Here is a 55,577-nt window from a genome sequence, read left to right on the forward strand (position 1 = left end):
CTGCGGTCACGCCATGTACAACGACCCGGCCCACCCACCCATTCCGCCGCCAGGGTGGCGCCGACCACCCGACACCCGGCCCCAAACCGGACACCACGCCCAGCCCGGCCACCCGAGAACCACACACCCGCCTCAACCGGAGATCGACTCGGCAGTCGGGACATCGGGGTCTCGACGCACGGCGACACCCGGACACGCCGGTACCGGAGTCCAGTCGAGCGCCAGCCAGCGGGCACCGCCGGCTCCGCGGCCGTGTTGCGCCGTCAGCCGGAGGTGGTCGTGCTCCCGGCGGTGTCGGCCTCCGTACGCGGGGCGGGAACCGCGGCTGGCGACGCTGGCCAGGGGATCTCCGGGGCGCGGTGGAACCGGATGCCCGCCGCCGTCCAGCGCGGCCCGTGCCCGGCGAGGCGCTCGCGGAACGCGGCCCAGTTGTGCGTGGCCCGTGGCGACCAGCCCAGCTCCGCGATGGCGGGCAGCCGCGGCAGGAGCAGGTACTCGATGTCCGCCAGCGACGTGACCGACTCGGTCCAGAGCGGGGCCTCCACACCGAGCACCGCCTCCGCCGGCACGTCCGTCACGTGCGTCCCGGGGTCCCAGTCGTACGCCCGCCGCACGTCGATCAGGCCGGCCCAGTCGTGCCCGATCGGGGTGTCCGGGGCGTACTTCATGTCCAGGTACGCGTGGTTGCCGGGGGAGAGGATCAGCCGCGCACCCCGGCGGACCGCGTCCGCGGTCACCGGATCCGCGCCGTCGGTGCCCCACCACTGCAGCACGCGCCCGTCGGTGTGGGCGGCCGGGGCCAGCTGGTGCCAACCCACCACGCGCTTACCGAGCCCGGCGACGATCCGCTGCACCCGCTCGACGAAACCGGTGTACGCGGCCCCCTTCACCTTGAACGCCTCGTCACCGCCCACGTGCAGCCACGGGCCCGGGGTGCGGGCGGCGACCTCCCCGAGCACGTCGGTGACGAAGTCGTACGTCCGCTCGTTGGCCGGGTCGACGTAGCTGAAGCCGACCTCGGTGCCGGTGTACGGCGGCGGTGCGACGCCGTCCGGGGCCAGTTCCGGGTACGCGGTGAGCGCGGCGTTGGTGTGCCCGGGCAGGTCGATCTCCGGTACGACGGTGATGTGCCGGTCGGCCGCGTACGCGACGATCCGCCGGTAGTCGTCCGGGGTGTACCAGCCGCCGGGGCTCCCGCCGACCGCCGTGGTCCCGCCGACCGTGGTCAGCCGGGGCCAGGAGTCCACCGCGATCCGCCAGCCCTGGTCGTCGGTGAGGTGCAGGTGCAGGTGGTTGAGTTTGTACCGGGCGAGGTGGTCGATGACCCGCAGCACGTCCTCGACCCCGAAGAAGTGGCGGGCGACGTCGAGCATGGCGCCCCGGTACGCGAAGCGCGGGCGGTCGGTGATCGACCCGCCGGGCAGCGTCCAGCGGCTGGTGACCGGTGCGGTGCTTTCGATTTCGGCGGGGAAGAGCTGCCGCAGCGTCTGCGTGCCGTGGTGGAGCCCGGCCGGGGTGGCGGCGCCGATCCGGATCCCGGCGGGCGTGACGTCGAGCCGGTAGCCCTCGGGGCCGAGCGCCGGGTCGTCGTCGAGCACGAGCGCGATGCCCCCGGCGGGTTCGGGCCGGGCCGCGTCGACGACCGGCAACGGGTACCCGGTTGCCGGCCGGAGCAGCTCGGCGAGCAGCTCGGCGACGGCCCGCGCGGCGGGATCGGCGCTGACCCGGATCGCCGCGTCCGCCGGCAGGGTGAAGTCGTCGTCGGGTTCCGGGAGGACCTGCTCGGGGGCGGGCACCACGGCACCCAGCCGGACCGGCGCGGGCGCCAGTCGGGTGCCGGCCGCCAGGGCGGCCAGCCGCGCCAGCTCGCCGGCCGCCGGCTCGTCCGCCGCGAGGGCGGCCGCGGGCTCGTCCGCCGGAACAGCCGTGGCCGGCTCGGCGGCCGCCGGGGCCGCTGCGCCCACGGACGCGACCTGCTCAGGTGCGGGTGACGTGCCGGGCCGGGACTCCGGCTGGTGGGGAGTGGCGGTGGGCGACACGGGTACGGCTCCGAGGGGTGTATTCGCGGCGGTTATGGCAAAAGTCAGGTTCAGCGAATTCCGGTGCGCCAAGAGTACGGGGGGTCGGGCAATTGCGTGATCGTGCGCATGGAAGCGTTCCCAAAAACCGGTGCGAACGCGGATAGTCGTGATAGCTGTGCCTATTGTCACCGAACGGTCCCAGGCCACTCGATGTTCGCTTAACCTTCGCCCACCGATCGGCATGTGCCCAGGGATTACCGGTGGTCGGCCCCGGGGTATGTGGCAGCTGAACCTTCGTTAAGTGTCAATCCGGCGCGCGTGGGAGGCTCTGGTGGCAGCGCAAGAGACGGTCGATCACAAGTACGTCTACGACTTCGCCGAGGGCAACAAGGACCAGAAGGACCTGCTCGGGGGCAAGGGCGCCAATCTGGCCGAGATGACCAACATCGGCCTGCCGGTGCCGCCCGGTTTCACGATCACGACGGAGGCGTGCAAGGCGTACCTCACCACGGGTGCGGAGCCGGCCGGACTCGCCGAGCAGATCAGCGCTCACCTCGGTGGGCTGGAACGGGCGATGGGCCGCAAGCTCGGCGACCCGCGGGACCCGCTGCTGGTCTCGGTACGCTCGGGCGCCAAGTTCTCGATGCCCGGCATGATGGAGACCGTCCTCAACGTCGGCCTCAACGACGACAGCGTGGTCGGCCTCAGCGCGCAGGCCGGCGGCAACGACCGGTTCGCCTGGGACTCCTACCGTCGGCTGATCCAGATGTTCGGCAAGACCGTCTGCGACGTGCCGGGTGAGGAGTTCGAGCACGCCCTGGACGAGGCCAAGCGCGCCAAGGGCACCACCAACGACCTGGACCTGGACGCGGACGACCTGCGCGCCCTGGTGGACGCGTACAAGAAGATCTTCAGCAAGCACACCGGACGGGAGTTCCCGCAGGACCCGCGCGAGCAGCTCGACCTCGCGATCAAGGCGGTCTTCGAGTCGTGGAACGCCGAGCGGGCGATCATCTACCGCCGGCAGGAGCGGATCCCGGCCGACCTGGGCACCGCGGTGAACGTGGTGACCATGGTCTTCGGCAACCTCGGGCCGGACTCCGGCACCGGCGTCGCCTTCACCCGCGACCCGGCCAGCGGCGCCCAGGGCATCTACGGTGACTACCTGGCCAACGCCCAGGGCGAGGACGTGGTCGCCGGCATCCGCAACACGGTGCCGCTGCAGGAGCTGGAGCGGATCGACAAGAAGTCCTACGACGAGCTGCTCGACTACATGGCCCGCCTGGAGGGGCACTACAAGGACCTCTGCGACATCGAGTTCACCATCGAGCGCGGCAAGCTCTGGATGCTCCAGACCCGGGTCGGCAAGCGCACCGCCGCGGCGGCGTTCGTCATCGCCGGGCAGCTCGTCGACGAGGGCCTGATCGACCTGGACGAGGCGCTGCACCGGGTCAACGGCGCCCAGCTCGCGCAGCTGATGTTCCCGCGCTTCAAGCTGGACCACGAGTTCACCCCGGTCGCCAAGGGCATCGGCGCGTCGCCGGGCGCGGCCGTCGGCAAGGTCGTCTTCACCTCCGCCCGGGCCGTGGAGCTGGCCGGTGAGGGCGAGGCGGTGATCCTGGTCCGCCGGGAGACCAACCCCGACGACCTCAACGGGATGATCGCCGCGCAGGGCATCCTCACCTCGCGTGGCGGCAAGACCAGCCACGCCGCCGTGGTCGCCCGCGGCATGGGCAAGACCTGTGTCTCCGGCGCCGACGAGCTCGACGTCAACATCCCGGCGAAGAAGTTCACCGTGGCCGGGCGGGCCGTCAACGAGGGCGACGTCATCTCCATCGACGGCACCACCGGCAAGGTCTACCTGGGCGAGGTGCCGGTCATGCCGTCGGAGGTGGTGCAGTACTTCGAGGGCGAGCTGGACCCGGAGCAGACCGACGACGCGCTGGTGAAGGCCGTACACCGGATCATGACGCACGCCGACGCCCGACGGCGGCTGGCGGTGCGGACGAACGCCGACACCGGCGCGGACGCCGCGCGCGCGCGGCGGTTCGGCGCCCAGGGCATCGGCCTGTGCCGCACCGAGCACATGTTCCTCGGCGAACGCCGCGAGCTGGTCGAGCGGCTGATCCTCTCGGCCACCGACGCCGAACGGCAGGACGCGCTCGCCGCGCTGCTGCCGCTGCAGCGGGAGGACTTCATCGAGATCTTCCGCGAGATGGACGGCCTGCCGGTGACCGTGCGGCTGATCGACCCGCCGCTGCACGAGTTCCTGCCTCCGCTGGAGCAGCTGGCGGTGAACGTGGCCGTCGCGCAGGAGCGCGGCGAGGACGTGGCCAAGGAGGAGGCGCTGCTCGCCGCGGTCCGGCGGATGCACGAGGAGAACCCGATGCTCGGCCTCCGCGGCGTCCGGCTCGGCCTGGTCATCCCCGGCCTGTTCGCCATGCAGGTACGCGCGATCGCCGAGGCCGCCGTCGCGGTCACCCGGGGCGGCGGGTCGGCCGGTCCGGAGATCATGGTCCCGCTGGTCGGCGCGGTGCAGGAACTGGAGACGGTACGCGCCGAGGCCGAGAAGATCATCGCCGAGGTGGTCGGGGACAGCGGCGTCGAGGTGCTGATCGGCACGATGATCGAGGTGCCCCGGGCGGCGCTGACCGCCGGCCAGATCGCCGAGGCGGCACAGTTCTTCTCCTTCGGCACGAACGACCTGACCCAGATGGGCTGGGGCTTCTCCCGGGACGACGTGGAGGGTGCCTTCTTCTGGCGCTACCTGGAGCTGGGCATCTTCGGCATCTCGCCGTTCGAGTCGATCGACCGGGAGGGCGTGGGCCGGTTGGTGCGCATCGCCGCCGAGGAGGGCCGCGCGGCCCGGCCGGAGTTGAAGCTCGGTGTCTGCGGCGAGCACGGCGGTGACCCGGATTCCGTGCACTTCTTCCACGAGGTGGGCCTGGACTACGTCTCCTGCTCGCCGTTCCGCGTGCCGGTCGCCCGGCTCGAGGCGGGTCGCGCGGCGGTGGAGACCACCGGCTCGGACAGCCGCTGACGGCGGAGGTGCGGCGGCGGACCCGAGCGGGCCCGCCGCCGCTGCCGTTTCAGCGGATCGGCGGGCGGCGCCAGGTGGTGCGGTGGGCCGTCCGGCGCGGCAGCGTGGTCGTCGGCGCGTGGTACGCCGGCGGCGCGGCCGGCTCAAGCGTCGTGGGCCGGGGCCGGGCGTCCAGTGCGGAGCCGGCCCGGTCGGCCACCGCCCGCGCCTCGGCGTGCAGCCCTTCCAGGTCGTCGGTGCTGTCGGCGACAAGTGTGAGCAGCGCGTCCCGGCCGGCCTGGTAGGTGACGACCGTGCCGGTCGCGGTGCGGACCACCGCTTCCCGGAACGCGCCCCGGCGCGCGGTGGCCGCCACCCGGCTCGCCACCCCGTAGCCGGCCGCCGCGAGCGCCGCGAGGTGGAGCGCGTCCGTGCCGGGCAGGTCGCTGCCGATGACCATGCCGTCGGTGCCGGACAACACCGCGCCGGCCACCTCCGGACGGCGCCGTCGCAGGCGCAGCAACTCCGAATCCACGATCGTGTCGACGTTCACGAGTATCCTCTCCGTACGGTGACCGTGCGCATCGGGAACGTTACCGCCGGCCCGCCGCAACCCGCGACCCCGGTGACCGTCCGCGATCGTCCGGCAACTCCTGTCTGAACGGGGGTTGCGGCCGGCTCCGCGGGCCGTCGCAGGCGCGCCGCCGGGCGTGTTCGGGCGTAATCTGTCGGGATGAGCAGCGCCTGGGAGAGCCTGACCGTCGATGCCCGTGATCCGTCGCGGCTGGCCCACTGGTGGGCCGAGGCGCTGGGTTACCAGGTCGTGACGGAGAAGCCGGACGAGGTGGAGATCCGGCAGGCGCCCGACCGGTTGCCCGGCATCGTCTTCGTGCCGGTGACCGGCGGCAAGGAGGGCAAGAACCGGTTGCACATCGACCTGCGCCCGGAGGACCAGGAGGCGGAGGTCGAGCGGCTGGTGGACATGGGCGCCCGGCACGTGGACGTCGGCCAGGGCGACGTCGGGTGGACGGTGCTGGCGGACCCGGAGGGCAACGAGTTCTGCGTCCTGCGGCAGCGTTCCGGGTGAGCCGACCGGATCCGGACGAGCGGCGGTGGGTGGACGAGCCCCCGAAGGACAGCGGGTACGGCCGGTCGGCGTACGAACGGGACCGGGCCCGGGTGCTGCACTCGGCGGCGTTCCGGCGGCTCGCCGCGAAGACCCAGGTGCACACGGCCGGGACCGACGACTTCCTCCGGACCCGGTTGACGCACTCCCTGGAGGTCGCCCAGATCGCCCGGGAGATGGGTGCGCGGCTCGGTTGCGACCCGGACGTGGTGGACACCGCCGGCCTCGCCCACGACCTGGGGCACCCGCCGTTCGGGCACAATGGCGAGGACGCGCTGGACGCCCTCGCCGCGCCGTGCGGCGGCTTCGAGGGCAACGCGCAGACGCTGCGCGTGCTGACCCGGCTGGAGGCAAAGGTCATCGGGCCGGACGGGGCCTCCGCCGGGCTGAATCTCACCCGGGCCGCGTTGGACGCGGTCAGCAAGTACCCGTGGCCCCGCCGGCCGGGTGAGCGGAAGTTCGGCGTGTACGCCGACGACCGCCCCGTCTTCGACTGGCTCCGGGCCGGCGCACCGGACCGTCGGCGCTGCCTGGAGGCGCAGGTGATGGACTGGGCCGACGACGTCGCGTACTCGGTGCACGACGTGGAGGACGGCATCCACGGCGGTTACCTGACGCTTCGCCCGCTGCTTGTGGACGCGGACGAGCGGGCGGCCCTCTGCGCCGACGTGGCCGCGACGTACTCGGGCGAGTCACCGGCGGACCTCGCGGAGGTGCTGGTGGACCTGCTGGCCGACCCGGTGCTCGCGCCGCTGGCCGGGTACGACGGCAGCCACCGGGCGCAGGCGGCCCTGAAGGCGACCACAAGCGTGCTGACCGGGCGGTTCGTGTCGGCGGCCGTGGCGGCCACCCAGGACGGCTTCGGGCCGGGCCCGCACCGCCGGTACGCCGCCGACCTGGTCGTGCCGCGCGCGGTCCGCGCCCGGTGCGCGCTTTTGAAGGGCATCGCCCTGCGGTACGTGATGCGCCGCCCCGGCTCCGCGGAGCGCTACGAGCGGCAGCGGCGGATCCTCGCCGAACTGGTCGCCGCCCTGACCGACCGGGCGCCGGAGGCGCTGGACGCCGTCTTCGCCCCGCTGTGGCGGTCGGCGGCCGACGACGTGGCCCGGCTGCGGGTGGTCGTCGACCAGGTCGCGTCGCTGACCGACCCGGGGGCGGTGGACTGGCACGCCCGTCTGGTCGGGGCCACCCCGGCGGTGGGCGGAGTCCGCAACTTAGGCTAGCCTAACCAGCATGACGGAGCGCCCGAGGACTGTCACATCCGCGCGGGTCGTCCGGACCGGGCGACCCACCCCGCACGTCGTGCGGCTGGTGCTCGGCGGCGACGAGTTGGCCGGCCTGCCGGTGGGCGAGTTCACCGACCACTACATCAAGATCGTCTTCCCGGTGCCGGGCGTGGCGTACCCCGAGCCGATGGACCTGGCGGCGATCCGTCGGGACCTGCCGCCCGCACACTGGCCGCGGCTGCGCGCGTACACCGTGCGGGCCTTCGATCCGCGCGCCGGCGAGCTGACCGTCGACGTCGTGCACCACGGTGACGAGGGGCTGGCCGGGCCGTGGGCGGCCGCGCTGCGCCCCGGCGACCCGGTGCGCTTCGTCGGCCCGGGCGGGGCGTACGCCCCGAGCCCGGAGGCGGACTGGCACCTGCTGGTCGGCGACGAGAGCGCGCTGCCGGCGATCGCCGCCGCGCTCGAACGGCTGCCGGTCGGCGCGCCGGCCACCGTCGTCGTCGAGACCAGTGGCCCCGCCGAGGAGCAGCCCCTGCCCAGCCCCGGCGACGTGAAGCTGACCTGGCTGCACCGCGGCGACCGGCCGGTCGGGGAGGCGCTCGTGGCGGCCGTCCGGGCCCTGGACTTCCCGGCCGGGGACGTGCAGGCCTTCGTCCATGGCGAGGCGACCTTCGTCAAGGAACTGCGCCGGCTGCTGCGCGTCGAGCGGGCCATCCCCCGCGAGCGCCTCTCCATCTCCGGCTACTGGCGGCGCGGCATGGACGACGAGGGCTGGCGGGCCAGCAAGCCGGACTGGAACCGCCAGGTCGAGGTCGAGGAGGCGACCGCCCTCACCGCCTGACCTCACCGCCCCCGCCGGCCGCCGGTCCCGAGGCGGACGGTCCGGTCGGTCGATTTCGACCGTGCGTGGCCGGCCCGACCAGCAGGATGGGCAGGGGGTGGCCATGGGCGAGCAGGTGCAGGGGCGGAGCGCGGCCGGCAGCGTGGACCGGGTCGTGCTGACGCTCGCCGTGGCGGGCGTCCTCGCCGTGGTGGCCTGGGGCGTCCTCGCCCGGGAGTCGCTGGCCGCCGTCGGTGAGTCGGGGCTGGCCTGGGCCATCGACACGTTCGGCTGGTTCTTCGTGGTCGCGGCCGACGCCTTCCTGGTGCTCGCCGTGGTGCTGGCGCTGTCCCGGTTCGGCGCGATCCGGCTGGGCGCCGACTCCGACCAGCCCGAGTTCAGCACGCTGGCCTGGGTCGCCATGATGTTCAGCGCCGGCATGGGCATCGGTCTGGTGTTCTTCGCCGTCGCGGAGCCGATCCAGCACTACGCGACCCCGCCACCGGCCGCCGGCGTGGAACCGCAGACCGGTGCCGCCGCCTCGGCCGCCATGCAGTTCACCCTGTTCCACTGGACGCTGCACCCGTGGGCGATCTATGCGGTGGTCGCGCTCGCGTTGGCCTACTCGACGTTCCGCAAGGGGCGGGAGAACCGGATCTCGGCCGCGTTCCAGCCGTTGCTCGGTGCGCACGCGGACGGCCCGGCGGGCCGGGTGATCGACCTGTTGGCGGTCTTCGCCACCGTCTTCGGCTCGGCGACCAGCCTCGGTCTGGGTGCGCTCCAGATCGCCGCCGGCCTGGACCTGGTCGCCGGGGTGCCCGACACCACAACGGTGGAACTGGTGGTGATCGGCGCGCTGACCCTGGCCTTCGTCGTCTCGGCCTTCTCCGGGCTGCACCGGGGCATCAAGTGGCTGTCCACCACGAACGTCGTGCTGGCGGTGCTGCTGATGCTGTTCGTCTTCGTGGTCGGGCCGACGGTCTACACGCTGGAGGTGCTGCCCGCCTCGGTCGGCGACTACCTCAGCAACCTGATCTTCATGTCGACCCGTACCGGGGCCTTCTCCGACCCGGCCTGGCTGGGCTCGTGGACGATCTTCTACTGGGCGTGGTGGATCTCCTGGGCGCCGTTCGTCGGCACCTTCATCGCCCGCATCTCCCGGGGACGTACGGTGCGGCAGTTCCTGGTCGGCGTGCTGCTGGTGCCCAGCGGGGCCAGCGCGATCTGGTTCGCGGTGATGGGCGGCAGCGCGCTGCGTACGCAGGCCACCGGCACCCGCGACCTGGTGGCCGACGCGACGGCCGGCACCGAGCGGGCCCTGTTCGGGCTGCTCGAGGCGCTGCCGCTGGCCGTGCTGACCAGCTGGCTGGCCATGCTGCTGGTGGCGCTGTACTTCGTCACCAGCGCGGACTCCGCCTCGCTGGTGCTCGGTTCGCTCACCGCGCGGGGCGCGTTGCGTCCGCACCGGGTGCTCGTGGTCACCTGGGGTGTGCTGATCGGCGCGACCGCGGCGGTGCTGCTGCTCGCCGGCGGCCTGGACGCGCTCCAGCAGGCCACGATCATGGTCGCGCTGCCGTTCGTGGTGGTGATGCTCGGCCTGGCCGCCGCGCTGGTCAAGGAGTTGTCGCAGGATCCGGCGGTCCGCCCGGCAGCGCCCGGCAAGCGGTACGGGCTGGCCGCCGCGGTCCGGGCCGCCCGCTCGTACCAGGAGGAGGATCCGCCGCCGGTCACCCGTTATCTGCGCCGCCGGCCCCGCTGAGCCGGCCGCGGCCCGCGCCACCGCACGTCCCCCCGCCGCCGCAACGTCGGTCGGGCAGGGCAGGATGTAGGCCGAGGAGGTGGCGGCCATGGCGGGGCGGATCCGGGACGAGGACATCGCGCTGGTCCGCGAGCGCACCTCGATCGCGGACATCATCTCCGAGACGGTCACCCTGCGGTCCGCGGGCGGCGGCAACCTGAAGGGCCTCTGCCCGTTCCACGACGAGAAGAGCCCGTCGTTCAACGTCTCGCCCGCCCGCAACGTCTGGTACTGCTTCGGCTGCGGCGCCGGCGGCGACGCGATCAAGTTCCTGATGGACGCCGAGCACCTCAGCTTCGTCGAGGCCGTCGAGCGGCTGGCCGCCCGCGCCGGCCTTCAACTGCGGTACGTGGAGAGCGACCAAGCCGCGCCGCGCTCCCGCCCGCAGCAGGGGCAGAAGCAGCGGCTGGTCGCCGCGCACGCCGCCGCCGTCGAGTTCTACCGGGCGCAGCTCACCACGTCCGGGGCCCGGCCGGCCCGCGAGTTCCTGGCCCGGCGCGGCTTCGACCGGGCCGCCGCCGAGCGGTACGGCTGCGGCTTCGCCCCCGACGGGTGGGACCTGCTCACGAAGCACCTGCGCCAGCAGGGCTTCACCCACGACGAGCTGGTCACCGCCGGGTTGTCCCGGCCGGCCCGCTCGGGCAGCCTCATCGACCGGTTCCGGCGCCGGCTGCTCTGGCCCATCCGTGACCTGACCGGCGACGTCATCGGCTTCGGGGCCCGGAAGCTCTTCGACGACGACGACGGCCCGAAGTACCTGAACACACCCGAGACGCCGATCTACAAGAAGTCGCACGTCCTCTACGGCATCGACCAGGCCAAGCGGGAGATCGCCAAGCAGGGCAAGGTGGTCGTGGTCGAGGGCTACACCGACGTGATGGCCTGTCACCTCGCCGGGGTGCCGACCGCCGTGGCGACCTGCGGCACCGCGTTCGGCGCCGACCACATCGGCGTGCTGCGCCGGCTGCTGCTCGACACCGACGCGGTCGCCGGGGAGATCATCTTCACCTTCGACGGGGACGCGGCCGGGCAGAAGGCGGCGCTGCGCGCCTTCGACGACGACCAGCGCTTCGTCGGGCGTACGTTCATCGCGGTCAGCCCCGACAACATGGACCCGTGCGAGCTGCGCCTCGCCAAGGGCGACCTCGCGGTACGCGATCTGGTCGCCCGCCGCGAGCCGCTCGTCGACTTCGCGCTGCGGCACGTGATCAGCCGGTACGACCTGGACACCGTCGACGGCCGGGTGGAGGCGATGCGCCGGGCGGCGCCACTGGTCGCCAAGATCAAGGATCGGGAGAAGCGCCCCGAGTACGTCCGCAAGCTCGCCGGTGACCTCGGAATGGAGATCGAGCCGGTGCAGCGGGCCGTGCTGGCCGCCGCCCACGCCCCGGCCTCCGGCCGCGGGCCCGATGCCGCGCCGCGTCCCGCTCCGGCCGAGGCGCAGGTGGACAGCCCGCAGTCGATGGTCGAGCGGGAGGCGTTGAAGCTGGCCCTGCAGGTGCCCGTGCTCGCCGGGCCGATGTTCGACGCCGTCGAGGCGTCGGAGTACCGCCACCCGGTGCACGTCGCGGTCCGGGCGGCGGTGGCCGCGGCCGGCGGGGTGACGGCGGCCACCGGGGGCGCGGTGTGGATCGAGTCGGTCCGCGACGCCTGCGACGACCTGGCCGCCAAGGCGCTCGTCGGCGAACTGGCGGTCGAGCCGCTGCGCATCGACGGCGAGCCGGATCCCCGCTACGTCTCGGTGACGATGGCCCGCTTGCAGTGGGGGTCGGTGACCGGCCGCATCCGGGACCTGAAGTCGAAGATCCAGCGGATCAACCCGGTCAGCAACAAGGACGAGTACTTCGCCGCCTTCGGCGAGCTGCTGTCGCTCGAGCAGCATGCCCGGGCGTTGCGCGAACAGGCCGCGGGAGGGCTGTAGAGGATGGCACTGTTCCGCCGCCGGCCGAAGCTGCCGGCCGCCGACCGCCCGCCGCTCGCCGCCGACGAGCGGGTCCTCGCCTGGGCCGCCGCCGGCAACGGCGAGGGCGACGGCGTGCTGGTCGCCACCAACCTCGGCCTCTGGCTGCCGGGCCGGGCGCACCGCCTCGGCTGGCACGACATCCTCAAGGCGGTCTGGTCCGGCCGCGAGCTGACCGTCACACCCGCCGAGCAGGTCGCCGAGCGCGACGGCTACCTGGTGGTCGCCGATCGCCCGGCGGAGACGTACCTGCTGCTCGACCCGGGTGACCTGCCGCACCAGGTACGGGCCCGGGTCACCCGTTCGGTGGCGTACACCCAAATCCACCCGGTGCCCGGCGGAGCGGGCCGCGTGGTCGGCCGGCGGGTGGCCGGGGTCGACGGTCTGACCTGGACGGTCCGGTTCGACCCGGGCACCCCCGCCGACGACGCGGAGGTGCTGGCCGAGGCCGACCGGCTGGTGGCGGCGGCCCGCGCCGCGACCGCCCCGGACGCGACCGACTGACCGGCGCTCGCCCCGTGCCGCCGGCAGGGGGCCTTGACCGCCCGGGCGGCGGTAACTCGGTGGGGAGTGTCGGAGCCCGCCGGTAGGGTCGGCCCGTGACCACAGCGCAACCACTCATCCAGGCACGGGGGCTGGTGAAGCGGTTCGGCGACTTCACGGCCGTCAACGGCATCGACGTGGAGGTCCGCGCCGGTGAGGCGTTCGGCTTCCTCGGGCCCAACGGCGCCGGCAAGTCGTCCACCATGCGCATGGTGGGCTGCATCTCGCCGCCCAGTGGCGGGGAGCTACGCATCCTCGGCATGGATCCGGTCCGCGACGGGCCCGCCATCCGGGCCCGCCTCGGCGTCTGCCCCCAGCTCGACAACCTCGACCCGGAGCTGACCGTCCGGGAGAACCTGACGACGTACGCGCGCTACTTCGGCATCCCCCGCCGGGTGGCCCGGGCGCGCGCCGCCGAGCTGCTCGACTTCGTGCAGCTCGCCGAGCGGGCCGACAGCAAGGTCGAGCCGCTCTCCGGCGGCATGAAGCGCCGGCTCACGATCGCCCGCGCGCTTGTCAACGAGCCGGACATCGTCCTGCTCGACGAGCCGACCACCGGGCTGGACCCTCAGGCCCGGCACCTGGTGTGGGAGCGGCTGTTCCGGCTCAAGCAGCAGGGCGTCACGCTGGTGCTCACCACGCACTACATGGACGAGGCCGAGCAGCTCTGCGACCGCCTGGTGGTGATGGACGGCGGGCGGATCGTCGCCGAGGGGTCGCCCCGGGCGCTCATCGAGCAGCACTCCACCCGCGAGGTGGTCGAGCTGCGTTTCGCGACCGAGTCGCAGGAGACGTTCGCCGGCAAGCTCGACGGGCTGGGGGAGCGGGTCGAGGTGCTGCCCGACCGCATCCTGCTCTACGTCGCGGACGGGGACGCGGCCGTGGCCGAGGTCGCCGGGCTCGGCCTGCACCCGGTCAACGTGCTGGTCCGGCGCAGCAGCTTGGAGGACGTGTTCCTGCACCTCACCGGCCGCACCCTGGTGGACTGACGTCGGGTTCTCGTTCACGCCGGGCGTTGTAGCAGGGGCCTTCCGCACACATCGCCGTGCGGCGCGGGCGTCAACCGGCGAGGAGCAGTCCGAGGCCGGCCAGCAGGGCGAAACCGAACAGCGCGGCGAGGGTCACGGCGTGGCGGCGGGCGCCGGGACCGCCGACGAGCCGCAGGGCGAGGGCGAGCGGGCCGATGGGTTGCATGGCGTGTGAATCCTTCCGGTGGACGACGGCGATCCGCGCGGCGGCGACGGTGGTCCCCACCGCGAGGCGCAGGGGTGAGAGGTCGAGTTCGGCGGCGCCCTGCACGTCGGCCCGCCACTGTTCGAGGAAGCGGGCGCGGTGCGGGCTGGGCAGCAGCGCGGCGGCGCAGCGGACCAGGGCCAGTGCGACGGCCAGCCGGTTCATCAGGCCTCCCGGGGCCGGACGGACCGGACAGCGGCGGCCCGAGTGGCCGCCCGGGCGCACACCCGCTGCGCTTCCCGGGCACCGTCGGCGGTCAGCTCGTACATGCGTCGTCGGGGTCCGCGCCGATCCGTCTCCTCCCACGAGGACGTGACCCAGCCGTGCCGCTCCAGGCGTTCCAACAGCGGGTAGACGCTGCCGGACGGACGCCCGGTCATCTTGATGATCTCCAGGCCCCAGCGTGGTCGCCCCCCGTCGAGCAGGACGCGCAGCACGTCGACGGTGGCGCCACCGATCCGTCCGAGCGGCTCCATGGCTCTACCCTACCTATGTAGATTAAGGCTGTCCAGATCTGTCCGGGCCGCCGTCGCTCCGGGCCCGGGCCCAGGTCAGGAAGCGGTCGTGCAGGTTCGCCGGCACCGTCGGGCCGTTCAGGTCGGTTAGATCGGTCATGGCTTCGGCAAGCAGCGCGCCGAGGTAGATCAGCAGCCCGGTCCGGTTCTCGCGGTACTCGCCGAGCAGCGTCAGCCGGGCCGGCGAGCACGGCCAGGCGGCGCCGCACACCCGGCAACGCCAGGACGGGCGCGCCGCGAGGTGCGGGCGGTACCGCGGCATCAGCGCGGGTCCTCCGGGCCGCCCGACCACCAGCCGCCGTTCGCCCGCCACTCCTGGGCATGGGTCAGCCGCCCGGGGCAGCCCGGTCGGTTCAGGGGAAAGGCCCGCGTCGGGGCGGTCGCCCAGGTGGGGCGGTCCGGGCCACCGGTGCAGCCCAGTTCGGTCGGGGCGCTCGCCCACGTCGGGCGTTCGTTCGGCGTACGTCGGGGAAGCGGTGGCGCCGGGAACGGCGTGGGCGGTGCCGGGCGTGGGCAGCGCCAGAACCTGAGTCGCATTGGAACCCTCCGTCGAGGTGGGAGGGGAGCGCCCCGGAGCTGTCGGGCCGGGGCGCTCCCGGCCTGGTTCCGCCCGCCGTCGAGATCCCGTGAGCGGTTCCGCTGCGTGACAGTCTGTTGCGACCACGACTACGGTGTGGAGGTCCCGCGCGCCGACGAGCTGCGCGTACGGCAACCGGCCCGAGGATGTACGGAGGCTGTCCGTGGACCGATCGTCCATGCTGGACCACTTCGCCGAGGAGCTGCGGCTGGCCCGGGCCGCCGGCGGCATGTCGCAAACCGCGCTGGCCGAGGCGCTGAGCTACTCGGGCGCGCTGGTGGCCAAGGTGGAGACCTGCGAGCGCCGGCCGAGCCTCGACTTTGCGCGCCGGTGCGACGCGGTGCTCGGGGCCGGCGGGCGGTTCGAGCGCATCCAGCGGCGGCTCAGCCGGGAGACGGTGGTGCCGTGGTTCCGTGACTGGGCCGGGATCGAGCAGGAGGCGTCGGCGCTGCGCTGGTTTGAGCCGCTGTATGTGCCCGGGCTGCTCCAGACCGAGGGGTACGCCCGCGCGATCCTGGCCGGCGCCGGGCTGTTCGGGGCGGAGGAGATCGACCAGCAGGTGGCCGCCCGGGTCGACCGGCAGGCCGTGCTCACCCGCGACCGGCCGCCACTGCTCAGCGTGGTGGTCGACGAGCACGTGCTGCGCCGGGGCGTGGGCGGGCCGGAGGTGATGCGGGAGCAGGTGCGGCACCTGGTGAAGCTGGGTTCGACGCTGCCCCGGGTCCGGATCCAGGTCGTGCCGCTGTCGGCGGGGGCGTACGCCGGGCTCGACGGACCCTTCGTCATCGCCACCACGCCGTCCGGTGAGGACGTGGTCTACCTGGACGGGCAGCGGCACGGGCAGGTGATCGACCGCGGCGACTACGTGCGGCAGATGGTCGAGGTTTGGGAGTCGGTCCGGGGTGAGGCACTATCGCAGCAGCAGTCCCTGGACCTGATGGCGGAAGTGGCGGAGACATGGACCTGAGCGGCGCCCGGTGGCGCAAGAGCACCCGCAGCAACGGCAGCGGCGGCGCCTGCGTGGAGGTCGCCGACAACCTCCCCGGCGTGGTGGCCGTACGCGACTCCAAGGACCCGGGCGGGCCGGTGCTGACCTTCGGGCCGGCGGCCTGGCGGGCGTTCGTCGCGCGTACCTCCGGGTGGCGGTAGCGGGCGGTTGCCGCGTCGATCCACAGCCGGGCCCCGGCGATCGCCCACGGGCCCGTCGGTCACCCGCCCGGACCTGTCGGGGTGGGCGTGAACCCCGTGACGGCCGGGTCCGGCCCACGGAGCCCGGGCCGGATGAGCCTGCTAGCGGCCCGGACCGAACAGCGGGTCGCTGGTGGGCGACCCGCCACCCCCGGCGACGGCGGCCTCCAGTCGCGCGAGCCGGGCCTTGATCTGATCCAGCTCCGCGGACACGGTGTCCGCGCGGCCGACCGGCGTACCGGCGTCGGACGCCCCGCCCGCGACGCCGAGCTGGGCGCGCAGGGACGCCACCTCCTCCGTCAGCGCCGCGATGGTGCGTTCCACGGCGTCGAGGAAGGTGTCGACCTCCTCCTCGTCGTATCCCCGCTTGCCCAGCGGCGGCTTCCTGAACGCGACATTGTGGACGTCGGCCGGCGTGAGGTGGGGCATGGCACTACTCCCGTGCGCGGTGGAGGGGAGGCCGATGGTACGTCAGCCGCGCCCGCCGCTGCGGGTCGGACGTACCGAGCGCCGCGTTAAGAAGGGGCCCTTCTTCTACCGGAGGCGTTAATAAGGGGCCCTTCCTTCCGTCCGGGCCGTAGGGTGGGCGCGGCTGTCGTACCGGTGCGGTAGGAAGGGCCGGTGGACGGGGGGAGCAGCATGACGCAAGTGGCACGGGATCGTGCCCGGCCGGCCCTGCTCAGGGTGCCGGCGCTCGGTGTGTTGGAGTACTACCTGGTGGGCTACCGGCGCACCTGGCGGGCGGGGGTCTTCTCGTCGTTCCTGCTGCCGACCCTGACCGTGCTCGGTTTCGGGGTGGGCGTCGGGGCGTACATCGACCAGGGCGTCGGCGGCGTGTCGTACCTGGAGTGGATCGTCGGTGGCCTGGCCGCCTCGACGGCGCTGCAGGTGACGATCGCCGAGTCCACCTGGCCGGTCTTCGGCAACCTGCAGTGGACCAAGATCTACTTCGCGCAGAGCGCGGCGCCGCTGCGGGTGGGCGACATCCTCGGCGGCCACCTGACCTTCGTCCTGTTCCGGGTGCTCACCTCGATCACGGCGTTCATCCTGGTGACCGGCCTGCTGGGGGCGTTGCGGTCGCCCTGGGCGGTGCTGACGCTGCCGGTGGCGGCGCTGCTCGCCCTGGCCGTCGCCACGCCCACGATCGCGTACGCGGCGTCGGTCGACACGGACAGTTGGCTCGCGATGCTGTTCCGGTTCGCGGTGATCCCGATGACACTCTTCGCCGGGGTGTTCTTCCCGGTCGAGTCCCTGCCGGTCGGGCTGCGCTGGTTGGCGTACGCCACGCCGTTGTGGCACGCGGTCGACCTGAGCCGGGCGGCGACGCTCGGGGTCGCGCCCCAGTGGTCGGTCGCCGGCCACCTGCTCTACCTCACCGTCTGGGCCGTCGGCGGCTGGCTGCTCGCCCGCCGCGCCTTCGGCCGCAAGCTCGTCGTCTAGGGAGGCACGTCATGGTCAGTCTGGTCCTGCCCCGGCTGGTCGACGTCTCCGCCGCGTCGCGGCGGTCGGCCTCGGTGACCGAGCGCAACGTCGCGGCCCTGAAGTCCGTCTACTGGCTGCTGCTCGTCTCCGGCTTCGTCGAGCCGCTGCTCTACCTGCTCTCGATCGGCGTCGGCGTGGGCGCGCTGGTCGGCGACCTCACGCTGACCGGCGGCCAGGTCGTCACGTACGCGGCGTTCGTCGCGCCGGCGATGCTCGCCTCGTCGGCGATGACCGGTGCGCTCGCGGAGACCACCTTCAACTTCTTCGGCAAGATGAAGTACATGAAGCTGTACGACGGGGTGATCGCCACCCCGGTGCAGCCGTTCGAGATCGCCCTCGGCGAGCTGGCCTGGGCGATGCTGCGGGGCAGCGCGTACTCGGCCGCGTTCCTGGTGGTGATGGCCGTAATGGACCTGACCACGCCGGCCCGGGCGCTGGCCGCCTTCCCGGCGGCGGTGCTTGTCGGCTTCGCCTTCGGGGCGCTGGGCATGGCGATCTCCACGTTCATGCGCAGCTGGCAGGATTTCGACCTGATGGGTTCGGCGCAGTTCGTGCTCTTCCTCTTCTCCGGCACGTTCGTTCCCGCGCAGGCGTACCCGACGCTGCTGCGCTGGCTGGTCGAGGTGACCCCGCTCTACCGGGCGGTGCACCTGATCCGCGGCGTCACGGTCGACACCGGGGGCTGGGGCTGGCTGCTCGACGTCCTCTATCTGCTGGCGGTGCTGGGTGTGGGCCTGCTGGTCGCGTCCCGCCGGATGGGCCGGCTGCTCTACAAGTAGGTGGTTACTCCTCGGCACCGCCGGGGCATGTCGGAGGGGCACCCAGTCGACCCGAGGGAGCGGCGATGGCCTCCGACGAGAACGCCCGCGACGGGCACGCCGTCCGGAACCGGCCGGTTGGTCCGGACGACGGGCCGGACGGCCCGACCGACCTGCCCGGCACCGGCTGGAAGGCGGCGCTGAAGCGCACCGTCCGTGAGTTCTCCGACGACGGCCTCACCGACTGGGCGGCGGCGCTCACCTACTACGGGGTGCTCTCGATCTTCCCCGGCCTGCTGGTCCTGATCTCCCTGCTCGGTCTGCTCGGCGACCGGGCCACCGAGGGGGTCCGCGACACGGTGAACCAGGCCGTTCCGGAGGAGAACATCCAACAGATCATCAACGGGGCGATCGACCAGGCGCAGGCGAACGGCGGGCTGGCGAGCATCGCGGCGATCGTCGGTCTGCTGGCCGCGTTCTGGTCCGCCTCCGGATACATCGCCGGCTTCATGCGCGCCTCGAACACGATCTACGACGTGCCGGAGGGCCGGCCGATCTGGAAGACGCTGCCCATCCGCGTCGGCGTGACCGCGGTGATCGGTGTGCTGCTGCTGTTCAGCGCGGTGATCGTGGTCTTCACCGGTGGTCTCGCCGAGGCGGTGGGGAACGCGGTCGGGCTGGGCTCGACGGCGGTGACGGTGTGGGACATCGCCAAGTGGCCGGTGCTGCTGGTGCTTGTCAGCCTGATGTTCGCGATCCTCTACTGGGCCTCGCCGAACGCCCGGCACGGCGGGTTCCGCTGGGTTAGTCCCGGCGGGGTGCTCGCCGTGGTGATCTGGTTGGTGATCTCCGGCCTGTTCGCGTTGTACGTCAGCAACTTCGGCTCGTACAACAAGACGTACGGCGCGCTCGCCGGGGTGATCATCTTCCTGGTGTGGCTCTGGCTGAGCAACATCGCCATCCTGCTGGGCGCGGAGTTGGACGCCGAGCTGGAACGCAGCCGCGCCATCGAGGCGGGCCTGCGCCCCCGGGACAAGGAGCCGTACGTGGAGCTGCGCGACGACCGCAAGCTCCGCAAAAAGCGCAACACCCCCCACCGCTAACCCACCCCCGCCCCGATTGACCGCAGTTTCGGGGAAGTTGCTGCCTCCGGGCGCACTGAGGCAGCAACTTCCCCGATGTTGCTGCCCCAGGCGCCCCTGCATGATCAGGATGCTTTTCTTGATCCACTCAATGCTTTTGCTTTGGCAGACAAAAGTTGGCGACAGATTGGTTGAAGCTCTGGACAGGTGAGGCGGAAGGCTCTTACTGTGTCGGGCACAACACATCGGCATTGCGCCGATGTGAACGACCCGACGAAGAGGTGAGTCCGGGTTGCGGACCGTCGATCCACTGCACGTACGCCTCCTGCGGCTGCTCCGCGACGAGGGTGCGGTCTCCCGGGCCGAGCTGGCCGACCGCCTCCAGATGCCCCGCCCGCGGCTGCTGGCCGAGCTGGAGCGTCTGGTCGGCCTCGGTTACGTCGCCGAGGCGGGGCTCGCGGCCTCCCGGGGCGGACGCCGCTCCACCCTGGTCGAGCTGAGTCCGAAGCTGCGGTTCGCCGCCGTCGACCTGGGCGCCAGCTCGATCGACGTCGAGGTGGTCAACGGCCGGCTGGAGCCGGTGGCCGCGTACGGCGAGCCGGCCGACATCCGCAACGGTCCGAAGGTGACCCTCCAGCGGGTGAACGAGTTGCTGCACAAGGCCCGGGTGGACGGCGCGTACGAGCGGCTCGACGCGGTGGGCATCGGCGTGCCGGGCCCGGTCAGCTTCCGCGACGGCGTCCCGGTCTCCCCGCCGATCATGCCCGGCTGGGACCGGTTCCCGGTGCGCGAGCTGCTCACCCGGGAGCACGGCTGCCCGGCGGTGGTCGACAACGACGTCAACATCATGGCGATCGGGGAGCGCCACGGAGGAGTCGCCCACTCGGTCGACGACTTCCTCTTCGTCAAGATCGGCACCGGGATCGGGTGCGGCATCTACCTCAGCGGCGAGGTCTACCGGGGCACCGACGGCTGTGCCGGGGACATCGGCCACATCCAGGTCGACGCGCACGGTCCGATGTGTTCCTGCGGCAACGTCGGCTGCCTGGAGGCGCTGTTCAGCGGCGCCGCCCTGGCCAAGGACGCGACGGTCGCCGCGCGCAACGGCACGTCGCCGGCGCTGGCCGAGCGGCTCGCCGTCCGGGGGCAGGTCACCGCCCTGGACGTCGCCGAGGGCGCGGTCGAGGGCGACGTCACCTGCATCCAGCTGATCCGGGACGGCGGCCGGCGCGTCGGCGGGGTCCTGGCCGGGCTGGTCAGCTTCACCAACCCGTCCATGATCGTGATCGGCGGCGGGCTCGCCCAGCTCGGTCACATCCTGCTCGCCGAGATCCGCAGCGTCGTCTACCGCCGGTCGCTGCCCCTGGCCACCGGCAACCTCCCGGTCGTCCTGTCCGAGCTGGGGTCGCGGGCCGGCGTCGCCGGCGCCGCGGTGCTCGCCAGCGACCTGGCCTTCTCGGAGGCGGCATGAGGAGGCTGCCCTAGCTGGCTCCGCCGGTCAACCGATCGGGCATCCCTCGATCATCCATCGATCGATCGAAACTTTCGAAACAACTATTGCGTGGGAGGTGCCCGCTGTGGTTTGTTTGTTGGGCCACCGGACGAATTGGGGGACACACCACTTCGGACCATTTGGGTCCGGACTCCTGATGATCCGGGGCAACCACACCACCGGCTACGAAGCCTCGCGGCGGCAGCCGGCCGGCGACCTTACAAGTGACGTTGCCGGCTCCGGCGTCGAGGGGCCTCGAAGCCTCCGCTGGCGGACTCGGCACCCGTCACGGCGCTCCACCACCCCCACCCCGGCATCAGCGCGGCGGCGCGCGCTCTGCCTGACTGGCTCACAGTTCAGGAGAAGAGGATGCTCATTTCCCCGTCCCGTCCGAGACGCCGGTCGCGGCTGCTGCACGCCGTGATCCTGGCCTTCACGACCGCTGTGGTGGTCACCGGGGTCCAGTCCCCGGCGACCGCCCACCCCGTCGACCCCGCTGACTATCAGGCGGTTCAGCTCGCGTCCGGCAGCGGCGACGTCGGCCAGCCGATGTCGCTGGCCGTCCTGCCCAACCTCTCCGTCGTGCACACCGCCCGCGACGGAACGGTCCGGGTCACCGACAAGAACGGCACCACAAGCATCGCCGGCAAGCTCAACGTCTACACCCACGACGAGGAGGGACTGCAGGGCGTCGGCGTCGACCCGAACTTCGCCAGCAACCGGTACATCTACCTCTACTACTCGCCGAAGCTGTCCACTCCGGCCGGAGACGCGCCGAAGACCGGCACCCAGGCCGACTGGAACGCCTGGAAGGGCGAGTTCTGGCTGTCCCGGTTCGTGCTGAACACCAACAACACGCTGGATCTGTCCAGCGAGAAGGTGGTGCTCAAGGTCGCCAGCGACCGCGGCCTGTGCTGCCACGCCGGCGGCGACATCGACTTCGACGCGCAGGGGAACCTGTACCTGACGACCGGCGACGACACCAACCCGTTCGAGTCCGGTGGTTCGTCGCCGATCGACGAGCGCACCGAGCGGAACCCGCAGTTCGACGCCCAGCGGACCTCCAGTAACACCAACGACCTACGGGGCAAGCTCCTCCGGATCAAGGTCAACGCCGACGGCACGTACTCGATCCCGGCCGGCAACCTGTTCCCGCCGGGCACCGCGAAGACCCGGCCGGAGATCTACGCGATGGGCTTCCGTAACCCGTTCCGGATGAGCGTCGACAAGCCCACCGGCATCGTCTACCTCGGCGAGTACGGGCCGGACGGCGGCGCGGTGGCCGGGCGCGGACCGGCCGGACAGGTCGAGTTCAACCGGATCACCGGGCCGGGCAACTACGGCTGGCCGTACTGCACCGGGTTGAACACGACCGCCGAGACCTACTGGGAGTGGACCTTCCCCAACGGCCCGGCCACCGGGCAGTACAACTGCGCGGCGCCGGTCAACAACTCGTTCCGCAACACCGGGCTGACCAACCTGCCGGCGGCCAAGCCCTCCTGGATCCGGTACGGCGGCACCGCCGGCTCTCCGCCGGAGTTCGGCAGCGGCTCGGAGTCGCCGATGGGCGGCCAGGTGTACCGGTACAACGCCGCCAGCACCTCCACCGTGAAGTTCCCACAGGAACTCGACGGGCACTACTTCGCCGCCGAGTACGGCCGTAAGTGGATCAAGGTCGTCGATATCAACGCGAACGGGTCGTACGGCGCGATCAACAGCTTCCCCTGGGCCGGTGGGCAGATCATCGATACCGCGTTCGGATCGGACGGCGCGTTCTACGTGCTCGACTACGGCGGCGGCGGCGCCGCGCCCGGGATCTACCGGATCGAGTACGTCGGCGGTGGCAACAAGGCACCCAAGGCCGTGGCAACCGCGAACAAGACCTCCGGCCCAGCGCCGCTGACCGTTGCCTTCTCCTCGGCCGGATCGTCGGATCCCGAGGGTGGGGCGCTGACCTACTCGTGGAACTTCGGCGACGGGACCACCTCGACCGCGGCGAACCCGACGAAGACCTACAACAGCAACGGGACCTACACCGTCACCCTGACCGTCCGCGACCCGCAGGGCGCCACCGGCACCGCGAACGTCACGGTGACCGTCGGCAACACCGCCCCGACCGTGACGTTCCAGAACCCGACGGACGGGACGCTGTTCAGCTTCGGCGACACGGTGCCGTTCCAGATCGGCGTCACCGACCCGGAGGACACGACCATCGACTGCACGAAGGTCACGCTGACCTACCTCATCGGGCATGATGAGCATGCCCATCAGATCACCTCGAAGACCGGCTGTTCCGGGACGATCACCATTCCCGTCGACGGGGAGCACGACGAGACCGCGAACATCTACGGCGTCCTGCAGGCCAGTTACACCGACACCGCCGGGGCCAGCGGCACCGCGCAGATCATCCTGCAACCGCGGCACCGGCAGGCCGAGCACTACGCCACGCAGTCCGGGGTGCAGAAGGCGAGCCACAGCAACGCCGAGGGCGGTACGACGGTCGGCTACGTCAACAACGGCGACTGGATCTCGTTCCAGCCGTACCGGTTGAGCAACGCCACCGCGTTCACCGCCCGGGTCTCTTCGGCCGGTGCCGGCGGCAAGATCGAGGTCCGGAACGGTTCCCCCACCGGGACGCTGCTCGGCACGGTCACCGTGCCGGTCACCGGCAACTGGAACACCTTCACCGAGGTGACCACCGCGCTGACCGCCGCGCCGAGCGGGACGGGTCCGCTCTACCTACGCTTCACCGGTGGCACCGGCAATCTGTTCGATCTGGACGCCTTCACCTTCGCCACCGGCGGCACCGAGGCGGAATCGTTCAGCTCGCAGTCAGGCGTGCGGGTGGCCACTCACGCCGGCGCCAACGGCGGCAAGACGGTCGGTTACATCAACAACGGCGACTGGACCGGGTACGCCGCGGTGAGCACCGCCGGGAAGACGAAGTTCACCGCCCGGATCGCCTCGGGCGGCACCGGTGGCACCATCCAGATCCGCTCCGGATCGGCTACCGGCACCCTGCTCGGCTCGGTGGCGGTGCCGGCTACCGGCGGGTGGGAGAACTACCAGTCGGTGTCGACCACCCTGACCGGCTCCGCGTCCGGCCCGCTGTTCCTGGTCTACCTCGGGTCCGGCACCGGCTACCTGTTCGACGTCGACTCCTTCGTCCTGTCCTGAAGGGAGGGGCCATGGTAAAGATCGTGCGTCTGTCGGTCGCCGTCACGGCCGCCCTGCTGCTGGCCGGTGGCGTCGCGCCGCCGGTGGCGGCCGCCGACCCCGCGTACCAGGTGCTGGTCTTCTCGAAGACGGCGGGTTTCCGGCACGGCTCGATCGCCGCTGGTGTCCAGGCGATCCGCGACCTCGCCGCGGCGAACAACTTCACCGTCACCGCGACCGAGGATGCGAACGCCTTCACCACCACCAACCTCGCCCAGTTCGAGGCGGTGGTCTTCCTCAACACCACCGGTGACGTGCTCAACACCAGCCAGCAGAACGCCTTCCAGGGGTACATCGAGGGCGGTGGCGGGTTTGTGGGGGTTCACGCGGCCTCCGACACCGAGCACGGCTGGTCCTGGTACGGCGAGTTGGTGGGTGCCCGGTTCGTCTCCCACCCGGCCGTCCAGTCGGCCAGGGCGAAGGTGGAGAACCGGGCCCACGCCGCGACGGCGCACCTGCCGCAGACCTGGACCCGGACCGACGAGTGGTACAACTTCAACACCAACCCACGGCCGTCGGTGCGGGTGCTGGCCAGTCTCGACGAGACCAGCTACTCCGGCGGCACCATGGGGGACCACCCGATCGCCTGGTGCCGCTCGGTGGCGGCCGGCCGGTCCTTCTACACCGGGGGCGGGCACACCGACGCCGCCTTCGCCGATCCGGTGTTCCGGACCCACCTGCTGGGCGGGATCCGGTACGCGGCCGGCTTCGCCAAGGCCGACTGCCGGCCGGAAACCGGCTACACCACCCTCTACGGCGGCGCTACCACCGGGTGGACGCAGGCTGGACCGGGTGGCTTCACCAACACCGACGCGACCCTCAGCTCGTACGGGGGCCGGGGCGTCTACTGGTACTCGGCCAAGGCGTTCCAGTCGTACTCGGTCAAGCTCGACTGGCGGCAGGCCGGACCGGACGACGACTCCGGAGTGATGATCGGCGCGGACGGCACGTCCGGGACCACTTCCGCCGGCGGTTACGAGATCCAGATCGGCGGGACCGGCGCGGCGAACCAGACGACCGGGGCGGTTTACGGGGCCAAGGCGCCGACCACCGCCGCGCGGGACGCCGCGTTGAACTCAGCGGGTGAATGGAACACGTACGAACTCCTGGTGGAGGGCGAACGGGTTCGGGTCTATCTGAACGGCGCGTTGGTCAACGATTTCACCAACAGCGATCAGAGCCGTGGTCTCCAGGGTTACCTCGGCCTCCAGAACAACGGTGCCGGCCACGATGTCTCGTTCCGGAACATCCGGATCAGGGAAATCGGGACGGCGCCGCCACGGATTGAAGGAGAGTCCTACTCCTCGTCCGCCGGGGTGAAAATCGCGAACCATTCGGCGGCGAGTGGCGGAAAGACGGTCGGGTACATAAACAACGGCGACTGGGTTGGATACGCGTCGGTGAGCACCGTTGGCGCAAGATCGTTTTCCGCCCGGGTCTCCTCAGGTGCGTCCGGGGGCACCATCGAGGTCCGGTCCGGCTCGGCCTCGGGGCCGTTGCTCGGTTCCGTGCCGGTGCCGGCAACCGGCGGCTGGACCTCCTTCGTGACGGTCAACGCCACCCTGAACGGGGCCGGCACCGGCCCAGTCCACCTGGTTTTCAAGGGTGGTGGCGGTTACCTGTTCGACGTGGACTGGTTCAGCCTGAGTGGCTGACGGGTCCGGCGGGGCCGGTGTGACGCCACCGGCCCCGCCGCGGCCGGACGGCTGCCAGTCGGCGTCGGCTGGGCCGACAATTGAAAAGAACGGTGTTGTGCGCCCGGGTTCCACGGGTGCGGCGTCCGGATGTCGGAATTGCAGGACGTGGAGCCCGGCCGCCGTCTGCTGACCAAAGTGGGGATCATCGTCAGTGAATGTATGTTGGCGGCGACGGCCGTTGCTGAAGTGTTACGAACGTGTGTGTGTGAGCGGGTTGCTGGTTACCGGAACGACACCTACGTTGTTGTTCGACAACCACGTTCGACAATTGTCGGGGAGGGGAGGTGGGACAGTTGGTGGCGCAGGTTGAAGCAGGTTCCGCCATGGTGCCGCCGACCGGTTCCCCTGCCGACCAGACCACCGTGCGGCGTTCGAATCTCTCGCTCGTTCTGCGTTATCTGAGCACTCGTGGCCCGGCCTCGCGCGCGGCGATCGCCGCCGAGACCGGGCTGAACAAGACCACCGTCTCCAGTCTGATCAGTGAGCTGCAGGCTCGCGGCCTGGTCACCGAGACGGGCCTCCAGCAGGCCGGCGCGGTCGGCCGGCCGGGCCGGGCCATCTCACTCGACGGTGCCACCGTCGGCGCGCTCGGCCTGGAGATCAACGTTGACTACATCGCCACCTACGGGCTGGACCTCACCGGGCGGACGCTGATCGACCGGCGGGTCGGCTTCGATGCCATGGGCTCCGATGTCGACCGGTCGCTGCGGCAACTGTCCCAGGTGATGGGGGCGGCCCTGACCGACCTCGACTCGGCAGGGCTCCGGGTGATGGGCATCACCGTGGCGGTCCCCGGCCTGGTGAATGTGGAGACCGGCACCGTGCTGTACGCGCCCAACCTCGGCTGGCGCAACGTTCCGGTGGCGCAGCGGCTCGCCGACACCGCGCCGACGGTGCCGATCCCGGTCAGCGTCGACAACGACGCCAATCTCGCCGCGCTGGCCGAGTTCACCGTCGGTGTGGCTGCCGGCACGCCGGATCTCGTCTATCTCACCGGCGAGGTCGGTGTGGGCGGCGGTGTCATCTCCGGAGGGCGGTTGCTTCGTGGCGGGGACGGTTTCGCGGGCGAGGTCGGGCACCTGCCCGTCGACCCCAACGGCGACCGGTGCGGCTGCGGGCGCACCGGCTGCTGGGAGACCAAGGTGGGTCTCGCCGCCCTGGTGCGGATGGCGGCGCCCGACCACGCCTACGGTCGCTCGGACAGCGGTCCGGTGCGGGTCCCGGAGGAGCGGCTGGCCGAGATCGAACGGCGGCAGGCGGCCGGTGACCGCCGGGTCGAGCAGGCGTTGCGGGAGATCGCCCGGTGGCTGGGCGTCGGCGGCGCCATCCTGGTCAACCTGCTGAACCCGCGGGTGATCGTCCTGGGGGGTTACTTCGCCCGGTTCCGGGGGCAGTTGATCGCCGACGCGCAGGCCGAACTCGACCGGCTGGTGGTGGCCGGCCCCGACGCGCGCTGTCTCTTCGTCGCATCGGAACTCGACTTCCGGGCGGCGGCCCACGGGGCCGCGCATGTCGCGGTCGAACGGGTCCTCACCGACCCGACGATGGTGGCGATGCTCGCCTCCGAACCTTCGCAGCCCAGCTGGAGGCGTCGATGAATTCCGAGACCGTCCTGCGCCTCACCGACGTGGTGAAGACCTTCCCGGGCGTACGCGCCCTCGACGGGGTGCAGCTTGAGGTACGCGCCGGTGAGGTGCACTGCCTGCTCGGGCAGAACGGCGCCGGCAAGTCCACCCTGATCAAGGTCCTGGCCGGGGTGCACCGCCCGGACTCGGGGACCGTCGAGTGGCGCGGCGAGCCGGTGACCTTCGCCAACCCCCAGGCCGCCATGCGCGCCGGCATCGCCACCATCTACCAGGAGCTGGACCTGGTCGAGGACCTGTCGGTGGCGGAGAACGCCTTCCTCGGCCACGAGCCGCGTCGCTTCGGCTTCGTCCGGCGTGGCCACATGGCCCGCCGGACCCGGCAGACCCTCGGTCGGCTCGGGCACGCCGAGATCCCGCCGAACCGGATGGTCCGGTCGCTGCCGGCCGCTGCGAAGCAGGTGGTCAGCATGGCCCGGGCGCTGTCGCACGAGGCCCGGCTGATCATCATGGACGAGCCGAGCGCGGTGCTCGCGCACGACGAGGTCGACAACCTGTTCCGGATCATCCGGGAGCTGACCGCCCAGGGCATCGCGGTCATCTACATCTCCCACCGGCTTGAGGAGATCCGCGAGATCGGCGACCGGGTCACCGTACTCAAGGACGGCCGGACCACCGCGGCGAACCTGTCGGCGCGCGACACCCCGACCGGCGACCTGGTCTCCCGGATGACCGGCCGGACCATCGAGTACGTCTTCCCGGACCGTCCCGCCGAGGCGCCGGCCGGCGAGGAACTGCTGCGCGTCGAGGGGCTGACCCGGGCCGGTGAGTTCGCCGACGTGTCGCTGTCGGTACGGGCCGGTGAGATCGTCGGCATCGCCGGGCTGGTCGGTTCCGGTCGCTCGGAGCTGCTGGAGACCATCTACGGCGCCCGCCGGGCCGAGGCCGGCACGGTCACGATGGCGGGACGGCGGCTCCGCCCGGGCAGTGTCGGCGCCGCCGTCCGGGCCGGCCTGGGCATGGCCCCGGAGGAGCGCAAGAGCCAGGCGCTGCTGCTCGGCGAGCCGATCTACCGCAACGTCACGCTTGCCACCTTCGGCCGGTACGCCCGTGCCGGCTTCACCGACACCGGGCGGGAGCGGGCCGAGGCCGACCGCATCGCGGAGAGCCTGGACCTGCGCCCCCGGGACGTACGCCGGCCGGTGCGCACGCTCTCCGGCGGCAACCAGCAGAAAGTCGTGGTCGGGCGGTGGCTGCTCGGTGACACGAAGCTGCTGCTGCTGGACGAGCCGACCCGGGGCGTGGACGTCGGCGCCCGGGCCGAGCTGTACCAGGTGGTCCGCGCCCTCGCCGCCAGCGGCGTCGGGGTGCTGCTGGTCTCCAGCGAGGTGCCGGAGGTGCTCGGCCTGGCCGACCGCGTGCTGGTGATGCGGGAGGGCCGGGTCGTCCGCGAGGCCCCGGCCGCCGAACTCGACGAGAACACCGTGCTCGACCTCGTCATGGCGGGGTCCCTGATGGAAGGCGCACCGGCATGAGCGACAGTCCGCCCACCTCCACCGCCGCGCCGGAGCGCGGGGCCCAGCTGCCGGCGCAGTCGCCGCCGGTCGACCCGGCGGAGACCGCGCTGGCCGGCGAGAAGGCCGCCGCGGGCGGCCGGCTGTCCTGGTGGCACGGCGAGGGCGGCGAGGGCGCCCGGCGCAACCTCGCCCTGATCGGGGTGCTGGTCGTGCTGATCGTCATCGGCGCCGCGACCCGCTCCGACCTGTACTCCAACCCGGACTGGGTCTGGGACAACGTGCTCAGCATCCTCAAGCTCGCCTCGGTGGTCGGCGTGGTCACGGTCGGGATGACCTTCGTGATCATCGGCGGCGGGATCGACCTGTCGGTCGGTGCGATCGTCGCCCTGGCCGGGGTCTGGTGCACCACGCTGGCGACGCAGAGCTACGGGGCCGGCGGCATGATCTTCTCGGCGCTGACCGTCGGGGTCTGCGTGGGTCTGGTCAACGGCCTGCTGATCTCGTACGGGCGGCTGGTGCCGTTCATCGCGACCCTTGCGATGCTCGTGGCGGCCCGTGGGCTGGCCGCCGAGATCTCCGACAAGCAGACCCAGGTCTCGGACAACAACTTCATCAACGGCCTGGCCAGCAACAATCTGCTCGGCATCCCGCTGCTGGTCTACATCCTCGCCGCGGTCGTCGCCGCCGGGTGGGTGCTGCTCAACCGCACCACCTTCGGCCGGCGCACGGTCGCCGTCGGCGGGAACCCGGAGGCCGCGCGGCTGGCCGGCATCGACGTCAAGCGGCACACGGTGCTGCTCTACGCGATCTCCGGCCTGTGCTGCGGCATCGCGGCCATCATGCTGACGGCCCAGGCGAACTCGGCCCAGGCGGCCATGGCCAATCTGTACGAGCTGGACGCGATCGCCGCCGCGATCATCGGCGGCACGCTGCTCAGCGGCGGGCGGGGAACCATCATCGGCTCCCTGCTCGGGGTGATCATCTTCGCGACGATCACGAACCTCTTCGCGATCAACGGTCTCACCACCGAGGCCCAGAACATGGTCAAGGGCGGCATCATCGTCGCCGCCGTCCTGGTCCAGCAGGTCCAGTTCCGCAGCCTCACCCAGTTCCTCGGCCGAAACCGGCTGACCACCACCTGACCCGATCCGTTTCACCGGGCCACCTGAGCGGACGACGGTGGCCGGACCTCGCACACCCTCCACAACCCCCACACCGTGAAAACCAGGAGGTCGTCATGACCCAGCACAGCCGCGACCTGTCGCGCCGCCGGCTGCTCTTCGGCGGGGCCGCAGTCGGCGCCGGCGTCCTGCTCGCCGGCTGCACCAGCAACGAGCAGCAGCCCACCGAAGCGCAGACCAAGGCCGCCGCGCCCGGCGGCAACGCCGAGCCCGGCAAGCGGGTGACGATCGGCTTCTCCGCCCCGGCCGCCGACCACGGCTGGATCGCCGCGATCACCAACAACGCCAAGGCGCAGGCCGGTACGTACTCCGACGTGGAGTTCAAGACGGTCGAGGCCGGCGCCGACGCGGCGGCCCAGCGGGCGGCGCTGTCGACGCTGATCTCGCAGAAGCCGGACGTGATCGTGTTGCTGCCGCACGACGGCAAGGAGCTCAACGCCTTCGGCCTGGAGGCGATGAAGGCCGGCATCCCGGTGGTGAACCTGGACCGGGCCTTCCCGGACGCGAAGGCGTACCGGCTGCAGATCAAGGGCGACAACTACGGCATGGGCGTGGCCGCCGCGACGTACATCGTGGAGCAGCTCAAGGCGAAGGGCGCCAGCAACCCGGTGATCGCCGAGATCGCCGGCATGGACGAACTGGAGCTGACCCAGGAGCGGACGAAGGGCTTCAACGACACGCTGGCCCAGGCCGGGCTCAAGGTGGCCAACCGCCGCGCGGCCCGGTTCACCGCCGACTCCGGCCAGCAGGAGGCCGCCCAGTTGCTCCAGGCGCTGCCGAAGATCGACGCGATCTGGAACCACGACGACGACCAGGGCATCGGCGTGCTGGCCGCGATCCAGCAGGCCAACCGGAGCGAGTTCTTCATGGTCGGCGGCGCCGGCTCGAAGAAGGCCATCGAGGACATCCAGGCGGACAACACCGTCCTGAAGGCGACCGTCACCTACAGCCCGTCGATGGCCTCCTCGGCGATCTCGCTGGCCCGCCTGATCGGCCAGGGCCGGGGCATGTCCGACCTGGTGGAGCTCCAGGTGCCCAAGGAGATCATCCTCGCCTCCGAGACGATCACGAAGGAGAACGCGGGCGACTACGTCAAGCTCGGGTTCTGACACACGGGGGGAGACCCACCTTGTCCACGAAAGACATGCAACTGCGGGTCGGCATGGTCGGCTACGCGTTCATGGGCGCCGCGCACTCGCAGGCGTGGCGCACCGTGAACCGCGTCTACGACCTGCCGGCGCGGACCCGGATGGCGCTGATCTGCGGTCGCGACGCCGGAAAGGTGTCCGAGGCCGCGGACCGGCTCGGCTGGGACGCGTACACCACCGACTGGCGTGAGCTGGTCGCCCGGGACGACATCGACGTGGTCGACGTCTGCACGCCGGGGGACAGCCACGCCGAGATCGCGCTCGCCGCACTGGCCGCCGGCAAGCACGTGCTGTGCGAGAAACCGCTGGCCAACACGGTGTCCGAGGCCCGCACGATGGCCGCCGCGGCGGCCACCGCGCAGGCCGCCGGGGTGCGATCGATGTGCGGGTTCAACTACCGCCGGGTGCCCGCGGTGACGATGATGCGGCAGCTGGTCGCCGAGGGGCGGCTCGGGGTGGTCCGGCACGTCCGGGCGACCTACCTGCAGGACTGGATCGTGGATCCGCAGTTCCCGCTGGTCTGGCGCCTCCAGAAGGACAGGGCGGGTTCCGGCGCGCTGGGCGACATTGGCGCGCACATCATCGACCTGACCCAGTACGTCACCGGCCAGCTCATCACCGGGGTCAGCGCGATCACCGAGACGTTCGTCAAGGAGCGGCCGCTGCCGACCGGCTCCAGCGGGCTGGCGGCCACGGTGGACGGTGACGGCCCGGCCACCGGCCCGGTGACGGTCGACGACGCCGCGGTGTTCGTCGCCCGGCTGGACGGCGGGGCGCTGGCGACTTACGAGGCGAGCCGGTTCGCGACCGGCCGCAAGAACGCCCTCCGCGTGGAGATCAACGGGTCGCTGGGCTCGGTGGTCTTCGACCTGGAACGCCTCAACGAGCTGGAGTTCTACGACGCGACGCGACCCGCCGCCGAGCAGGGCTTCAGCCGGATCCTGGTCACCGAGGGCGAGCACCCGTACATGTCGGCCTGGTGGCCGCCGGGCCACATCATCGGGTACGAGCACTCCTTCACCCACCAGATGCGGGACTTCATCGAGGCGGTGGCGACCGGCGTCGACCCGGCGCCCTCGTTCGCCGACGCGTTGCAGGTCCAACTGGTGCTGGACGCGGTGAGCCGGTCGGCCGAGCTGGGGTCCTCGTGGACCGACGTGGAGCCGGCGCTGCAGACGGTCGCCGCCTGAGTCACCTCCGGGACCGACCGGCGAGGGCCGGCCGCGGTTGCGCCCCGTGGTCGGGATCGGGTCGGGACCGGAGGACGTGCCCGCGGGCCATCCGGCCGGCAGGCGCGAGCAACACGGTCGTCCGGTGCGGCCGGACCGGGATTCCCCGGCCGCACCGGAGGACCGCCGCCGTGGCGGCCCACCCGGACCGCCATCCGTCCGGCCACCCGGCCGGGCGGTTCCCCACCACGCCCCACCCCGACCGGGCGGATGCGGGGGAGACAGGGGCGAGACGCCGACCGTCCCTGCCTGCCAGCCCCGTCCGTCCGCATCCGCGCCGGGTGCCGGCCGGCGTCGTCACCGCCGACTTCGACGCCGGCCGGCGAACCCCGGAGCGGGCGGCGGACGGGGCCCATCCGCACAAAGGGTGTCTTTCCGAACGTTCTTCTGATATCTGTTTACTTCTATGCAAGGCCGGTTCCTCCAAGGGAAGGAGCGCCATGCGTACGGGTGTCTGGCTGGTGGGGGCGCGCGGCTCGGTCGCGACCACCAGCATCGTCGGGGCCCTCGCCCTGCGGGCCGGGCTGACCGGACCGACCGGGTGCGTCACCGAGCTGCCCGAGCTGCGCGGTCCCGCCCTGCCGGCCTTCGCCGACCTGGTCCTCGGCGGCCACGACGTGGTCGCCACGCCGCTGGCCAAGCGGGCCGAGGCCCTCGCCGCCGTCGGCGTGCTGCCCGGCCGCCTGGTCGCCGCGCTGCCCGAGGAACTGGCCGGCGTCGAGCGGGAACTGCGCCCCGCGCCCGGGGACGGCAGCCAGGCCGACCGGGCCGCCGCGATCGCCCGCGACCTCACCGACTTCCGGGACCGGCACGGGCTGGCCCGCGTGGTGGTGGTCAACGTCTCCGCCACCGAGCCGGCCCCCCGCCCGCACCCCGGGCACGCCGACCCGGCCGCGCTCCGGGCCGCCCTCACCGGTCCCGACGACGTGCTGCCGCCCAGCTCGCTGTACGCGTACGCGGCGGTGACCGCCGGCTTCCCGTACGTCGACTTCACCCCGTCCACCGGCCTGCGGCTGCCGGCGCTGCGGGCACTGGCCGACGCGCACCGGGTGCCGTACGCGGGGCACGACGGCAAGACCGGGGAGACGCTGCTCAAGTCGGTGCTCGCCCCGATGTTCGCGATGCGGCACCTCACCGTCCGGTCCTGGTCCGGGATCAACCTGCTCGGCGGCGGCGACGGCGCCAACCTCGCCGACCCGGGCGCCAACGCGGCCAAGGTGCACAGCAAGCAACGCGTGCTCGGCGAGACCCTCGGCTACCTTCCCCAGGGCGACACCCGGATCGGGTACGTCGAGGAGCTGGGCGACTTCAAGACCGCCTGGGACCTGGTCACCTTCGCCGGCTTCCTGGGCACCGGGATGCGGCTGGAGTTCACCTGGCACGGCTGCGACTCCGCGCTGGCCGCGCCGCTGGTGCTCGACCTGGCCCGGCTCACCGCCGCCGCGCACGCCGCCGGCCTCAGCGGCCCGCTGACCGAGCTCGCCTTCTTCTTCAAGGACCCGCTCGACACCACCGCGCACTCGCTCGCCGACCAGTGGACCCGGCTGTGCGACCTCGCCCGCCGGCTGCACGGAGGTGCCGATGCCCCGCCCAGCTGACCTCGCCGAACTGGTCCGGGCACCGGCGGCGCTCTCGGTCCCCGGTGACGTGGTCGCCGGCGCCGCCGCGGCGGGTGCGCTCGGCCGGCGTACGCCCGCCCTCGCCGCCGCGTCCGTCCTGCTCTACTGGGCCGGCATGGCCGCCAACGACTGGGCCGACCGGCGGCTCGACGCCGTCGAACGCCCCGAGCGGCCGATCCCCAGCGGCCGGGTGGCGCCCGGCCTGGCGTTCGGCCTGGCCGCCGGGCTCACCGTCGCCGGGGTCGGGCTCGCCACCGCCGCCGGGGGCCGGCGGGCCGCGGCCGTCGCGCTGCCGCTCGCCGCCACCGTCTGGGCGTACGACCTCACGGCCAAGAACACCGCGGCCGGGCCCGCCGTGATGGCCGCCTGCCGGGGGCTGGACGTGCTGCTCGGCGGGTCGGGCGGCCGGCCGGTGCGGGCGCTGCCGGCGGCGGCCACCGTCGCCGCGCACACCTGGACGGTCACCGCGCTGTCCCGCCGCGAGGTCGCCGGCGCCGAGCCGGCGCTGGCGCTGCGTACCCTCGCCGGCACCGCCCTGGTCGCCGCGAGCGCCGCCGTCGCGACCCGCCGCCCGGCCACCGGTCGCCCCGCCGTCCGCCGCGTCGCGGCGGCCCTGCCCGTCGCGCTCGCCGCCTGGTACGCCGCCCGTTACGGCGCCGCGCAGGCCCGGGTGGTCGCCGATCCGACGGCCGGCCGGGTACGCGCGGCGGTCGGCGCCGGCATCACCGGCCTGCCCGCGTTGCAGGGCGCGCTGACCGCGCGGGCCGGCACCGGCCTGCTCGGGCTGGCGGTCGCGGCGGCCGCGCCGCTGGGCCGGCGGCTGGCCCGGAGGATCTCCCCGACATGACCACCGCCCGCCCGCCGGCTTCCGCCCGCACCGCCCCGGCCGCGGCGGGCGGCGCCGGCGGCGGGCTGCGATTCGGGTACGGCACCAACGGCTTCGCCAACCACCGCCTCGAGGACGCGCTCGCGGTCATCGCCGACCTCGGCTACGCCGGCGTCGCGCTCACCCTCGACCACGACCACCTCGACCCGTTCGCGCCCGGGCTGGCCCGGCGGGTCGACGCCGTCGCCCGGCGGCTCACCGACCTCGGTCTGGGCGTGGTGATCGAGACCGGGGCCCGCTACCTGCTCGACCCCTGGCACAAGCACGCCCCGACACTGCTGCACGACGACCCGGCCCGCCGGATCGAGTTCCTCCGGCGTGCCGTGGCGGTCGGCGCGGACCTCGGCGCCGAGGCGGTGTCCTTCTGGGCCGGGGTCCGGCCCGGGGCGGTGCCGCCCGCCGTCGCCTGGGACCGGCTGGTGACCGGCTGCGCCGCCGTGGTCGCTGCCGCCGACGCCGCCGGCGTGCCGCTGGGCTTCGAACCGGAACCCGGGATGCTTGTCGAGGACATCGCCGGCTGGCGACGGCTGCACGCCGCGCTGGGCGCCCCGGAACGGCTCGGTGTCACCCTCGACATCGGGCACTGCCGCTGCCTGGAGCCGCTGCCGGTGCCCGACTGCGTCCGCGCGGTCGCCGCGCACCTGGTCAACGTGCAGATCGACGACATGCGGCGGGGGGTGCACGAGCACCTCGAGTTCGGCGCGGGCGAGATCGACTTTCCGCCGGTGCTGGCGGCGCTGCGCGAGGTCGGCTACGCCGGCCTGGTCGCGGTCGAACTGCCCCGCCACTCGCACGCCGCACCCGCCGTCGCCGCCCGCTCGCTGGAGTTCCTGCGCGCCGCGACCGCCCCGGCGCCGGAAGGAACTCTCGCGAACGCCCTTTGCTCTGCTTCAACGGACGCACCACCGGTCGCCACGGACCGTTGCGTGGAGTGAAGCAGAGCAAAGGGAGGAGCGCGTACCACCGGCGGCGGTACAGGAAGGAGGAGACGGTGACGACACCCGATCGACTGCGGGCCGCCCTGGGGGGCGTACCCGATCCGGACTGGCTGGCGGCGGCGCTGAGCCGCGTCGTGGAGGAGCCGGCGACGATCGCGCGGTTCTTCCCGGCCGCCGGCCGCCGCTGCGGCCGGGCCGACCTGCCCGACCTGCCCGGCTGGACCGCCGACGAGGCGGCCCGGGCACTGCTGCTGGCCACCCTGCCGGCCGGGCACGCGGCGGAGCGGGCCGAGGCGCTCTACCGCACCGGCGACGCGGCCGAGAAACGGGCGGTGCTCAAGGCCCTGCCGTTGCTGCCGGTCGGCGCCGCCGGGGTGCCGCTGCTGCACGACGCGATCCGCACCAACGACACCCGGCTGATCGCCGCCGCCCTCGGACCGTACGCCCGGCACCTCGACCCGCCGGCCTGGCGGCAGGCGGTGCTCAAGTGCGTGTTCACCGGCGTGCCGCTGGCCGTGGTGGCCGACCTCGACGCCCGCGCCGACGGGGAGCTGGCGGCCATGCTCGCCGCGCTCGCCGCGGAGCGGGCCGCCGCCGGTCGGACCATGCCCGCCGACGCCACCGAACTGCTCGACCGGCTCACGATCAGGGAGGCGTGATGCGCATCTTCGACCCGCACATCCACATGACGTCCCGGACCACCGACGACTACGAGCGGATGGCCGCCGCGGGCGTGCGGGCGGTCGTGGAGCCGGCGTTCTGGCTGGGCCAGCCCCGCACCGGCGTCGGCTCGTTCACCGACTACTTCGACTCCCTCGTCGGGTGGGAGCCGTTCCGGGCCGGGCAGTTCGGGGTACGGCACCACGCCACCGTGGCGCTCAACCCCAAGGAGGCCAACGACCCGCGCTGCCGGCCGGTGCTCGACGTGCTGCCGCGCTACCTCGAGAAGGACGGCGTGGTGGCGGTCGGCGAGATCGGGTACGACTCGATGACGCCCGAGGAGGACGACGCCTTCGCCGCCCAGCTCGCCCTGGCGGTGGCGCACGACCTGCCGGCGCTGGTGCACACCCCGCACCGGGACAAGGCGCGTGGCGTCGAGCGCAGCCTCGCGGTGGTCGCCGAGTCCGGCATCGAGCCGGGCCGGGTGGTACTCGACCACCTCAACGAGGTGACCGTCGAGCTGGTCCGGGACACCGGCTGCTGGCTCGGCTTCTCCATCTACCCGGACACGAAGATGTCCCCGCCCCGGATGGTGGAGCTGCTCAAGGCGTACGGGACCGAGCGGGTACTGGTCAACTCGGCGGCCGACTGGGGGCGCTCCGACCCGCTGCTCACCCGGGCGACCGGCGAGGCGATGCTGCTGGCCGGGTTCACCGACGACGACGTCGACCGGGTGCTCTGGCGCAACCCGGTCGAGTTCTACGGCCAGTCCGGGCGGCTGGACCTGCGCGACGTGGACGCGCCGGCACCGACGTTCGCCGGCAACTCGATCCTGCGCGGCGGCAGCTGATGCGGCTGCGGCACGCCGGCGGCACCACCGTCCACCTCGGCTACTGCACGAACGTGCACCCCGCCGAGGACCTCGCCGGCATCCTCGCCCAGCTCGACACGTACGCGGTGCCGGTCCGCGAGTCGCTCGGCGCCGACCGGCTCGGGCTGGGCCTGTGGCTGGCCGCCCCGGCCGCCGCCGAGCTGGCCGGCGAGCCCGCCGCCCGGCGCCGGTTGCGCACCGAGCTGGCCGCGCGGGGTCTCGAGGTGGTCACCCTCAACGGCTTCCCGTACGCGGCGTTCCAGGCGCCGGTGGTCAAGGGCGCGGTGTACCGGCCGGACTGGACCAGCGCCGCACGGCTCGCGTACACCCTCGACCTGGCCCGGGTGCTCGCGGACCTGCTGCCGGACGACGCGGCCCGCGGATCGGTCTCCACGCTGCCACTGGCCTGGCGGGCGCCCTGGGACCCCGACCGGGCCGACGCCGCCCGACGCCGGCTCGACCAGCTCGCGGCCGGGCTCGCCGCCGTCGAGCGGGACACCGGCCGGCCGGTGCGGGTCGGCTTCGAGCCCGAACCCGGCTGTCTGGTGGAGACCACCGGCCAGGCGGCCGGGATACTGTCCGGTATGGACCCCGAGCGGCTCGGGATCTGCCTCGACCTCGCTCACCTGGCCTGCGCCTGGGAGGAGCCGTCGGCGGCGCTGGGCCGGCTGCGCGCGGCGGGCCTGCCGGTCGTGAAGGTGCAGGTGTCCGCCGCGCTGGAGGCGGCCGACCCGGCCGGCGACGCCGCCGCGCTGCGCCGCTGGGTGGAACCCCGCTTCCTGCACCAGACCCGGGGCGCGGCGTGCGCGGCGGCCACCGCCGGGCACCCGGCCGAGGCGGACCCGGCGGATCCCGCCTGGGCCGCCGACGACCTGGACGCCGCGCTCGACGCGGGGCTGCCGGGCCCGTGGCGGGTGCACTACCACGTGCCGCTGCACGCCCCGCCCGAGCCACCGCTGGGCTCGACGCTGCCGGTGCTGCGCGCCGCGCTTGCCGCGTTGTTCGCCGGGCCGGACGCGGGCTGCGACCACCTCGACGTCGAGACGTACACCTGGGGGGTGCTGCCGGCGGCGCGGCGCCCGCGCACCGACGCGGAGCTGGCCGCCGGGATCGCCGCGGAGCTGGCCTTCGCCCGCGCCGAGCTGGTCGCGCTCGGCCTGACCCCGACCGGCGCGGCGGTGCGGGCATGAGCGGGCGCAGGCGGCTCGTGGTGCTGGACGTGGTGGGGCTGACCCCGCGCCTGCTGGCGCACATGCCCCGGCTGCGGGCGGTCGCCGACAGCGGTTTCCGCGCCGAGCTGGGCACGGTGCTGCCGGCGGTGACCTGCTCGGTGCAGTCGACCTTCCTCACCGGTGCGCTGCCGGCGGAGCACGGGATCGTCGGCAACGGGTGGTACTTCCGGGACCTCGGCGAGGTGCTGCTGTGGCGGCAGCACCACGCGCTCGTCGGCGGGGAGAAGCTGTGGCAGGCGGCCCGTCGGGTGGCGCCTGGCTGGACCGTGGCCAACGTGTGCTGGTGGTACGCGATGGGCGCCGACGTGGACTGGACGGTCACCCCGCGCCCGGTGTACCACGCCGACGGGCGCAAGGACCCGGACTGCTACACCGACCCGCCGGAGCTGCACGCCGCGCTGACCACCGCGCTCGGCACGTTCCCGCTGTTCAGCTACTGGGGGCCGGGTGCCGGGATCGCGTCGTCCCGGTGGATCTGCCGCGCGGCGCAGCGCATCCTCGCCGAGCAGGCACCCGACCTGACCCTGGTCTACGTCCCGCACCTGGACTACGACCTGCAGCGCTTCGGCGCGTCCTCGCCCCGGGCCGCCGCCGCGGCCGCCGAACTGGACGGCGTGCTCGCGCCGCTGCTGGACGCCGCCCGGGAGCGCGACGCGACCGTGGTGGTGCTCTCCGAGTACGGGATCACCGACGTCTCCCGCCCGGTCGACGTCAACCGGCTGCTGCGCGCCGAAGGGCTGCTGCGGGTGCACACGCAGGCCGGGATGGAGTACCTCGACCCGTGGACGTCCCGGGCGTTCGCGGTCGCCGACCACCAGATCGCCCACGTGTACGTACGGGAACCGGCGGACGTGCCGGCGGTGGCGACGCTGTGCGCCGCGCTGCCCGGGGTGGCCGAGGTGCTCGACGCGGCCGGCAGGGCCGGACACGGGCTGGACCATCCCCGGGCCGGCGACCTCGTCCTGGTCGCCGAGCCGGACGCCTGGTTCACGTACTACTACTGGCTCGACGACGCCCGCGCGCCGGACTTCGCCCGGCTGGTCGACATCCACCGCAAACCCGGCTACGACCCGGCGGAGCTGTTCCTCGACCCGGCCGCCCCGGGTGCGGCGAAGCGGCGGGCCGCGCTCGCCCTGGCCCGGAAGAAACTCGGGCTGCGGTACCTGATGAGCGTGGTCGGGCTGGACGCCGGCGCGCGGGCGGTCCGGGGCTCGCACGGGCGGCTGCCGGCCGATCCCGCCGACGGTCCGGTGCTGCTCTGCTCCGACCCGTCGGCGGCCCGGGACCGGGTCGCCGCCACGGAGGTGAAGGGCCTGCTGCTGGAGCTGGCCGGGCTGGCCGGGCCGCGCCGGCCGGCCGGCACCGCGCCGCCGCCCGGGACGGGTGCCGCCGGGCGGTCCGAGGAGGGCCCGTGACCGTGACGGTGACGCCCACCGACACCGCCGGGCTGCGCGCCCGGTTCGACGCCGAGCTGGCCGCGTTCCTCGACCGGCAGTACCCGGACTGGCCGGACGGGGCTCCGCGCGGTGTCTTCACCGCGCTGCACCGCTTCGTGCTGGCCGGGGGCAAGCGGCTGCGCCCGCTGTTCTGCTACTGGGGCTGGCGGGGCGCCGGCGGGCCGGACGGCAGGCCGATCGTGGCAGCTGCCGCCGCGCTGGAGCTGTTCCACGCGTTCGCGTTGATCCACGACGACATCCTCGACGGCAGCGACCTGCGCCGGGGCGAGCCGTCGGTGCACCGCATGTTCGCCGACCTGCACGCCAGCTCGTCGTGGCGGGGCGACCCGGAGGCGTACGGGCGCAACACCGCCCTGCTCTGCGGTGACCTCTGCGCCGCCTGGTCGGACCAGATGTTCCACGAGTGCGGGCTGGGCGCCGACGCCGTGCACCGGGGGTACGGCGTCTTCGCGCTGATGCGGACCGAGGTGATCGCGGGGGAGTACCTGGACCTGGTGTCCGGGGTGGGCGACGGCTCGGTCGCCAGCGCGCTCACCGTGATCCGGATGAAGGCCGCCCGCTACACGGTCACCCGGCCGCTGCAGATCGGCGCCACCCTGGCCGGGGCGCCCCCGGAGCTGGTCGACGCGCTGGCCGAGTTCGGCGACCCGCTCGGCGACGCCTTCCAGCTCCGCGACGACGTGCTCGGCGTCTTCGGCGACCCCGAGGTGACCGGCAAGTCCGTCCTGGACGACCTGCGGGAGGGCAAGCCCACGGTGATGATGGCGCTGGTCCGGGAGGCCGCCGACCGGGCGCAGGCCGCCCGGCTGCGGGAGCTGTTCGGCAACCCGGCGCTGGACGCGGACGGCGCCGCCGAGCTGCGGAAGATCATCGAGAGCACCGGCGCGCGGGAGCGGATCGAGCAGATGATCCGGGTCCGCGCCGACGCGGCACTGGCCGCCCTCGCCCGGGCCCCGGTCACCCCGGTGAGCCGCTCGGCACTTTCCGACCTGGCCACCCAGTCGATCGATCGTCACCGCTGACCCCGTTCCGGGGGGCGGACTTTCAGCAGAATCGACGAAAGTCTGGGTCGGGTGGGCAGAAGGTATGGACACATCGACGTTAGCCGCTTAATGTCATGGCCATCACACGCTTGTTTCGTCGAGGTGAACCGGCGGCGCGGGAACCCATCGACCGAACGATCCCCCGCTACGGCATCCGGCGCGACGGCGCGCGCCCCGCCCTGGCAGTCACTCGTCAGGAAGGGACACAGCGATGTCCAACAAGGACAACCCCGAACGCTCCTGGTTCTCCGCCGGCGCGGCGCTGCTCCTGGTCGCCGCCGCCGGCACCGTCGCCCTGGGCACCGGCCCGGCCGCGCTCGGCGGCCCGACCCCGGCCCAGGCCCACCCCATCGTCGGCACCGACTTCCAGCAGGTAACCCTCGCCAAGGGGGTCGCCGAGGTCGGCGAGCCGATGACCATCGCGGTGCTGCCGGACCGCTCGGTCCTGCACACCGCCCGCAACGGCACGGTCCGCCGCACCGACGCGGCGGGCAACACGGCGGTGATCGGCAGCGTCGCCGTCTACACCCACGACGAGGAGGGGTTGCAGGGCGTCGGAGTCGACCCGAGCTTCGCCTCCAACCGACACATCTACCTGTACTACGCGCCGCCGCTGTCCACCCCGACCGGGGACGCCCCGGCCACGGGCAGCGACTTCTCCGCCTGGCAGGGCGTCAACCGGCTCTCCCGGTTCACGTTGAACGCCGACTTCACGATCAACCAGTCGAGCAAGGTCGACGTCCTGGACGTACCCGCCGACCGGGGCATCTGCTGCCACGTCGGCGGCGACATCGACTTCGACGCCGCGGGCAACCTCTACCTGTCCACCGGGGACGACACGAACCCGTTCGACTCCGGCGGGTACGCCCCGATCGACGAGCGCACCAACCGCAACCCCGCGTACGACGCACAGCGCAGTTCGGCCAACACCAACGACCTGCGGGGCAAGATCCTGCGGATCAAGGTCAACGCGAACGGGACGTACTCGATCCCGGCCGGCAACATGTTCGTCGACTCGGACCCGAAGACCCGTCCCGAGATCTACGCGATGGGCTTCCGCAACCCGTTCCGGATGAGCGTCGACAAGGCCACCGGCATCGTCTACGTCGGCGACTACGGGCCGGACGCCGGCACCACCACCACCCGAGGCCCGAGCGGTCAGGTCGAGTTCAACCGGGTCACCGGGCCCGGCTTCTACGGCTGGCCGTACTGCACCGGTACCAACACCGCGAACGAGACGTACGCCGAGTGGAACTTCGCCACCGGCACCGCCGGCGCGAAGTACAACTGCACCGGCGGCGCGACCAACAACTCGTTCCGCAACACCGGCCTCACCACGCTCCCGGGGGCCAAGGCGGCCTGGATCCGGTACGCGGGCGACGCCGGCAGCCCGCCCGAGTTCGGTGGCGGCTCCGAGTCGCCGATGGGCGGCCCGGTCTACCGGTACAACGCCTCGTCGACCTCCACCACGAAGTGGCCGCAGAGCTTCGACGGGCAGTTCTTCGCCGGCGAGTTCGGCCGGGGCTGGATCAAGCCGATCCACGTCAACACCGACGGCTCGGTCGGCACCATCGACACGTTCCCGTGGAACGGCAAGCAGGTCATGGACATGGCGTTCGGGCCTGACGGCGCGCTGTACGTCCTGGACTACGGCACCGGCTACTTCAACGGCGACGCCAACTCGGCCCTCTACCGCTACGACTACGTCGGCAGCGGCAACCGTGCGCCGACGGCAGTCGCCTCGGCCGACAAGACCTCCGGCGCGGCCCCGTTGACCGTGAACTTCTCCTCGGCCGGGTCGTCGGACCCGGAGGGCGGGGCGCTCACCTACGCGTGGGCGTTCGGCGACGGCACCACCTCGACCGCGGCCAACCCGACCAAGACGTACAACGCCAACGGCACCTACACCGCCACCCTGACCGTCCGCGACCCGCAGGGCGCGACCGGCACGGCAAGCGTGCAGATCGGCGTCGGCAACACCGCGCCCACGGTGACCATCACCAGCCCGGCCAACGGGTCGCTGTTCAGCTACGGGGACACCGTGCCGTTCAGCATCACGGTGACCGACCCGGAGGACGGCACGATCGACTGCACCAAGGTCAAGATGACTTACGTCCTCGGTCACGACCAACACGGCCACCAGATCACCTCGAAGACCGGATGCTCCGGCTCGATCACCATCCCGGTCGACGGTGAGCACGACGACGCGGCGAACATCTTCGCCATCTTCGACGCCGAGTACACCGACGCGGGCGGCCTGACCACCCACAAGCAGCACACGCTCCAGCCGCGCAAGCGGCAGGCGGAGCACTACAAGACGTCGTCCGGCATCGCCACGTTCGACAAGGCGACGGCCGAGGGCGGCAAGACCGTCGGCAACATCAACAACGGCGACTGGATCGCGTTCGAGCCGTACCGGATCGGCAACGTGACCTCGTTCAGCGCCCGCGTCTCGTCGGCCGGCTCCGGCGGCACCCTCCAGGTCCGCGCCGGCTCGGCCACCGGCACCGTGCTCGGCTCCGCCACCGTCCCGGTCACCGGCGCCTGGGACGTCTTCACCACCGTCACCGGCACCGTCAGCAACCCGCCGGCCGGCACCACCACGCTCTACCTGACCTTCGCCGGGTCCGGCACGGGCGCGCTCTACGACGTCGACTCGTTCGCCTTCACGACCGGCGGCGGCACCGGCACCGGCCCGATCACCGGCCTGGGCGGCAAGTGCCTGGACGTGCGCAACGCCGCCACCGCCGACGGCACCCAGATCCAGATCTACACGTGCAACGGCACGGCCGCGCAGACGTGGACGGTGACGCCGAATTCGACGGTGAAGGCGTTGGGCAAGTGCCTGGACGTCTCCGGTGGTGCCTCGGCGGACGGTACGAAGATCCAGTTGTGGACGTGCAACGGCACGGGTGCGCAGAACTGGTCGGCCCAGACCGACGGCACCCTGCGCAACCCGCAGTCCGGCAAGTGCCTGGACGTCTCGGGCAACAACTCCGCCGACGGCACGGCGGTGCACCTGTGGACCTGTCACACCGGCGCCAACCAGAAGTGGACCCTGCCCTGAGTTGAAAGGAAGGGCCCCTTGTTAACGCCTAGTGTTGTACAAGGGGCCCCTCCTAACACCCCGTTGGGAGAGCGACATGCGCAGACTCCTCCGACCCGTCCTCGGCGTGGCCACCGCCGTCCTCGCCGTCCTCGCCTGCACCACGCCGGCCGCGCCGGTGAGCGCCGCCGACGCCGCGTACGACGTGCTGGTCTTCTCCAAGACCGCCGGCTTCCGGCACGACTCCATCGCCGCCGGCACCCAGGCCATCCGTGACCTCGGCGCGGCGAACAACTTCACCGTCACCGCCACCGAGGACGCGGGTGCCTTCACCACCGGCAACCTCGCCCAGTACGAGGCGGTGGTCTTCCTGAACACCACCGGTGACGTGCTCAACGCCAGCCAGCAGACCGCGTTCGAGTCGTACATCGGCTCCGGCGGCGGCTTCGTGGGCGTCCACGCGGCGGCCGACACCGAGTACGGCTGGTCGTTCTACGGCAACCTGGTCGGGGCGTACTTCGCCTCGCACCCGGCCATCCAGCAGGCGAACGTCAAGGCGGAGAACCGGGCCCACGCGGCGACGGCCCACCTGCCGCAGACCTGGACCCGCACCGACGAGTGGTACAACTACCAGACCAACGCCCGCTCCACGGCGCGCGTGCTGGCCACCCTCGACGAGTCGTCGTACTCGGGCGGCTCGATGGGCGCCGACCACCCGCACTCCTGGTGCAAGACGTACAACGGCGGCCGGGCCTTCTACACCGGCGGCGGGCACACCCAGTCGTCGTACGCCGAGCCGAACTTCCGTGCCCACCTGCTCGGCGGCATCCGGTACGCGGCCGGCCGCACCAAGGCCGACTGCCGCCCGGAGACCGGCTACACCACCCTCTACAACGGTTCCACCACCGGGTGGTCCCAGGCCGGGCCGGGCAGCTTCACCAACGCCGACGCCACCCTGACCTCGGTCGGCGGGATGGGCCTGTACTGGTACAGCGCGAAGCAGTTCACGAACTACTCGCTGAAGCTGGACTGGCGGCTGGCCGGCGACGACAACTCGGGCGTCTTCATCGGCTTCCCGCCGTCGAGCGACCCGTGGTCGGCGGTCGACAACGGCTACGAGATCCAGATCGACGCGACCGACGCCGCGGACCGCACCACCGGCGCGGTCTACACGTTCAAGTCCGCCGACATCGCCGCCCGGGACGCGGCGCTGAACCCGCCGGGGGAGTGGAACACGTACGAACTGCTGGTGGAGGGGGAGCGCCTGCAGGTCTTCCTGAACGGCGTGAAGATCAACGACTTCACCAACACGAACCCGGTCCGGTCGCTCGCCGGCCACATCGGGCTGCAGAACCACGGTACGGGCGACGACGCCTCGTTCCGCAACGTGCGGATCAAGGAACTGGGCTCCACCCCGCCGCCGACCGGCAACACCACGATCCAGGCCGAGGCGTACAGCTCGGCGAGCGGGGTCACGCCGTTCACCAAGGCCGGCGCGAACGGCGGCCAGACCCTGGGCTACATCGACCCGGGCGACTGGGCCGCGTACAACGGGGTCGACCTGACCGGCGTCACGTCCTTCAAGGCCCGGGTGGTCTCCGGCGGGCCGGGCGGCACCATCCAGGTACGGACCGGCTCGACGACAGGCACCGTGCTCGGCTCGGTGGCGGTGCCGAACACCGGCAGCTGGACGACGTACGCCGACGTCACGACGAACCTGTCGAACGTCCCGTCCGGCACGCAGAACCTGTACCTGACCTTCACCGGCTCGGGCACCGGACTGTTCGACGTGGACGACTTCACCCTGGTGAAGGGGAGCACCGGCACGCCGGGCACCGGCCCGATCAAGGGCCTGGCCGGCAAGTGCCTGGACGTGCGCAACGGCGCCACCGCCGACGGCACGCAGATCCAGATCTACACCTGTAACGGCAGCGCGGCCCAGACGTGGACGGTGACGCCGAACTCGACGATCAAGGCGCTGGGCAAGTGCCTGGACGTCTCCGGTGGCGCCTCGGCGGACGGCACGAAGATCCAGTTGTGGACGTGCAACGGCACGGGTGCCCAGAACTGGTCGGCCCAGACGAACGGCACGCTGCGCAACCCACAGTCGGGCAAGTGCCTGGACGTCTCGGGAAACAACTCCGCGGACGGCACGGCGGTGCACCTCTGGACTTGCCACACCGGCGCCAACCAGAAGTGGACCCTGCCTTGAGTTGAAAGGAGGGGCCCCTTGTTAACGCCTGGTGTTGTACAAGGGGCCCCTCCTAACACCGCGTCGTCGGCGCGGCGGGTACCAGCCGTCCGCCCGCGGCCCGGCGCGTACCTTGAGCCTGTGTCGACGCCACGGACGCAGCGCCGCCCGGACCCCGCCGGGCCCCCGGCGTCGGCACGGAGCCGCACCGACTGGCGCCGGGCCGCGCGGGCGCACCCGACGACGGTGGACGCGCTGCTGGCCGCACTGCTGTTCGTGGTGAGCCTGTTGCCGGTCGACCCGCCGGGCGGCCCGCCCCGGGACCCGCTCACTCCCGGCGCGGTGCTCCTCGCGCTGGTCGGCTGCGCCGCGCTGGTGCTGCGGCGACGGTACCCGCTGCCCGTGCTGGCGCTGACCACCGTGGCCGCTGCCGCGTCGCTGCTGGTGGAGCAGGCGCGCGGGCCGTTCGTGCTCACGGTCGCCCTGGCCGCGTACACCGTCGCCACCCGGACCGACCGGCGGACCGCCGCCGCCGCGGGCACGGGCAGCGCCCTCACCCTCGGGGCGGCGGCGGTGGCCACCCTCGGCGTGTCCTGGGCCGACCCGGCCGTGGTGGTGCTGCTGCTGTGGTTCGGCGTGGCCGTCGCGGCCGGCGACGCGGTACGCAGCCGGCGGGCGTACGTGGCCGTGCTGGAGGAGCGGGCCCGGCGGGCCGAGCAGACCCGTGAGGAGGAGGCCCGCCGCCGGGTCGCCGAGGAGCGGCTGCGCATCGCCCGCGAGCTGCACGACGTCGTCGCCCACCACATCGCGCTGATCAACGTGCAGGCCGGAGTCGCCGGGCACGTCCTGCGGGACCGGCCGGACGCGGCGGAGGAGGCGCTCGGCCACGTTCGAAGCGCGAGCCGTAGCGTGCTCGACGAGCTGTCCACCCTGCTCGGCGTGCTGCGCCGGGACGAGGAGACCGACAGCTCCATCGAGCCCGCACCGAGTCTCAACCGCCTCGAGGCGCTGGTCGAGGGCTTCGCCACCGGGCAGCCGGTGCGGTGGAGCCTGACCGGGCAGCCTCGCCCGCTGCCCGCGGCGGTGGACGTGGCCGCGTACCGGATCATCCAGGAGTCGCTCACCAACGCCCACAAGCACGCGCCCCGGGCGGCGGTGGCGGTGCGCCTGCGGTACGACGCGGACGGCGTCACGGTGGAGGTGAGCGACGACGGCGCAGGCGTGGCGCCCACCGGGCCGGGTGGCGGGGGGCTGGGCCTGCTGGGGATGCGGGAGCGGGCCGAGGCGGTCGGCGGCTCGTTCTCCGCCGGTCCCCGCCCGGACGGTGGTTTCCTGGTCCGGGCGGCCCTGCCCGCTCCCGAGGAGGTGCCGGGGTGACGATCCGCGTGCTGCTCGCCGACGACCAAGCGCTGATCCGCGCCGGATTCCGGGTGCTGATCGACTCGGCGCCGGACCTGACGGTCGTGGGGGAGGCGGCCACCGGCCGGGAGGCGGTCGACCTGGCCCGCGCCACCCGGGCGGACGTGGTGCTGATGGACATCCGGATGCCCGGTCTGGACGGCCTCGCCGCCACCGAGCAGATCACCGCCGACGAGGACCTGGCCGGCGTCAAGGTGCTGATCCTGACCACCTTCGAGATCGACGAACACGTCTTCCGGGCGTTGCGGGCGGGTGCCAGCGGTTTCCTCGGCAAGGGGGTCGAGCCGTCCGAGCTCCTCGACGCGATCCGTACCGTGGCCGCGGGCGAGGCACTGCTGTCGCCGAAGGCCACCCGCGGTCTGATCGCCCGGTTCCTGGCCCAGCCGGAGCCGAACCCCCAGGCCAGCCCCGAGCGGCTGCGGGCTCTCACCGATCGGGAACGCGAGGTGGTGGCGCTGGTCGCCACCGGCCTGTCCAACGAGCAGATCGCCGAGCGGCTGGTGGTCTCCCCGCTGACGGCGAAGACCCACGTCAACCGGGCGATGATGAAGCTCGGCACGCGGGACCGGGCGCAACTGGTCGCGGTCGCGTACCAGAGCGGGTTGGTCCGGGTCACGGACCCGCCGGCGCGCTGAACCGCCCGGGCGGTTGCGTCGGTCGCGGTACGTACCCCGCCCGCGTACCGCGTCCGCGGTACGCGCAGGTGTCCGCAGGTGGCAGATGCGACCGACCGCGTACACGGGCGACCGTTGGTCACATGATCGAGGTGACCAACCTGACCAAGCGGTACGGCGAGAAGCTCGCCGTCGACGATCTCAACTTCTCGGTGCGGCCCGGTGTCGTCACCGGCTTCCTCGGGCCCAACGGCGCCGGCAAGTCCACCACCATGCGGATGATCCTCGGCCTGGACGCGCCCACCTCCGGGGCGGCGACGGTCGGCGGCCGCCGGTACGCCGAGCACACCGCACCGCTGCGCGCGATCGGCGCGCTGCTGGAGGCCCGCGCCGTGCATCCCGGGCGGTCCGCCCGCAACCACCTGCTCGCCCTGGCCGCCACCCACGGGATCGGCCGGCGGCGGGTCGACGAGGTGATCGACCTGGTGGGGCTGCACGAGGTGGCGGGCAAGCGGGCCGGCGGCTTCTCGCTCGGTATGGGCCAGCGACTCGGCATCGCCGCCGCGCTGCTCGGCGACCCGGCCGTGGTGCTGCTCGACGAACCGGTCAACGGACTCGACCCGGACGGCATCCGCTGGATCCGCGACCTGCTGCGGGGCCTGGCCGCCGAGGGCCGGACGGTCTTCGTCTCGTCGCACCTGATGAGCGAGATGGCACAGACCGCCGAGCACCTGATCGTGGTCGGCCGGGGGCGGCTCATCGCCGACGTGCCGCTGGCCGAGTTCACCCGGCGGGCTTCCCGGCCCACCGTACGGGTCCGCTCGCCGCAGGCCACCGCGCTGCGCGACCTGCTCGCCGGTGCGGACGTCACGGTCAGCGGCGGCGAGCCGGGCCTGCTGGAGGTGACCGGGCTCGCCCTGGCGGAGATCGGCGACCGGGCCGCTGCCGCCGGCCTCACTTTGCACGAACTGTCCGCCACCGAGGCCTCGCTCGAGGAGGCCTTCATGACGTTGACCCGGGACGCCGTCGAGTACCACGGCGACGCCCCCGCACCCACCGAGAGGAGCCCACGATGAGCACCCTGACCCGGACCGCCGTGCCTGCCGACGCCCGCGTCACCTGGTGGCGGGTCGTCCGCGCCGAGTGGATCAAGTTCCGTTCCCTGCGGTCGTCGGTGATCCTCCTGGCCGCCACCCTGGTCGTGTTCGCCGCCCTCGGGCTCGGCTTCTCGACCTTCCTGGCCGACAACCCGCCGGAACCGGGCCAGCCGACGCCACCCGGCGGCCCGTCCTCGCTCGACCCGCTCGGCGCGAGCCTCGGCGGGGTGAACCTCGCGCAACTGCTCATCGGCACGCTCGGCGTGCTGCTGGCGGCCGGCGAGTACGGCACCGGGATGATCCGGTCCTCGCTGGCGGCCGTGCCACGGCGCTGGCCGGTGCTCGCCGCCAAGGCGGCCGTGCTGGCCGGTGTCGCTGCGGCGGTGCTGGTGCCGACGGTCGTGCTGACCTTCCTCGGCGGCCAGGGGATCCTCGGCGACCAGGGCATTGCGCTCGGTGACGACGGCGTGCTGCGCGCGGTGCTGGGCACCGCCGGGTACCTGGCCGGGGTGGGTGTCCTCGGGGTCGCCCTGAGCGCGTTGCTGCGCAGTGTCGCCGGTGCGCTGACCAGCCTGGTGGCGCTGCTGCTGGTTGTCCCGGGGGTGGTCTCGCTGCTGCCGGAGAGCGCGTCCGGCGCGGTCTCGCCGTACCTGCCGTCCAACGCCGGCCAGGCGTTCGTGTCGATCGCCGAGAACCCGGACCTGCTCTCGCCGGGTGCCGGCGCCGCCGTCTTCGTCGGCTGGATCGTCGTCGGGGTCGGGGCCGCGCTGGTGCTGTTGCGCCGCCGCGACGCCTGAGGTGTAAGGAGGGGCCCCTTGTTAACGCGTGCGGTAGTAAAGGGGCCCCTTTTTAACAGCGCGCATCCCGCCTAGAGTGAGGGCGGCGACCGCGAGGTGGCCGGTGAGCCGACGGGAGGCGCAACCCGTCGGCCCCAGGTGCGACCGCGCCCACCGGACACTTTCGGGTCGCCCGCATCCGGTCGTCCCTCGCCCCGGTCACGCACGCACGGAATCCCCAACACGACAGGGGAGAAGGACCATGGCGCGACCCATCACGCTCTTCACCGGCCAGTGGGCCGATCTGCCGTTCGACGAGGTCTGCCGGCTCGCCTCCGAGTGGGGCTACGACGGCCTGGAGATCGCCTGCTGGGGCGACCACTTCGAGGTCGACAAGGCACTCGCCGACGATTCGTACGTCGACCGCAAGCGGGAAACCCTCGCCAAGCACAACCTCCAGGTCTTCGCGATCTCCAACCACCTCGTCGGCCAGGCGGTCTGCGACCACCCCATCGACGAGCGGCACCAGGGCATCCTGCCGGCGCGGATCTGGGGCGACGGCGAGCCGGAGGGCGTACGCCAGCGGGCCGCGCAGGAGATGAAGGACACCGCGCGCGCGGCGGCGAAGCTGGGTGTGAAGACCGTCGTCGGCTTCACCGGTTCGTCGATCTGGCACACCCTCGCGATGTTCCCGCCGGTGCCGCCGGCGATGATCGAGCGCGGCTACCAGGACTTCGCCGACCGGTGGAACCCGATTCTCGACGTCTTCGACGAGGTGGGGGTGCGTTTCGCGCACGAGGTGCACCCGAGCGAGATCGCGTACGACTACTGGACGACGAAGCGCACGCTGGAGGCGATCGGTCACCGGCCGGCGTTCGGGCTGAACTGGGATCCGTCGCACTTCGTGTGGCAGGAACTGGACCCGGTGAACTTCATCTTCGACTTCGCCGACCGGATCTACCACGTCGACTGCAAGGACGCGAAGGTACGCACCGGCGACGGCCGCCGGGGCCGGCTCTCCTCGCACCTGCCGTGGGCGGACCTGCGCCGCGGCTGGGACTTCGTCTCGACCGGGCACGGCGACGTGCCGTGGGAGGACTGCTTCCGCGCGTTGAACGCGATCGGCTATGCCGGGCCGATCTCGATCGAGTGGGAGGACGCCGGCATGGACCGGCTCGTCGGCGCGCCGGAGGCGCTGCAGTTCGTCCGCCGGCTCGCCTTCGACGCCCCGTCGGCCGCCTTCGACGCCGCCTTCGCCAGCAAGGACTGACCGGCTCGGCGCACGCGCCAGCGGGCCGGTCGTCCGAGGACGACCGGCCCGCCAAGTCGTACGGGGTTACAGGGTGCTGCCGCTGCTACCCGAGCTCGACGGCTTGGTGCGGGACGTGCTGCTGGTCGACGTCGACCCGGAGGTCGAGCCCGTCGACGTGGAGGCCGAGCCGGACTTCGCGCCCACAGTGGCCGGCGTGCCGGCGAACGCGTCGTCGGCAGCGGTCAGCTCCTGCTTGTGGCCGTTGCCGCCCAGCTTCTCGCCCAGCTTCGACTGGCCGAGCTTGTCCTTGCCCTCGCTGTAGAGCCGGGTCGCCTGTGCCTGCGCGACGCCCGCCGCCTCCTGGACGGTCGGGTGGTCCAGGACCTTGCGGCCCTGCATCACCAGCTCCTCGTACTTCTCCCGGCCGGCACGGGCGCCCAGGACGAATCCCGCAGCCAGCCCGCCAAGAAACATGATCTTTCCGCGCATGGCGGCTCCTTCCGTACCTGACGCGCCGTCGTCCCGTCACATACCCCGTCGGGACAGACCGATTCGCGCCTGCGTCCTGTCGTCGGCAGCTAACTACCCATCCTGCTCTCCGCTCATACCTCCTTGTGCCCCGACGACGATTTGTCCGGAATATCCCTGGCATCGAGCGGTAGGGCGTCAGGGTAACCCCCTGGACCAACACCCCCGGGAGTCCTGTACTCTTGTCCCGTCGCACGGCACCGGAGATCCGGAAGCCGCGCGACGGCGCGATCCCCCGTAGCTCAATTGGCAGAGCAGCCGGCTGTTAACCGGCAGGTTTTTGGTTCGAGTCCAAACGGGGGAGCTCCTCCTCCCGAACAGACGCCCGTCGGCTGGCCCGACGGGCGTTTCGCCATTCCCGCCCCGTCCACGCCTCGTCGATCTTGCACTTGTGCCCCTGAGATGTGCAGTTTGCACCCTTCGTCGGGGCCGAAAGTGCAAGATCGACGGAGGTGGGGAATGGTGGGCGAGAAGGCAGGTGTGTGTGCTGGCAGAGACCGACGTAGTAGTCATCGGCGGAGGGCTGGCCGGGCTGGCGGCGGCCCGGCGGCTGCACCGTGCCGGCGTGCCGTGGCGACTGCTGGAGGCAAGCGACCGCCTGGGCGGACGCGTCGCCACCGACGCCGTCGACGGGTTCCTGATCGACCGCGGCTTCCAGGTCCTCAACACCGCCTACCCACGGCTCGGCACCCTGCTCGACGTCGACCGGCTCGGCCTCGGCCACTTCACGCCCGGTGTGCTGGTCCGGCGCGGTGGAACGCTGCACCGGCTGGTCAACCCGTTGCGCCAACCGACCGGCACGCCGGAGACCGTGCTGGCCGGCGTCGGGTCCCTGCCGGACCGGCTGCGGTTCGCCGCGCTCGCCGCCGGCTGCGCCACCCTGCCCGCCCGGCGGCTGCTGGACGCGCCGGAGACCACCACCCAGGCCGCACTGCGCCGGGCCGGCCTCTCCGACGCGATCATCGAGGAGCTCCTGCGGCCGTTCCTCTCCGGCGTGTTCATCGAACGGCAGCTGGACACCTCCAGCCGGGTCCTCGCGATGGTGCTGCGCTCCTTCGCCCGGGGGCGCATCGGCCTGCCGGCCGAGGGGATGGCCGCGCTGCCGCGCGCGATCGCCGCCCCGCTGCCCACCGACCTGATCGACCTGGACACCCCGGTCGCCGAGGTAGCGCCGGGCCGGGTCCGCACCCAGGCCGGTGACATCGCGGCCCGCGCCGTCGTGGTCGCCGTCGATCCGCCGGCGGCGGCCACACTGCTGCCGATGCTGTCGCGGGTACGCATGCACAGCTACACGACCTGGTACCACGCCACCGACACCCCGCCCCTGGACGAGCCGATCCTGCTCGTCGACGGCGACCGGCGGGAACTGATCGCCAACACCGTGGTCATCAGCCGGGCCGCACCGACGTACGCCCCGGAGGGCCGCCACCTCGTCGCCACCTCGGCGGTCGGCCCCGCCGCCCCGCCGGAGCCGGTCATCCGCGACGAGCTGGCCCGCCTCTACGGAAGGTCCACAGCCGACTGGACCCACCTCACCACGGTGTCGGTCCCGGCCGCACTGCCCGCCGCCCCTCCGCCACAGGGGCGGCTGCGCAAGCCGGTCGTGCTCGGTGACGGCCTGTTCGTGGCCGGTGACCACCGGGACAGCCCGTCGATCCAGGGCGCGCTGGCGAGCGGCTGGCGTACGGCCGGCGCTGTCCTGGCGCACCTGCGCCCACCGGCCTGACGCCTCCGGGTCCCGGGCCCGCGGCTGCGCGCTGTTATCCTCGCGTTGCCCATCGTGCTACTGCGCCTGACGCCGTGACCGAGGGGAGTCGGTTCGTGCTGGCCGCTGATCAACCGGGCGGGTTACGATCCGGCGCGGTGCCGGGGCGGTAGCTCAGCCGGTTAGAGCAGGGGACTCATAATCCCTCGGTCGCGGGTTCGAGTCCCGCCCGCCCCACCAGCCGTTTTCCCTGGTCAGCCATGCTGCCGACGACCCGAACGAACCGCGTCAAGATCCGGACCGACGCCCTCAGTCCGCACTGAGTCCGCAGCAGCACGGCCCGCCGCCCGGTCGAGGCGGTCCGCCACCTGGTCCAGGTCGTCCTCGAACAGGTCCGCGTACACGTCCAACGTCATCGCCGCCGAGGCGTGCCCGAGCATCCGCTGCACCGCCTTCACGTTGGCGCCCTCGGCCACCGCGAGACTGGCCGCCGTGTGCCGCAGCTCGTGCGGCGTCAAGCCGGCGAGCCCGATCGACTCCGCAGCCCGGTCGAAGACCCGACGCCGGAAGTTGTTGTTGCGTAGCACGTCGCCGCCGGGGGAGGTGAACACCAGATCGTCACCGGAACGGCCGGTGATCTGTGCGGCCATCGGCTCGACCAGGAACCGGGGGAGCGGCACCGACCGGCGCTGGTGCGTCTTCGGCGTACCGAACACCGCCCGACCGTTGACCTCCGTCACCGACTCCGCCACGAGCAGCCGGCGCTTCACCAGGTCCACCCGACGCACCCGCAGCGCGGCCAGCTCACCCCACCGCAGCCCCGTGTAGGCCAGCACCCGCACGATCAGCCCGTGCGGCTCCGCCGCTGCGGCGAGCTCGGCGACCTGGGCGTGAGTCAGGAACACCTTCTCCGCTCGCCCCACCCGTGGCAGCCGCACTCCCGCCGCCACGTTGCGGGTCAGCTGGCCATTCCGAACGGCCAGCGCCAGCAGCAGCGAGAACACCCGATGCGCCTGCCGAACCGTGGACGGCGCAAGCCCGGCCTGAGACATCGGGCGCACCCACTCCCCGACGTCGGCGTGCGTGACTGCCGAAAGCGGGCGCGTTCCCACACCGGCAGCACCTGCCCACGCTTGAGGCGAACCTCAGCGACCACGTGCCCGTGCTGCACCTCGGCCAGGTCGAAGCCGTCCAGGCGGTCAAGTCCTCCGTACCGCAGGCCCACTGGCTTACCGTCTACGTTCATTGCGGCCGAAAATTGCAGCGCATCGCATCGCCGCACGAGGCACAGGTGACATCGACGCCCGACTGCAGGCATGGGACGAGACGCCACCGTTGCCAAACGCCAGCGTCACGATCGATACCGGGACCACGAGCCCGACTGACGCCGCGCGTCGGAATCACCTGCTGTTGTGCGGCCCGAATTTTTAGCTACGGCAAGGGCTGAGTCTCTGCGGCTTTACCTCTCGTCAGTGTTGTGCAACTTCATCGATCGTTTGATGGATGATCCGCGGTACGGCAACGAGCGCATCGTTGAGCAGAGACTCAAGAGCCACAGCGTAGCGACTGCTGTTTACATCGATGTGTTCAGTCCAAGCAGCAGGTTGGTAGCGCGCGAGCATTGACAGGATGTAGAGCACTCCCCACCAAGTCATGAGGGGATGCATCGGTCGACCACAGCTCGGCATCGCTGGTGCTAGCAACTCGGAGTCGCCATACCTGGTCATCACCGTTGTGTCAACGCCGGTCGAAAACTGACCCCCTTGCGCCGGTTGAATTCTGACCCCCCTGGCCATCAGTTGATCTTCATTCTTTGTTGGTGGCGGCGG

Annotated in this window: 46 protein-coding genes and 2 tRNA genes; 39 read left to right on the forward strand and 9 right to left on the reverse strand. The window is 72.4% G+C overall.

Annotated elements, in window-relative coordinates; all coding sequences use genetic code 11:
• Positions 1-263: 263 nt before the first annotated feature.
• Positions 264-2,039 (reverse strand): beta-N-acetylhexosaminidase, encoded by a 1,776-nt coding sequence (locus ABTW87_RS27405; RefSeq protein ID WP_502891657.1) that lies wholly within the window; start codon positions 2,037-2,039, stop codon positions 264-266.
• 313 nt (positions 2,040-2,352) lie between these two features.
• Here ABTW87_RS27405 and ppdK point away from each other — a divergent pair, with 313 nt between their 5' ends.
• Positions 2,353-5,061, forward strand: a complete 2,709-nt coding sequence (ppdK, locus tag ABTW87_RS27410; protein WP_350654005.1) for a pyruvate, phosphate dikinase — start codon at positions 2,353-2,355, stop codon at positions 5,059-5,061.
• A 49-nt stretch (positions 5,062-5,110) separates the two neighbouring features.
• On the opposite strand, the gene ABTW87_RS27415 is transcribed toward ppdK, so the two are convergent.
• Positions 5,111-5,593 (reverse strand): roadblock/LC7 domain-containing protein, encoded by a 483-nt coding sequence (locus ABTW87_RS27415; protein WP_350654007.1) that lies wholly within the window; start codon positions 5,591-5,593, stop codon positions 5,111-5,113.
• A gap of 180 nt (positions 5,594-5,773) precedes the next feature.
• Between ABTW87_RS27415 and ABTW87_RS27420 the strand changes: the two genes are divergently transcribed.
• The 7 genes from ABTW87_RS27420 (at position 5,774) to ABTW87_RS27450 (ending at position 13,505) form a co-directional block, all read left to right on the forward strand.
• Positions 5,774-6,127, forward strand: coding sequence for a VOC family protein (locus ABTW87_RS27420; protein ID WP_350654008.1), 354 nt, complete (start codon positions 5,774-5,776; stop codon positions 6,125-6,127).
• Positions 6,124-7,389, forward strand: a complete 1,266-nt coding sequence (locus ABTW87_RS27425; RefSeq protein WP_350654009.1) for a deoxyguanosinetriphosphate triphosphohydrolase — start codon at positions 6,124-6,126, stop codon at positions 7,387-7,389. Before ABTW87_RS27420 ends, ABTW87_RS27425 begins: the two co-directional genes overlap by 4 nt.
• Before the next feature lie 10 nt (positions 7,390-7,399).
• Complete coding sequence (locus ABTW87_RS27430) at positions 7,400-8,236, forward strand: siderophore-interacting protein (protein ID WP_350654010.1); 837 nt, start codon at positions 7,400-7,402, stop codon at positions 8,234-8,236.
• Between the two features lie 103 nt (positions 8,237-8,339).
• Positions 8,340-9,974 carry a BCCT family transporter gene (locus ABTW87_RS27435; RefSeq protein ID WP_350654011.1) on the forward strand — a complete coding sequence of 545 codons (1,635 nt, stop codon included), beginning with the start codon at positions 8,340-8,342 and terminating at the stop codon, positions 9,972-9,974.
• An 88-nt stretch (positions 9,975-10,062) separates the two neighbouring features.
• Positions 10,063-11,934 carry a DNA primase gene (gene dnaG / locus ABTW87_RS27440; RefSeq protein ID WP_350654012.1) on the forward strand — a complete coding sequence of 624 codons (1,872 nt, stop codon included), beginning with the start codon at positions 10,063-10,065 and terminating at the stop codon, positions 11,932-11,934.
• 3 nt (positions 11,935-11,937) lie between these two features.
• A complete protein-coding gene (locus ABTW87_RS27445) occupies positions 11,938-12,477 on the forward strand; it encodes an SRPBCC family protein (protein WP_350654013.1) in 540 nt (179 codons plus the stop codon).
• Between the two features lie 95 nt (positions 12,478-12,572).
• Positions 12,573-13,505 (forward strand): ABC transporter ATP-binding protein, encoded by a 933-nt coding sequence (locus ABTW87_RS27450; RefSeq protein WP_350654014.1) that lies wholly within the window; start codon positions 12,573-12,575, stop codon positions 13,503-13,505.
• Positions 13,506-13,575: 70 nt separating this feature from the next.
• Here ABTW87_RS27450 and ABTW87_RS27455 read toward each other — a convergent pair whose 3' ends face one another.
• Genes ABTW87_RS27455 through ABTW87_RS27465 form a run of 3 tightly spaced genes read right to left on the reverse strand, consistent with a single transcriptional unit; the run spans position 13,576 to position 14,526 of the window.
• A complete protein-coding gene (locus tag ABTW87_RS27455) occupies positions 13,576-13,914 on the reverse strand; it encodes a hypothetical protein (protein WP_350654015.1) in 339 nt (112 codons plus the stop codon).
• Positions 13,914-14,225: a PadR family transcriptional regulator gene (locus ABTW87_RS27460; RefSeq protein ID WP_350654017.1), complete on the reverse strand. Its 312-nt coding sequence runs from the start codon at positions 14,223-14,225 to the stop codon at positions 13,914-13,916. The genes ABTW87_RS27455 and ABTW87_RS27460 overlap by 1 nt, the downstream gene beginning before the upstream one ends.
• Before the next feature lie 22 nt (positions 14,226-14,247).
• On the reverse strand, positions 14,248-14,526 hold the full coding sequence (locus ABTW87_RS27465) for a flavin reductase (RefSeq protein WP_350654019.1): 279 nt from the start codon (positions 14,524-14,526) through the stop codon (positions 14,248-14,250).
• A 478-nt stretch (positions 14,527-15,004) separates the two neighbouring features.
• Between ABTW87_RS27465 and ABTW87_RS27470 the strand changes: the two genes are divergently transcribed.
• Together ABTW87_RS27470 and ABTW87_RS27475 are read left to right on the forward strand one after the other, a co-directional pair.
• The gene (locus tag ABTW87_RS27470; protein ID WP_350654020.1) at positions 15,005-15,808 is read left to right on the forward strand and encodes a helix-turn-helix domain-containing protein; all 804 of its coding nucleotides are present in this window, start codon (positions 15,005-15,007) and stop codon (positions 15,806-15,808) included.
• On the forward strand, positions 15,799-15,990 hold the full coding sequence (locus tag ABTW87_RS27475) for a DUF397 domain-containing protein (protein WP_350654022.1): 192 nt from the start codon (positions 15,799-15,801) through the stop codon (positions 15,988-15,990). The genes ABTW87_RS27470 and ABTW87_RS27475 overlap by 10 nt, the downstream gene beginning before the upstream one ends.
• Before the next feature lie 141 nt (positions 15,991-16,131).
• Here the strand turns inward: ABTW87_RS27475 and ABTW87_RS27480 are convergent, their stop codons facing one another.
• Complete coding sequence (locus ABTW87_RS27480; protein ID WP_350654024.1) at positions 16,132-16,458, reverse strand: DivIVA domain-containing protein; 327 nt, start codon at positions 16,456-16,458, stop codon at positions 16,132-16,134.
• Between the two features lie 210 nt (positions 16,459-16,668).
• Between ABTW87_RS27480 and ABTW87_RS27485 the strand changes: the two genes are divergently transcribed.
• The 26 genes from ABTW87_RS27485 to ABTW87_RS27610 all read left to right on the forward strand — a co-directional run bounded on the left by ABTW87_RS27485 (position 16,669) and on the right by ABTW87_RS27610 (position 51,533).
• Positions 16,669-17,469, forward strand: a complete 801-nt coding sequence (locus tag ABTW87_RS27485; protein ID WP_350654026.1) for an ABC transporter permease — start codon at positions 16,669-16,671, stop codon at positions 17,467-17,469.
• Positions 17,470-17,480: 11 nt separating this feature from the next.
• On the forward strand, positions 17,481-18,290 hold the full coding sequence (locus ABTW87_RS27490) for an ABC transporter permease (protein WP_350654027.1): 810 nt from the start codon (positions 17,481-17,483) through the stop codon (positions 18,288-18,290).
• 65 nt (positions 18,291-18,355) lie between these two features.
• A complete protein-coding gene (locus ABTW87_RS27495) occupies positions 18,356-19,372 on the forward strand; it encodes a YihY/virulence factor BrkB family protein (protein ID WP_350654028.1) in 1,017 nt (338 codons plus the stop codon).
• A 271-nt stretch (positions 19,373-19,643) separates the two neighbouring features.
• Complete coding sequence (locus ABTW87_RS27500; RefSeq protein ID WP_350654029.1) at positions 19,644-20,822, forward strand: ROK family transcriptional regulator; 1,179 nt, start codon at positions 19,644-19,646, stop codon at positions 20,820-20,822.
• A gap of 390 nt (positions 20,823-21,212) precedes the next feature.
• A complete protein-coding gene (locus ABTW87_RS27505) occupies positions 21,213-24,020 on the forward strand; it encodes a carbohydrate-binding protein (RefSeq protein WP_350654030.1) in 2,808 nt (935 codons plus the stop codon).
• 11 nt (positions 24,021-24,031) lie between these two features.
• The gene (locus tag ABTW87_RS27510; RefSeq protein WP_350654032.1) at positions 24,032-25,714 is read left to right on the forward strand and encodes a ThuA domain-containing protein; all 1,683 of its coding nucleotides are present in this window, start codon (positions 24,032-24,034) and stop codon (positions 25,712-25,714) included.
• A gap of 326 nt (positions 25,715-26,040) precedes the next feature.
• A complete protein-coding gene (locus ABTW87_RS27515) occupies positions 26,041-27,354 on the forward strand; it encodes an ROK family transcriptional regulator (RefSeq protein ID WP_350654034.1) in 1,314 nt (437 codons plus the stop codon).
• Positions 27,351-28,874 carry a sugar ABC transporter ATP-binding protein gene (locus ABTW87_RS27520; RefSeq protein WP_350654035.1) on the forward strand — a complete coding sequence of 508 codons (1,524 nt, stop codon included), beginning with the start codon at positions 27,351-27,353 and terminating at the stop codon, positions 28,872-28,874. Before ABTW87_RS27515 ends, ABTW87_RS27520 begins: the two co-directional genes overlap by 4 nt.
• Positions 28,871-29,998, forward strand: coding sequence for an ABC transporter permease (locus ABTW87_RS27525; RefSeq protein ID WP_350654037.1), 1,128 nt, complete (start codon positions 28,871-28,873; stop codon positions 29,996-29,998). The genes ABTW87_RS27520 and ABTW87_RS27525 overlap by 4 nt, the downstream gene beginning before the upstream one ends.
• Before the next feature lie 95 nt (positions 29,999-30,093).
• Positions 30,094-31,146: a substrate-binding domain-containing protein gene (locus ABTW87_RS27530; RefSeq protein ID WP_350654038.1), complete on the forward strand. Its 1,053-nt coding sequence runs from the start codon at positions 30,094-30,096 to the stop codon at positions 31,144-31,146.
• Positions 31,147-31,181: 35 nt separating this feature from the next.
• The gene (locus tag ABTW87_RS27535; protein ID WP_502891658.1) at positions 31,182-32,375 is read left to right on the forward strand and encodes a Gfo/Idh/MocA family protein; all 1,194 of its coding nucleotides are present in this window, start codon (positions 31,182-31,184) and stop codon (positions 32,373-32,375) included.
• 479 nt (positions 32,376-32,854) lie between these two features.
• Entirely contained in the window at positions 32,855-34,012 is a 1,158-nt protein-coding gene (locus ABTW87_RS27540; protein ID WP_350654040.1) for an inositol-3-phosphate synthase, read from the forward strand.
• Entirely contained in the window at positions 33,996-34,880 is an 885-nt protein-coding gene (locus ABTW87_RS27545; RefSeq protein WP_350654041.1) for an SCO3242 family prenyltransferase, read from the forward strand. Before ABTW87_RS27540 ends, ABTW87_RS27545 begins: the two co-directional genes overlap by 17 nt.
• Positions 34,877-35,854: a sugar phosphate isomerase/epimerase family protein gene (locus tag ABTW87_RS27550; RefSeq protein WP_350654042.1), complete on the forward strand. Its 978-nt coding sequence runs from the start codon at positions 34,877-34,879 to the stop codon at positions 35,852-35,854. Before ABTW87_RS27545 ends, ABTW87_RS27550 begins: the two co-directional genes overlap by 4 nt.
• Positions 35,855-35,910: 56 nt before the next feature.
• Entirely contained in the window at positions 35,911-36,516 is a 606-nt protein-coding gene (locus ABTW87_RS27555) for an EboA domain-containing protein (RefSeq protein ID WP_350654044.1), read from the forward strand.
• Positions 36,516-37,367, forward strand: coding sequence for a TatD family hydrolase (locus tag ABTW87_RS27560; protein ID WP_350654045.1), 852 nt, complete (start codon positions 36,516-36,518; stop codon positions 37,365-37,367). Before ABTW87_RS27555 ends, ABTW87_RS27560 begins: the two co-directional genes overlap by 1 nt.
• A complete protein-coding gene (eboE, locus tag ABTW87_RS27565) occupies positions 37,367-38,578 on the forward strand; it encodes a metabolite traffic protein EboE (protein ID WP_350654046.1) in 1,212 nt (403 codons plus the stop codon). The genes ABTW87_RS27560 and eboE overlap by 1 nt, the downstream gene beginning before the upstream one ends.
• Positions 38,575-40,035, forward strand: coding sequence for an alkaline phosphatase family protein (locus ABTW87_RS27570; RefSeq protein WP_350654048.1), 1,461 nt, complete (start codon positions 38,575-38,577; stop codon positions 40,033-40,035). The genes eboE and ABTW87_RS27570 overlap by 4 nt, the downstream gene beginning before the upstream one ends.
• Positions 40,032-41,099, forward strand: coding sequence for a polyprenyl synthetase family protein (locus ABTW87_RS27575; RefSeq protein WP_350654049.1), 1,068 nt, complete (start codon positions 40,032-40,034; stop codon positions 41,097-41,099). The genes ABTW87_RS27570 and ABTW87_RS27575 overlap by 4 nt, the downstream gene beginning before the upstream one ends.
• Positions 41,100-41,331: 232 nt before the next feature.
• Positions 41,332-44,187, forward strand: coding sequence for a PQQ-dependent sugar dehydrogenase (locus tag ABTW87_RS27580; RefSeq protein WP_350654051.1), 2,856 nt, complete (start codon positions 41,332-41,334; stop codon positions 44,185-44,187).
• A gap of 76 nt (positions 44,188-44,263) precedes the next feature.
• Entirely contained in the window at positions 44,264-46,378 is a 2,115-nt protein-coding gene (locus ABTW87_RS27585; RefSeq protein ID WP_350654052.1) for a ThuA domain-containing protein, read from the forward strand.
• 120 nt (positions 46,379-46,498) lie between these two features.
• Positions 46,499-47,734: a sensor histidine kinase gene (locus ABTW87_RS27590; RefSeq protein ID WP_350654053.1), complete on the forward strand. Its 1,236-nt coding sequence runs from the start codon at positions 46,499-46,501 to the stop codon at positions 47,732-47,734.
• The gene (locus ABTW87_RS27595) at positions 47,731-48,411 is read left to right on the forward strand and encodes a response regulator transcription factor (RefSeq protein ID WP_350654054.1); all 681 of its coding nucleotides are present in this window, start codon (positions 47,731-47,733) and stop codon (positions 48,409-48,411) included. The genes ABTW87_RS27590 and ABTW87_RS27595 overlap by 4 nt, the downstream gene beginning before the upstream one ends.
• A 122-nt stretch (positions 48,412-48,533) precedes the next feature.
• Positions 48,534-49,466: an ABC transporter ATP-binding protein gene (locus tag ABTW87_RS27600; RefSeq protein WP_350654055.1), complete on the forward strand. Its 933-nt coding sequence runs from the start codon at positions 48,534-48,536 to the stop codon at positions 49,464-49,466.
• A complete protein-coding gene (locus tag ABTW87_RS27605; protein ID WP_350654056.1) occupies positions 49,463-50,284 on the forward strand; it encodes an ABC transporter permease subunit in 822 nt (273 codons plus the stop codon). Before ABTW87_RS27600 ends, ABTW87_RS27605 begins: the two co-directional genes overlap by 4 nt.
• 241 nt (positions 50,285-50,525) lie before the next feature.
• On the forward strand, positions 50,526-51,533 hold the full coding sequence (locus tag ABTW87_RS27610) for a sugar phosphate isomerase/epimerase family protein (protein WP_350654057.1): 1,008 nt from the start codon (positions 50,526-50,528) through the stop codon (positions 51,531-51,533).
• Between the two features lie 66 nt (positions 51,534-51,599).
• Here the strand turns inward: ABTW87_RS27610 and ABTW87_RS27615 are convergent, their stop codons facing one another.
• Positions 51,600-52,004, reverse strand: coding sequence for a hypothetical protein (locus ABTW87_RS27615; RefSeq protein ID WP_350654058.1), 405 nt, complete (start codon positions 52,002-52,004; stop codon positions 51,600-51,602).
• Positions 52,005-52,274: 270 nt separating this feature from the next.
• Here ABTW87_RS27615 and ABTW87_RS27620 point away from each other — a divergent pair.
• From ABTW87_RS27620 to ABTW87_RS27630, 3 genes are all read left to right on the forward strand, one after another.
• Positions 52,275-52,347 (forward strand) — tRNA-Asn (locus tag ABTW87_RS27620).
• A 180-nt stretch (positions 52,348-52,527) separates the two neighbouring features.
• On the forward strand, positions 52,528-53,769 hold the full coding sequence (locus ABTW87_RS27625; RefSeq protein WP_350654060.1) for an NAD(P)/FAD-dependent oxidoreductase: 1,242 nt from the start codon (positions 52,528-52,530) through the stop codon (positions 53,767-53,769).
• Positions 53,770-53,911: 142 nt separating this feature from the next.
• A tRNA-Ile gene (locus ABTW87_RS27630) sits at positions 53,912-53,988 on the forward strand.
• A gap of 14 nt (positions 53,989-54,002) precedes the next feature.
• Here ABTW87_RS27630 and ABTW87_RS27635 read toward each other — a convergent pair.
• Positions 54,003-54,752: a tyrosine-type recombinase/integrase gene (locus ABTW87_RS27635; protein WP_350654061.1), complete on the reverse strand. Its 750-nt coding sequence runs from the start codon at positions 54,750-54,752 to the stop codon at positions 54,003-54,005.
• Positions 54,753-55,217: 465 nt separating this feature from the next.
• A partial coding sequence (locus tag ABTW87_RS27640) for a YaaC family protein (protein ID WP_350654062.1) occupies positions 55,218-55,577 on the reverse strand: 360 nt, incomplete at its 5' end.

Source organism: Micromonospora sp. NPDC126480 (assembly GCF_040302465.1).
Classification (GTDB): domain Bacteria; phylum Actinomycetota; class Actinomycetes; order Mycobacteriales; family Micromonosporaceae; genus Micromonospora.

What these genes read in the sequence shown, in the direction of transcription:
- ABTW87_RS27525 (WP_350654037.1), top strand. Translation starts at nt 28,871, where the DNA reads ATGAGCGACAGTCCGCCCACCTCCACCGCCGCGCCGGAGCGCGGGGCC.
- ABTW87_RS27445 (WP_350654013.1), top strand. Translation starts at nt 11,938, where the DNA reads ATGGCACTGTTCCGCCGCCGGCCGAAGCTGCCGGCCGCCGACCGCCCG.
- ABTW87_RS27520 (WP_350654035.1), top strand. Translation starts at nt 27,351, where the DNA reads ATGAATTCCGAGACCGTCCTGCGCCTCACCGACGTGGTGAAGACCTTC.
- ABTW87_RS27545 (WP_350654041.1), top strand. Translation starts at nt 33,996, where the DNA reads ATGCCCCGCCCAGCTGACCTCGCCGAACTGGTCCGGGCACCGGCGGCG.
- ABTW87_RS27490 (WP_350654027.1), top strand. Translation starts at nt 17,481, where the DNA reads ATGGTCAGTCTGGTCCTGCCCCGGCTGGTCGACGTCTCCGCCGCGTCG.
- ABTW87_RS27505 (WP_350654030.1), top strand. Translation starts at nt 21,213, where the DNA reads ATGCTCATTTCCCCGTCCCGTCCGAGACGCCGGTCGCGGCTGCTGCAC.
- ABTW87_RS27550 (WP_350654042.1), top strand. Translation starts at nt 34,877, where the DNA reads ATGACCACCGCCCGCCCGCCGGCTTCCGCCCGCACCGCCCCGGCCGCG.
- dnaG (WP_350654012.1), top strand. Translation starts at nt 10,063, where the DNA reads ATGGCGGGGCGGATCCGGGACGAGGACATCGCGCTGGTCCGCGAGCGC.
- ABTW87_RS27530 (WP_350654038.1), top strand. Translation starts at nt 30,094, where the DNA reads ATGACCCAGCACAGCCGCGACCTGTCGCGCCGCCGGCTGCTCTTCGGC.
- ABTW87_RS27455 (WP_350654015.1), bottom strand. Translation starts at nt 13,914, where the DNA reads ATGAACCGGCTGGCCGTCGCACTGGCCCTGGTCCGCTGCGCCGCCGCG.
- ABTW87_RS27460 (WP_350654017.1), bottom strand. Translation starts at nt 14,225, where the DNA reads ATGGAGCCGCTCGGACGGATCGGTGGCGCCACCGTCGACGTGCTGCGC.
- ABTW87_RS27605 (WP_350654056.1), top strand. Translation starts at nt 49,463, where the DNA reads ATGAGCACCCTGACCCGGACCGCCGTGCCTGCCGACGCCCGCGTCACC.
- eboE (WP_350654046.1), top strand. Translation starts at nt 37,367, where the DNA reads ATGCGGCTGCGGCACGCCGGCGGCACCACCGTCCACCTCGGCTACTGC.
- ABTW87_RS27430 (WP_350654010.1), top strand. Translation starts at nt 7,400, where the DNA reads ATGACGGAGCGCCCGAGGACTGTCACATCCGCGCGGGTCGTCCGGACC.
- ABTW87_RS27480 (WP_350654024.1), bottom strand. Translation starts at nt 16,458, where the DNA reads ATGCCCCACCTCACGCCGGCCGACGTCCACAATGTCGCGTTCAGGAAG.
- ABTW87_RS27570 (WP_350654048.1), top strand. Translation starts at nt 38,575, where the DNA reads ATGAGCGGGCGCAGGCGGCTCGTGGTGCTGGACGTGGTGGGGCTGACC.
- ABTW87_RS27585 (WP_350654052.1), top strand. Translation starts at nt 44,264, where the DNA reads ATGCGCAGACTCCTCCGACCCGTCCTCGGCGTGGCCACCGCCGTCCTC.
- ABTW87_RS27485 (WP_350654026.1), top strand. Translation starts at nt 16,669, where the DNA reads ATGACGCAAGTGGCACGGGATCGTGCCCGGCCGGCCCTGCTCAGGGTG.
- ABTW87_RS27560 (WP_350654045.1), top strand. Translation starts at nt 36,516, where the DNA reads ATGCGCATCTTCGACCCGCACATCCACATGACGTCCCGGACCACCGAC.
- ABTW87_RS27540 (WP_350654040.1), top strand. Translation starts at nt 32,855, where the DNA reads ATGCGTACGGGTGTCTGGCTGGTGGGGGCGCGCGGCTCGGTCGCGACC.
- ABTW87_RS27475 (WP_350654022.1), top strand. Translation starts at nt 15,799, where the DNA reads ATGGACCTGAGCGGCGCCCGGTGGCGCAAGAGCACCCGCAGCAACGGC.
- ABTW87_RS27615 (WP_350654058.1), bottom strand. Translation starts at nt 52,004, where the DNA reads ATGCGCGGAAAGATCATGTTTCTTGGCGGGCTGGCTGCGGGATTCGTC.
- ABTW87_RS27610 (WP_350654057.1), top strand. Translation starts at nt 50,526, where the DNA reads ATGGCGCGACCCATCACGCTCTTCACCGGCCAGTGGGCCGATCTGCCG.
- ABTW87_RS27420 (WP_350654008.1), top strand. Translation starts at nt 5,774, where the DNA reads ATGAGCAGCGCCTGGGAGAGCCTGACCGTCGATGCCCGTGATCCGTCG.
- ABTW87_RS27510 (WP_350654032.1), top strand. Translation starts at nt 24,032, where the DNA reads ATGGTAAAGATCGTGCGTCTGTCGGTCGCCGTCACGGCCGCCCTGCTG.
- ABTW87_RS27435 (WP_350654011.1), top strand. Translation starts at nt 8,340, where the DNA reads ATGGGCGAGCAGGTGCAGGGGCGGAGCGCGGCCGGCAGCGTGGACCGG.
- ABTW87_RS27495 (WP_350654028.1), top strand. Translation starts at nt 18,356, where the DNA reads ATGGCCTCCGACGAGAACGCCCGCGACGGGCACGCCGTCCGGAACCGG.
- ABTW87_RS27465 (WP_350654019.1), bottom strand. Translation starts at nt 14,526, where the DNA reads ATGCCGCGGTACCGCCCGCACCTCGCGGCGCGCCCGTCCTGGCGTTGC.
- ABTW87_RS27535 (WP_502891658.1), top strand. Translation starts at nt 31,182, where the DNA reads ATGCAACTGCGGGTCGGCATGGTCGGCTACGCGTTCATGGGCGCCGCG.
- ABTW87_RS27580 (WP_350654051.1), top strand. Translation starts at nt 41,332, where the DNA reads ATGTCCAACAAGGACAACCCCGAACGCTCCTGGTTCTCCGCCGGCGCG.
- ABTW87_RS27600 (WP_350654055.1), top strand. Translation starts at nt 48,534, where the DNA reads ATGATCGAGGTGACCAACCTGACCAAGCGGTACGGCGAGAAGCTCGCC.